General features: G+C 62.7%; 58 protein-coding genes and 1 pseudogene (2 of these 59 cut by a window edge). 45 read left to right on the top strand and 14 right to left on the bottom strand.

From position 1 onward, the window contains the following. From QTH91_RS06070 to QTH91_RS06010, 13 genes and pseudogenes are all read left to right on the top strand, one after another. Positions 1-618, top strand: the 3' portion of a protein-coding gene (locus tag QTH91_RS06070) for a metal-dependent hydrolase family protein (RefSeq protein ID WP_286659105.1). It extends 684 nt beyond the left edge of the window; the window shows 618 of its 1,302 coding nt (coding positions 685-1,302); its start codon lies beyond the left edge, outside the window; its stop codon occupies positions 616-618. A 17-nt stretch (positions 619-635) separates the two neighbouring features. Next, entirely contained in the window at positions 636-1,943 is a 1,308-nt protein-coding gene (locus QTH91_RS06065; RefSeq protein ID WP_286659104.1) for a metal-dependent hydrolase family protein, read from the top strand. Between the two features lie 4 nt (positions 1,944-1,947). Further along, positions 1,948-2,895, top strand: a complete 948-nt coding sequence (locus QTH91_RS06060) for a branched-chain amino acid ABC transporter permease (protein ID WP_286659103.1) — start codon at positions 1,948-1,950, stop codon at positions 2,893-2,895. Next, positions 2,892-4,028: a branched-chain amino acid ABC transporter permease gene (locus QTH91_RS06055; protein WP_286659102.1), complete on the top strand. Its 1,137-nt coding sequence runs from the start codon at positions 2,892-2,894 to the stop codon at positions 4,026-4,028. The genes QTH91_RS06060 and QTH91_RS06055 overlap by 4 nt, the downstream gene beginning before the upstream one ends. Before the next feature lie 2 nt (positions 4,029-4,030). Beyond that, positions 4,031-5,275, top strand: coding sequence for an ABC transporter substrate-binding protein (locus tag QTH91_RS06050; RefSeq protein WP_286659632.1), 1,245 nt, complete (start codon positions 4,031-4,033; stop codon positions 5,273-5,275). Between the two features lie 88 nt (positions 5,276-5,363). Further along, positions 5,364-6,185, top strand: a complete 822-nt coding sequence (locus tag QTH91_RS06045; protein WP_286659101.1) for an ABC transporter ATP-binding protein — start codon at positions 5,364-5,366, stop codon at positions 6,183-6,185. Continuing rightward, positions 6,185-6,703, top strand: a pseudogene (locus QTH91_RS06040) (ABC transporter ATP-binding protein); the annotation flags it as partial. The gene QTH91_RS06045 and the pseudogene QTH91_RS06040, both read left to right, overlap by 1 nt. A 486-nt stretch (positions 6,704-7,189) precedes the next feature. Next, a complete protein-coding gene (locus QTH91_RS06035; RefSeq protein WP_286659631.1) occupies positions 7,190-8,452 on the top strand; it encodes a Tm-1-like ATP-binding domain-containing protein in 1,263 nt (420 codons plus the stop codon). Between the two features lie 3 nt (positions 8,453-8,455). Beyond that, on the top strand, positions 8,456-9,313 hold the full coding sequence (locus QTH91_RS06030) for a phosphoenolpyruvate hydrolase family protein (RefSeq protein ID WP_286659100.1): 858 nt from the start codon (positions 8,456-8,458) through the stop codon (positions 9,311-9,313). Further along, positions 9,310-11,013: a flotillin family protein gene (locus QTH91_RS06025; protein ID WP_286659099.1), complete on the top strand. Its 1,704-nt coding sequence runs from the start codon at positions 9,310-9,312 to the stop codon at positions 11,011-11,013. Before QTH91_RS06030 ends, QTH91_RS06025 begins: the two co-directional genes overlap by 4 nt. A gap of 14 nt (positions 11,014-11,027) precedes the next feature. Further along, entirely contained in the window at positions 11,028-11,471 is a 444-nt protein-coding gene (locus QTH91_RS06020; protein ID WP_286659098.1) for an SRPBCC family protein, read from the top strand. 30 nt (positions 11,472-11,501) lie between these two features. Then, positions 11,502-12,968, top strand: a complete 1,467-nt coding sequence (locus QTH91_RS06015) for an SRPBCC family protein (protein ID WP_286659097.1) — start codon at positions 11,502-11,504, stop codon at positions 12,966-12,968. Between the two features lie 27 nt (positions 12,969-12,995). After that, the gene (locus QTH91_RS06010) at positions 12,996-13,370 is read left to right on the top strand and encodes a VOC family protein (protein ID WP_286659096.1); all 375 of its coding nucleotides are present in this window, start codon (positions 12,996-12,998) and stop codon (positions 13,368-13,370) included. A 19-nt stretch (positions 13,371-13,389) separates the two neighbouring features. Here the strand turns inward: QTH91_RS06010 and yedA are convergent, their stop codons facing one another. Next, positions 13,390-14,349, bottom strand: coding sequence for a drug/metabolite exporter YedA (yedA, locus tag QTH91_RS06005; RefSeq protein ID WP_286659095.1), 960 nt, complete (start codon positions 14,347-14,349; stop codon positions 13,390-13,392). Positions 14,350-14,441: 92 nt separating this feature from the next. Between yedA and QTH91_RS06000 the strand changes: the two genes are divergently transcribed. Both QTH91_RS06000 and QTH91_RS05995 read left to right on the top strand, forming a co-directional pair. Beyond that, a complete protein-coding gene (locus QTH91_RS06000) occupies positions 14,442-14,933 on the top strand; it encodes an Lrp/AsnC family transcriptional regulator (RefSeq protein ID WP_286659094.1) in 492 nt (163 codons plus the stop codon). Positions 14,934-15,014: 81 nt separating this feature from the next. Beyond that, entirely contained in the window at positions 15,015-15,752 is a 738-nt protein-coding gene (locus QTH91_RS05995) for a hypothetical protein (protein ID WP_286659093.1), read from the top strand. 41 nt (positions 15,753-15,793) lie between these two features. Here the strand turns inward: QTH91_RS05995 and QTH91_RS05990 are convergent, their stop codons facing one another. Genes QTH91_RS05990 through scpA form a run of 7 tightly spaced genes read right to left on the bottom strand, consistent with a single transcriptional unit; the run spans position 15,794 to position 24,849 of the window. Then, a complete protein-coding gene (locus QTH91_RS05990; RefSeq protein ID WP_286659092.1) occupies positions 15,794-16,303 on the bottom strand; it encodes a VOC family protein in 510 nt (169 codons plus the stop codon). 1 nt (position 16,304) lies between these two features. Beyond that, positions 16,305-17,351: a biotin synthase BioB gene (gene bioB, locus QTH91_RS05985; RefSeq protein WP_286659091.1), complete on the bottom strand. Its 1,047-nt coding sequence runs from the start codon at positions 17,349-17,351 to the stop codon at positions 16,305-16,307. Next, on the bottom strand, positions 17,348-19,396 hold the full coding sequence (locus tag QTH91_RS05980; RefSeq protein ID WP_286659090.1) for an acetyl-CoA carboxylase biotin carboxylase subunit: 2,049 nt from the start codon (positions 19,394-19,396) through the stop codon (positions 17,348-17,350). Before QTH91_RS05980 ends, bioB begins: the two co-directional genes overlap by 4 nt. A 23-nt stretch (positions 19,397-19,419) precedes the next feature. Continuing rightward, on the bottom strand, positions 19,420-20,040 hold the full coding sequence (locus QTH91_RS05975) for a glutathione S-transferase family protein (protein ID WP_286659089.1): 621 nt from the start codon (positions 20,038-20,040) through the stop codon (positions 19,420-19,422). A gap of 20 nt (positions 20,041-20,060) precedes the next feature. Next, positions 20,061-21,593, bottom strand: coding sequence for an acyl-CoA carboxylase subunit beta (locus tag QTH91_RS05970; protein WP_286659088.1), 1,533 nt, complete (start codon positions 21,591-21,593; stop codon positions 20,061-20,063). A gap of 60 nt (positions 21,594-21,653) precedes the next feature. After that, positions 21,654-22,688: a methylmalonyl Co-A mutase-associated GTPase MeaB gene (gene meaB, locus QTH91_RS05965; RefSeq protein ID WP_286659087.1), complete on the bottom strand. Its 1,035-nt coding sequence runs from the start codon at positions 22,686-22,688 to the stop codon at positions 21,654-21,656. A gap of 1 nt (position 22,689) precedes the next feature. Beyond that, positions 22,690-24,849 (bottom strand): methylmalonyl-CoA mutase, encoded by a 2,160-nt coding sequence (gene scpA, locus QTH91_RS05960; protein ID WP_286659086.1) that lies wholly within the window; start codon positions 24,847-24,849, stop codon positions 22,690-22,692. A gap of 133 nt (positions 24,850-24,982) precedes the next feature. Between scpA and QTH91_RS05955 the strand changes: the two genes are divergently transcribed. Beyond that, on the top strand, positions 24,983-25,630 hold the full coding sequence (locus tag QTH91_RS05955) for a GntR family transcriptional regulator (RefSeq protein WP_286659085.1): 648 nt from the start codon (positions 24,983-24,985) through the stop codon (positions 25,628-25,630). A gap of 50 nt (positions 25,631-25,680) precedes the next feature. On the opposite strand, the gene QTH91_RS05950 is transcribed toward QTH91_RS05955, so the two are convergent. Further along, complete coding sequence (locus tag QTH91_RS05950) at positions 25,681-28,455, bottom strand: galactose oxidase-like domain-containing protein (protein WP_286659084.1); 2,775 nt, start codon at positions 28,453-28,455, stop codon at positions 25,681-25,683. A 307-nt stretch (positions 28,456-28,762) separates the two neighbouring features. Here QTH91_RS05950 and QTH91_RS05945 point away from each other — a divergent pair, with 307 nt between their 5' ends. Continuing rightward, on the top strand, positions 28,763-30,289 hold the full coding sequence (locus QTH91_RS05945) for an amino acid permease (RefSeq protein ID WP_390368282.1): 1,527 nt from the start codon (positions 28,763-28,765) through the stop codon (positions 30,287-30,289). On the opposite strand, the gene dusA is transcribed toward QTH91_RS05945, so the two are convergent. Next, complete coding sequence (gene dusA, locus QTH91_RS05940; RefSeq protein WP_390368286.1) at positions 30,279-31,283, bottom strand: tRNA dihydrouridine(20/20a) synthase DusA; 1,005 nt, start codon at positions 31,281-31,283, stop codon at positions 30,279-30,281. The two genes, QTH91_RS05945 and dusA, sit on opposite strands and share 11 nt — an antisense overlap. 110 nt (positions 31,284-31,393) lie before the next feature. Here dusA and QTH91_RS05935 point away from each other — a divergent pair, with 110 nt between their 5' ends. Both QTH91_RS05935 and QTH91_RS05930 read left to right on the top strand, forming a co-directional pair. Beyond that, the gene (locus tag QTH91_RS05935; protein WP_286659081.1) at positions 31,394-32,458 is read left to right on the top strand and encodes a tyrosine-type recombinase/integrase; all 1,065 of its coding nucleotides are present in this window, start codon (positions 31,394-31,396) and stop codon (positions 32,456-32,458) included. A 61-nt stretch (positions 32,459-32,519) separates the two neighbouring features. After that, positions 32,520-32,702 carry a hypothetical protein gene (locus QTH91_RS05930; RefSeq protein ID WP_286659080.1) on the top strand — a complete coding sequence of 61 codons (183 nt, stop codon included), beginning with the start codon at positions 32,520-32,522 and terminating at the stop codon, positions 32,700-32,702. A 526-nt stretch (positions 32,703-33,228) separates the two neighbouring features. On the opposite strand, the gene QTH91_RS05925 is transcribed toward QTH91_RS05930, so the two are convergent. Then, positions 33,229-33,384 (bottom strand): hypothetical protein, encoded by a 156-nt coding sequence (locus QTH91_RS05925; RefSeq protein ID WP_286659079.1) that lies wholly within the window; start codon positions 33,382-33,384, stop codon positions 33,229-33,231. A 213-nt stretch (positions 33,385-33,597) separates the two neighbouring features. Here QTH91_RS05925 and QTH91_RS05920 point away from each other — a divergent pair, with 213 nt between their 5' ends. The 20 genes from QTH91_RS05920 to QTH91_RS05825 all read left to right on the top strand — a co-directional run bounded on the left by QTH91_RS05920 (position 33,598) and on the right by QTH91_RS05825 (position 48,277). Then, on the top strand, positions 33,598-33,798 hold the full coding sequence (locus tag QTH91_RS05920) for a hypothetical protein (protein WP_286659078.1): 201 nt from the start codon (positions 33,598-33,600) through the stop codon (positions 33,796-33,798). After that, entirely contained in the window at positions 33,795-34,130 is a 336-nt protein-coding gene (locus QTH91_RS05915) for a hypothetical protein (RefSeq protein ID WP_286659077.1), read from the top strand. Before QTH91_RS05920 ends, QTH91_RS05915 begins: the two co-directional genes overlap by 4 nt. Positions 34,131-34,457: 327 nt before the next feature. Further along, positions 34,458-34,703, top strand: coding sequence for a hypothetical protein (locus QTH91_RS05910; protein WP_286659076.1), 246 nt, complete (start codon positions 34,458-34,460; stop codon positions 34,701-34,703). A 277-nt stretch (positions 34,704-34,980) separates the two neighbouring features. Beyond that, the gene (locus QTH91_RS05905) at positions 34,981-35,412 is read left to right on the top strand and encodes a hypothetical protein (protein ID WP_286659075.1); all 432 of its coding nucleotides are present in this window, start codon (positions 34,981-34,983) and stop codon (positions 35,410-35,412) included. Then, a complete protein-coding gene (locus QTH91_RS05900; protein WP_286659074.1) occupies positions 35,405-35,632 on the top strand; it encodes a hypothetical protein in 228 nt (75 codons plus the stop codon). The genes QTH91_RS05905 and QTH91_RS05900 overlap by 8 nt, the downstream gene beginning before the upstream one ends. Positions 35,633-36,003: 371 nt before the next feature. Continuing rightward, on the top strand, positions 36,004-36,225 hold the full coding sequence (locus QTH91_RS05895) for a hypothetical protein (protein ID WP_286659073.1): 222 nt from the start codon (positions 36,004-36,006) through the stop codon (positions 36,223-36,225). Then, positions 36,222-36,524, top strand: a complete 303-nt coding sequence (locus QTH91_RS05890) for a hypothetical protein (RefSeq protein ID WP_286659072.1) — start codon at positions 36,222-36,224, stop codon at positions 36,522-36,524. Before QTH91_RS05895 ends, QTH91_RS05890 begins: the two co-directional genes overlap by 4 nt. Positions 36,525-36,532: 8 nt before the next feature. After that, a complete protein-coding gene (locus tag QTH91_RS05885) occupies positions 36,533-36,748 on the top strand; it encodes a hypothetical protein (RefSeq protein ID WP_286659071.1) in 216 nt (71 codons plus the stop codon). Positions 36,749-36,751: 3 nt separating this feature from the next. Continuing rightward, complete coding sequence (locus tag QTH91_RS05880) at positions 36,752-37,006, top strand: hypothetical protein (protein ID WP_286659070.1); 255 nt, start codon at positions 36,752-36,754, stop codon at positions 37,004-37,006. A 144-nt stretch (positions 37,007-37,150) separates the two neighbouring features. Next, positions 37,151-39,571 (top strand): primase-helicase family protein, encoded by a 2,421-nt coding sequence (locus tag QTH91_RS05875; RefSeq protein ID WP_286659069.1) that lies wholly within the window; start codon positions 37,151-37,153, stop codon positions 39,569-39,571. A gap of 1,367 nt (positions 39,572-40,938) precedes the next feature. After that, positions 40,939-41,601, top strand: a complete 663-nt coding sequence (locus tag QTH91_RS05870; protein WP_286659068.1) for a hypothetical protein — start codon at positions 40,939-40,941, stop codon at positions 41,599-41,601. After that, the gene (locus QTH91_RS05865; protein WP_286659067.1) at positions 41,598-41,951 is read left to right on the top strand and encodes a hypothetical protein; all 354 of its coding nucleotides are present in this window, start codon (positions 41,598-41,600) and stop codon (positions 41,949-41,951) included. The genes QTH91_RS05870 and QTH91_RS05865 overlap by 4 nt, the downstream gene beginning before the upstream one ends. Beyond that, positions 41,948-42,862: a hypothetical protein gene (locus tag QTH91_RS05860; protein WP_286659066.1), complete on the top strand. Its 915-nt coding sequence runs from the start codon at positions 41,948-41,950 to the stop codon at positions 42,860-42,862. The genes QTH91_RS05865 and QTH91_RS05860 overlap by 4 nt, the downstream gene beginning before the upstream one ends. Positions 42,863-42,982: 120 nt before the next feature. Continuing rightward, positions 42,983-43,303 (top strand): hypothetical protein, encoded by a 321-nt coding sequence (locus tag QTH91_RS05855; RefSeq protein WP_286659065.1) that lies wholly within the window; start codon positions 42,983-42,985, stop codon positions 43,301-43,303. 3 nt (positions 43,304-43,306) lie between these two features. Continuing rightward, entirely contained in the window at positions 43,307-43,981 is a 675-nt protein-coding gene (locus QTH91_RS05850) for a hypothetical protein (RefSeq protein WP_286659064.1), read from the top strand. A 5-nt stretch (positions 43,982-43,986) separates the two neighbouring features. After that, the gene (locus tag QTH91_RS05845) at positions 43,987-46,230 is read left to right on the top strand and encodes a phage tail tape measure protein (RefSeq protein ID WP_286659063.1); all 2,244 of its coding nucleotides are present in this window, start codon (positions 43,987-43,989) and stop codon (positions 46,228-46,230) included. A gap of 12 nt (positions 46,231-46,242) precedes the next feature. Beyond that, complete coding sequence (locus QTH91_RS05840) at positions 46,243-46,482, top strand: hypothetical protein (protein WP_286659062.1); 240 nt, start codon at positions 46,243-46,245, stop codon at positions 46,480-46,482. Between the two features lie 64 nt (positions 46,483-46,546). Further along, positions 46,547-47,311: a toll/interleukin-1 receptor domain-containing protein gene (locus tag QTH91_RS05835; protein ID WP_286659061.1), complete on the top strand. Its 765-nt coding sequence runs from the start codon at positions 46,547-46,549 to the stop codon at positions 47,309-47,311. A 109-nt stretch (positions 47,312-47,420) separates the two neighbouring features. Further along, complete coding sequence (locus tag QTH91_RS05830) at positions 47,421-47,732, top strand: hypothetical protein (protein ID WP_286659060.1); 312 nt, start codon at positions 47,421-47,423, stop codon at positions 47,730-47,732. A 53-nt stretch (positions 47,733-47,785) separates the two neighbouring features. After that, complete coding sequence (locus QTH91_RS05825; RefSeq protein WP_286659059.1) at positions 47,786-48,277, top strand: hypothetical protein; 492 nt, start codon at positions 47,786-47,788, stop codon at positions 48,275-48,277. Positions 48,278-48,520: 243 nt separating this feature from the next. Here the strand turns inward: QTH91_RS05825 and QTH91_RS05820 are convergent, their stop codons facing one another. Continuing rightward, entirely contained in the window at positions 48,521-49,093 is a 573-nt protein-coding gene (locus tag QTH91_RS05820) for a hypothetical protein (protein ID WP_286659058.1), read from the bottom strand. A 212-nt stretch (positions 49,094-49,305) separates the two neighbouring features. Between QTH91_RS05820 and QTH91_RS05815 the strand changes: the two genes are divergently transcribed. After that, positions 49,306-49,686 (top strand): hypothetical protein, encoded by a 381-nt coding sequence (locus QTH91_RS05815; protein ID WP_286659057.1) that lies wholly within the window; start codon positions 49,306-49,308, stop codon positions 49,684-49,686. A gap of 27 nt (positions 49,687-49,713) precedes the next feature. Here the strand turns inward: QTH91_RS05815 and QTH91_RS05810 are convergent, their stop codons facing one another. Next, entirely contained in the window at positions 49,714-51,414 is a 1,701-nt protein-coding gene (locus tag QTH91_RS05810) for a cation:proton antiporter domain-containing protein (RefSeq protein ID WP_286659056.1), read from the bottom strand. 103 nt (positions 51,415-51,517) lie between these two features. Then, the gene (phbB, locus tag QTH91_RS05805) at positions 51,518-52,255 is read right to left on the bottom strand and encodes an acetoacetyl-CoA reductase (RefSeq protein ID WP_286659055.1); all 738 of its coding nucleotides are present in this window, start codon (positions 52,253-52,255) and stop codon (positions 51,518-51,520) included. 130 nt (positions 52,256-52,385) lie between these two features. On the opposite strand from phbB, the gene QTH91_RS05800 reads away from it, so the two are divergent. From QTH91_RS05800 to QTH91_RS05780, 5 genes are all read left to right on the top strand, one after another. Further along, positions 52,386-53,402, top strand: coding sequence for an ABC transporter ATP-binding protein (locus tag QTH91_RS05800; RefSeq protein WP_286659054.1), 1,017 nt, complete (start codon positions 52,386-52,388; stop codon positions 53,400-53,402). A 36-nt stretch (positions 53,403-53,438) separates the two neighbouring features. Next, positions 53,439-54,734, top strand: a complete 1,296-nt coding sequence (locus QTH91_RS05795) for an ABC transporter substrate-binding protein (protein WP_390368305.1) — start codon at positions 53,439-53,441, stop codon at positions 54,732-54,734. A 106-nt stretch (positions 54,735-54,840) separates the two neighbouring features. Next, on the top strand, positions 54,841-55,710 hold the full coding sequence (locus tag QTH91_RS05790) for a carbohydrate ABC transporter permease (protein WP_286659053.1): 870 nt from the start codon (positions 54,841-54,843) through the stop codon (positions 55,708-55,710). Further along, positions 55,707-56,552 (top strand): carbohydrate ABC transporter permease, encoded by an 846-nt coding sequence (locus QTH91_RS05785; RefSeq protein WP_286659052.1) that lies wholly within the window; start codon positions 55,707-55,709, stop codon positions 56,550-56,552. The genes QTH91_RS05790 and QTH91_RS05785 overlap by 4 nt, the downstream gene beginning before the upstream one ends. Before the next feature lies 1 nt (position 56,553). Further along, positions 56,554-56,560: the 5' end (the start) of an endonuclease/exonuclease/phosphatase family protein gene (locus QTH91_RS05780; RefSeq protein ID WP_286659051.1), read on the top strand. Its footprint extends 854 nt past the window's final position; 7 of the gene's 861 nt are visible here — the first part of the coding sequence; its start codon is at positions 56,554-56,556; its stop codon lies beyond the right edge, outside the window.

The following is a 56,560-nucleotide window of genomic DNA, read 5'->3' as shown; positions in this document are numbered from 1 at the left end:
GCGCATGCGCGCTCGTGCTGGTCGATCAAGCAATGCGTCAAGCATGGCATCCAGGTGATCTACCACGCGAGCTTCACTGACGAGGAAGCGCTGGACATGCTGGAGGCCCACAAGAAGCAGCACTTCATCGCGCCGGGCCTGGCATGGTTGATCAACACCTGCCACAACGCCAGCGCCTACGGCATCACGCCCGAAGCCGCGCGCAAGATGGGCTACTTCCGCGAGCTCGAGGCCGCCATCGAAAGCATGAAGGCGCTGCGGCGGCGCGATGTCCGCATCCTGCCCGGCGGCGACTACGGCTTCGCATGGACGCCGCATGGCACCAACGCAAAGGACCTGCAGTACTTTGTCGAGTACGTCGGCATGTCGACCATGGAGGCGCTGTTGTCCGCCACCGCCTGGGGCGCGCCGATGATGAAGAGACCGCACGAACTCGGGCAGGTGCGCGACGGCTACCTCGCCGATCTGCTGCTGGTGGACGGCGATCCGCTGGCCGACATCACCGTGCTGCAGGACAAGGCACGCATCCTGGCCGTCATGAAAGACGGCGAGTTCCATCGCGCGCCGCCCGTCCGTGGCGGAATGCGCTCGCCAACGACGACCCGCTGGGCCGCCTGAGCAAGGAGAAAAGCGCCATGCAACAGGTCCTGTTCACCAACGTCCGCATCCTCGACGGCACCGGCAGCGCCCCCGTCGGCGGCAGTGTGCTGGTCGAGGGCAACCGCATTCGTCATGTGGGCCGCTCGGCCGGATCGATGTCGGGTTCGTCCAGCTCCAATGGCACGTTGGTCATCGACGGCGCGGGCGCCACGCTCATGCCCGGCATGTGCGAGGCGCACACGCACTTCTCGTGGAACGATGCCGCCACGCTGGCGGGCATCCAGCGCATGCCTTTGGAAGAGCACGTGCTGTGGTGCGCCAAGGTGGCACGGCGCTACCTGCAGGCCGGCTTCACGTCGTGCGTGGGCGCGGCCTGCGCCAAGCCGCGGCTGGACGTGGTGATCCGCAATGCCATCGACGCCGGGCAGATCCCCGGCCCGCGCTACCTGGCGGCCAGCCAGGAGATCACCGTGCCCGGCGGCCTGGGCGACGAGACGCTGCCGCACCTGCCCTTCCCCGAGTTCAGCTTCGGCGTGAACGTCAACGGCGCCGATGACATGCGCCGCGTGGTGCGCATGTTCCTCAAGTACGGCGTCGACTCGATCAAGCTCAACCTCTCGGGCGACAACTTCACGCCGCAGTCGCCGGCCGGCACCACCTGGATGACCGATGCCGAAGTGGCCACCGCCATGGAGGAAGTGCGCCTGCGCGGCAAGCGCGGCACCGCCCATGCGCGCTCGGCCGATTCGGTCAAGCAGGCGCTGCGCCACGGCATCGAAGTGATCTACCACGCCAGCTACACCGACGAGGAGACGCTGGACATGCTGGAGGCCGCGCGCGACAAGGTGTTCGTCGCGCCCGGCATCGCGATCCTCTACGCGATGCTGCACGAGGCGCATCCCTACGGCATCACCCACGAGATGGCGGTGGGCATGGGCTACCAGCATGAATGGGACGCTGCGCTCGAATCGCTCAAGGCCATGCACAAGCGCGGCGTGCGCATCCTGCCCGGCGGCGACTACGGCTTTGCGATGACCCCGCATTGCCAGAACGCGCGCGATCTGGAGTTCTTCGTGCGCTACCTGGGCTTCACGCCCTCCGAGGCCATCCGAAGCGCCACGCTTCTGGGCGGCCAGATCATGAAGCGCGGCGACGAACTCGGCCTGATCCGCGAAGGCTATCTGGCCGACCTGCTGCTGATCGACGGCGACCCGCTGGCCAACCTGGCGATCCTGCGCGAGCCGGACCGCATCCTGGCCGTGATGAAGGATGGCGTGTTCGCCAAGACACCGCCCATTGCCGAGCAGCGGCGCTGGGAGCGGGCTGCGGAACGGGTCGCCTGACGCGATGAGCCGCGTTCAACGCATCGCCCTTTGGCTGCTGATCGGCGGCCCGATCCTGGCGTTCTCGCTGTGGGCGCTGTTTGACAACGCGCGCTTGTTCGTCGTGACCATGCTCAACGGGCTGACGCTGGCGTCGCTGTACTTCATCGTCGCCAGCGGCTTCACCCTGGTGTTCGGTTTGATGCGCAACGTCAATCTCGCGCACGGATCGCTGTACCTCTTGGGCGGCTACGTGGCGTTCATCGTCTCCGAGCGAACTGGCTGGTGGCTGCTGGCGCTGGCGGCGGGCTTTGCGGCGGCGGCGCTGGCCGGCCTGTTGATCCAGATCTTCATCCTGCGCCGCATGCAGGGCCAGGACCTGCGCCAGACGCTGGTGACCATCGGCCTGTCCATCGTCATCGCCGACGTGCTCCTGTGGATCTTCACCGGGCAGGTCCACCAGATGGAGGCGCCCGAATGGCTGCAAGGCCCCATCCGCGGCCTGCCGCTCATCAATGCCTATGGCGCCTTCCGCCTGAGCCTGCTGGGGTTCGGGATCGTCATCGGCATCGGGCTGTGGTGGCTGCTCAACCGCACACGCGTCGGCGCCATGATCCGCGCCGGCGTGGATGACCGCGGCATGCTGGCGGCGGCCGGCGTCAACGTGAACCTGGTGTTCGCCATCACCTTCGCGCTGGGCGCGGGCCTCGCGGGCCTGGGGGGCGTGATCGGCGCGGTCGAACTGTCGATGGTGCCGGGCGAGGACACGCGGCTGCTGCTGGCCTCGCTCATCGTCGTGATCGTCGGCGGCATGGGCAGCGTGGTCGGCGCGGCGCTGGGCGCCGTCATCCTGGGGCTGGCGGAGACCTACGGGCTGGCCTATGCGCCCACCTACAGCGTGGTCTTCACCTTCGTCATCCTGATCCTGGTGCTGGCGTTCCGGCCGCGCGGCATCATGGGGAAAGCAGCATGAGCGCATCGCAATGGCGCCGCGCCATGAACACGCGGCAATCCGCATTGCCCGGCGTGCGCCCTCGTGGGCCGGGCATGCCGACCGGCACGCCCGGCAAGGCCGCCGCGCAGGCCACCGGCGCGCGGGCCTCGGCATGGCCCACGGTGCGCATCCGGCACGGCGTGGTGCTGGTCGTGGCGCTGCTGTTTCCCTTCGTGGCCACGCCCTTCTTCACCTTTCAGGTGGCGGCCCAGTCGCTCGTGCTGGGCCTGATCGCCCTGTCGCTCACCTTCCTGGGTGGCTACGGCGGCATGGTGTCGCTGGCACAGATGACGGTGGCCGGCATCGCCGGCTATGCGGTGGCCGTGCTGGGCACCAGCAGCAGCGCGGAGATCAGCCTGGGCTGGCCCTGGTGGCTGGCGGTGCCGTTCGCGGTGCTGATCGCGATCGTGGCCGCCACGCTGATCGGCTGGCTGTCGGTGCGCACCGAAGGCATCTACACGATCATGATCACGCTGGCGATCGGCGTGGCCTTCTACTACCTGGTGCTGCAGAACTACAGCGTGTTCAACGGCTTCCAGGGGCTGCGCGAGCTCAAGCCTCCCACCGTGTTCGGCGTGAACTGGCGCGACCCGGTTCCCTTCTATTTCCTGTCTCTCGTCTGCGCGCTGGGCGGCTACGGCCTCGTCAAGTGGGTGGTGCGAGCGCCTTTCGGAATCGCGATGCAGGGCATTCGCGACAACCCGCGCCGCATGGCCGCACTGGGCTATCACGTGGTGGCACATCGGGTGGCCGCCTATGCGCTGGCCGGGCTGCTCGCGGCCGTCGGCGGCGTGCTGCTGGCCTGGTACAACGGCCTGATGTCGCCCGGCTCGGTGGGCACCAGCTGGCTGATCAACATCCTCGTCATTGCCGTGCTGGGTGGCATGCGCCATCCCATCGGGGCGTTCATCGGCGCGATCCTGTTCGTGCTGCTGCAGACCTTTGCCATCGACCTGGTGGACCGCGAGCGCTTCAACCTGGTCATCGGCGGCGTATTCCTATTCATCGTCTTGTGTTCCCCCGATGGCCTGCTGGGCCTGTGGACGTGGGCTCGCTCACGCCTGCGGCCCAGGAAAGCCCTGCCTTCACCAACCACAAGGAGACAAGCGTGAACATGAAGAGGACGTTGAAGCATTCCCTGGTGGCCATTGCCGCCGCCACTGCCGTCGGCGGCGCCTGGGCGCAGGCCGGGCAGCCGGTCAAGATCGGACTGCTGGCCACCCTGGAGGGGCCGTTCGCCGCCGGCGGCGCGGACGGCATGCGCGGCGCGGAGCTTGCCGTCAAGCAGCGCGGCGGCGAAGTTGCCGGCCGCAAGATCGAGATCATCAAGGCCAGCTCCGACGCCAAGCCGGATGTGGCCGTCAACGCCACCCGCAAGCTGGTGGAACAGGACAAGGTCGACATCATGGTCGGCCCGCTGTCCGGGGGCGAAGGCATCGCCGTCAAGGACTACTCCAAGACGCAGCCGAACGTGACCTTCATCAACGGCGCCTCGGGCGCGCAGGCCACGACGCTGAGCAACCCCAGCCCCAACTTCTTCCGCTTCAACACCGAGGGTGCGCAATGGATGGTGGGCCTGGGCCAGGCGGCTTTGGACAAGGGCTACAAGCGCGTGATGGTCATTGCCGAGGACTACGCCTTCCCCTATTCGCAGGTGCAGGGCTTCATGGCCGAGTACTGTGCCAAGGGCGGCAAGGTGCCTGTGAAAGCCTGGGTGCCGCTGGGCGGCAAGGACTACAGCTCGGTCATCGCACGCATCCCGAAAGACGTCGATGCGCTGCTGGTGGTGCTGGGCGGCGCCGACGCGGTGAACTTCCTCACGCAGTATGAGAACGCCGGCGGTGACAAGCCGATGCTGGGCGGCTCCATCACCGTCAGCCAGGACGTTCTCAACTATCGCGGCAAGCGTCGGGACTCGCTGGTCGGCACGCTGTCGGCCGGCCCGGTGGCCGACAGCTACGACGGCGCCGAATGGAAGGCCTTCGTGGCCGACTACCAGAAGAACTACCCGGTCTCTGCCGGCGGCTTTCCCAGCCCCAGCCTGTTCGCCTACGTGTACTACGTGAACATGAAGGCGGCGCTGGACGGGCTCGATGCCGTCAAGGGCGACCTGTCGGGCGGGCAGGCCAAGTACCGCGAGGCGTTGCAGAAGATGGTGCTCAAGACGCCCACCGGCGACGTGAAGCTGGACGCCAACCGTCAAGCCATCGGCAGCACTTTCGTGACCGAGGTGGTCAAGGACAGCAAGGGCGAGTTGACCACCAAGGTGGCCAAGAAGGTCGACAACATCGACCAGATGCTGGGGATGAAGAAGGAAGACTTCCAGATGGGGACGCGCGACGTTCCTGCGTGCCCATGATCCACCCCCAGGCCGCACGTGCTTCGCAGGTCCCGCCCATCCCATCGAGTGCCGGCATGCGGTGGGTGAGCCAACGGAGCGCGTCCTGATGGCGACCGTCACGCCGCTGCGCGGCGCGGGCGCGCGCGCTGGCGCCCGCCCGTCGGGTGGTGCCAGCGCGCTCGCGACGGGCGATGCGCTCACCCTCGAAGGGGTGACGCGCGCGTTCGGCGCCCTGCGCGCGGTGGACGACGTGAGCTTCTCGGTGGCGGCGGGCGAGCACTATGCCGTGCTCGGCTCGAACGGAGCGGGCAAGACCACCCTGTTCAACGCCATCACCGGCGACTTTCCGCCCACCTCGGGGCGCATCCGGTTCTTCGGCGAAGACATCACCGACCTGCCGCCGCACGAGCGCATCCGCAAGGGGCTGCGGCGCACCTACCAGTCGTCGCTGCTGTTTCGCGAACTGACCGTGCGCGACAACCTCTTCCTGGCCGTGCGCGGCGTGGCCAACGGCCGGTTCAGCATGCGGCGGCCGGGGCCGATGCATGCCTCCACCCTGGCCACCGACGAACTGCTGGAACGCGCCCGCCTCTCGCACATCGCCGACGAACCGGTGGCCAACCTGGCGCACGGCCAGCAGCGGCAACTGGAGATCGGCATGGCCCTGGCCGGGGCGCCCAGGCTCATCCTGTTCGACGAACCGGCGGCGGGCCTGTCACCGGCCGAGCGGCGCGAACTGGTGGCGCTGCTGCGCGCCCTGCCCACCCACATGAGCTTCGTCATCATCGAGCACGACCTGGACATCGCGCTGCGCGTGTCCAGCCGCGTCACCGTCATGCACAACGGCCGCGTGCTGCGTACCGGCACGCCCGGCGAGATCGAGAACGACGCCCAGGTGCAGGCGATCTACATGGGAGGACACCACTGATGGCGCGCGACGCTCGCAACGCCGACCGTCGGCCGGAGCCCGACCAGCCGGGTCAACCCCTGCTGCAGGTCGACGGGCTGGACGTGTATTACGGCCGCGCCCACGCATTGCAGGCCGTGGGGCTGTCGCTCGAACGCGGCGTGCTGGGCATCGTCGGGCGCAACGGCATGGGCAAGACCACCTTGTGCAACGCCATCTGCGGCCTGCTGCCCGCCCAGTGCCGGACCAGCGGCAGCGTGCGCCTGTACGGTGAAGAGATGCTGGGCCTGCCGCCCGAGCGCATCACGCGCCACGGCATCGCCTACGTGCCACAGGGTCGGCGCGTGTGGCCTTCGCTCACGGTGGACGAAACGCTGCGGCTGGTTGCCGCCAAGCGGCGCGACGTCGACCGCATCTACACCATGTTCCCGCGCCTGGCCGAACGCAAGGGCAACGGCGGCGCGCAGCTTTCCGGCGGCGAGCAGCAGATGCTGGCGATCGGCCGCGCATTGCTGCTGCAGCCGCGCCTGCTGGTCATGGACGAGCCGACCGAAGGGCTGGCGCCAGTCATCGTCGAGCAGGTGGCGCAGTCGCTGCGGCAACTGGCGGCCGAGGGCCGCATCGGCGTGCTGCTGATCGAACAGAACCTGGGCGTGGCCATCGAGGTGGCGGACCGCATCGGCGTCATGGTCAACGGCCGCATCGCCCAATTGCTGCCGGCTGCCGAACTCGGCGCCGACCGCGCCCTGCAGGAGCGCCTGCTCGGCGTGCGCGCCTTGGGCGAGGACGAACCCGAGCCCGAGCCGACCACCTCGCAAGCAGAAGCACCGTCGACGGTGCTGCGCGTGGCGCGCCGGCATGGTGACAGCGGCCCATCGCTCGATGCGCTGCCGCGCACGGTGGTGGGCCTGAACCGTTGGAATGCCGGCGACACCGGCGCAGCCGTGACGGACATCGCGCGAGCGCCGATGCGTCCGGCGCAGCCCCCCGCACCGGTCGCGGCGCCAGCGCCCGCGCCCGCCCAAGTGCTCGAATTTCCCGTTGCCACCAGCAGCGACCGCGCGGCCTACGTGGCCGGCACCTTCGACACCAAGGGCCGCGAGCTGGCCTACCTCCGCCAGTGCCTGGAAAAGCTGGGCGTTCGCGTGGTGACGGTCGATCTGTCCACCAGCGGCAAGCCCTCGCCCGCGAGCGTGCATCCGCGCGAGGTGGCGCGCCACCATCCCGGCGGCGAAGCGGCGGTCTTCAGCGGCGACCGCGGCAGCGCGGTCACTGCGATGGCGATGGCCTTCGAGCGCTACGTACTCACGCGACGCGACCTGGGCGGGTTGATCTCGGCCGGCGGCTCCGGTGGCACCGCGCTGGCCACGCCCGCCATGCGGGCGCTGCCCATCGGATGCCCCAAGGTGATGGTCAGCACCATGGCCAGCGGCGACGTGCGCGCCTACGTGGGCCCCAGCGACATCTGCATGATGTATTCGGTGACCGACGTGCAGGGCATCAACCGCATCAGCGAGAAGGTGCTGGCCAATGCGGCGCATGCGCTGGCCGGCATGGTCACGCACCCGGTGTCGGGCCAGGAGACGCGCAAGAGCGCCCTGGGCCTGACCATGTTCGGCGTGACCACGCCGTGCGTGCAGGCCGTGACGAAGCAACTGGCCGACGACTACGACTGCCTGGTGTTCCATGCCACGGGCGTCGGTGGCCAGTCGATGGAAAAGCTGGCCGACTCCGGCCTGCTGGCCGGAGCGATCGATGTCTCCACCACCGAGGTGGCCGACGAGATCGTGGGCGGTGTGCTTTCCGCCGGCCCCGATCGGCTCGACGTCTTCGCGCGCCGCCCCCTGCCCTACGTCGGTTCGTGCGGCGCGCTGGACATGGCGAACTTCGGCGCCTGGGACGACGTGCCCGAGCGCTTTCGCGGCCGGCGCCTGTACCGCCACAACCCCAGCGTGACGCTGATGCGCACCACCGCCGAGGAATGCACCGCCATCGGCGCCTTCATCGCGCGCAAGCTCAATGCCATGGCAGGGCCGGTGCGGTTCCTCATTCCCGAAGGCGGGGTGTCGGCCATCGATCGCCCCGGACAACCCTTCCACGACCCGGACGCCGACCGCGCGCTGTTCGCGGCCATCGAATCGGGATTCCGCGCCGGCGGCAACCGCCGGCTGGTGCGGCTTCCCCTGCACATCAACGACGAAGCCTTTGCCGAGGCACTGGTGGCGGCCTGGCGCGAGATCGCGCCGTCGCCCGCCCACCGCGCCGGCGCCGAGGCCGCAAGGAGGTAACGCATGCCTGCATTTCCAAGACAAGAACTGCTGGCGCGCTTTCGCGCCAAGGTGGCATCGGGCCGGCCCCTGATCGGTGGTGGCGCCGGCACCGGCCTGTCGGCCAAATGCGAGGAAGCCGGTGGCATCGACCTGATCGTCATCTACAACTCCGGCCGCTACCGCATGGCCGGGCGCGGCTCGCTCGCGGGCCTGCTGGCCTACGGCAATGCCAACGAGATCGTGTGCGAGATGGCGCGCGAAGTGCTGCCCGTGGTGCGCAAGACGCCGGTGCTGGCCGGCGTGAACGGCACCGACCCCTTCATCGAGCCCGAGCGCTTTCTGCGCCGCCTGATCGACCTCGGCTTCTCCGGCGTCCAGAACTTCCCGACGGTCGGACTGATCGACGGCACCTTCCGCGCCAACCTGGAAGAGACTGGCATGAGCTATGGCCTGGAGGTGCAGATGATCGCTGCCGCCCATAAGCTCGACCTGCTCACCACGCCCTACGTCTTCAGCGAAGCCGACGCCCGGCAGATGGCCCGCGCCGGCGCCGACATCATCGTGTGCCACCTGGGGCTGACCACCGGCGGATCGATCGGTGCCGAGACGGCGCTCAAGCTGGCGGATTGCGTCGCGCCGATCCGTGCCTGGGCCGACGCCGCTCGCAGCATCAACCCGCAGGTGCTGGTGCTGTGCCACGGCGGTCCCATCGCCACGCCCGAAGACGCGCAATGGATTCTGGGCCAGTGCCCGGAATGCCACGGCTTTTACGGCGCCAGCTCCATGGAGCGCCTGCCCACCGAAATGGCGTTGACGGAAACCACGCGGCGCTTCACGCAGATCCAACCCATCCACGCTTCCCAAGGAGAGCCCTCATGACAGGCGCCCAATTCGGCAGCTTCATTCTTGGCCTGGTCGTCGTCGCCATCATCGTGGCGATCGCCGTCTGGCTGCTGCATTGGCTGTATCTGCGCAGCAGCAAGGAACGCGCATTCGTGCGCACCGGCCTAGGCGGGCAGAAGGTGGTGCTCGACGGCGGCGCCTTCGTGCTGCCCATCGTGCATGACGTGATCCCGGTGAACATGAACACGTTGCGGCTCGAAGTGGCACGCGGGCGCGAGAAGGCGCTCATCACCAAGGACCGCATGCGCGTGGACGTGATCGCCGAGTTCTACGTGCGCGTGGCCGCCGCACCCGATGCCGTGGCCGCCGCCGCGCAGACCCTGGGCCAGCGCACGCTGGAGCCGGAACAGCTCAAGGAACTGCTTGAAGGCAAGTTCGTCGATGCGCTGCGTACCGGCGCGGCCGAAATGACGATGGAAGAGCTGCACGAGCAACGCGCCAGCTACGTCAACCGGGTGCGCCAGGCGGTGGCGGGCGACCTGACCAAGAACGGGCTGGAGCTGGAAGCCGCATCGCTCACCCAGCTCGACCAGACCGGCATGGAGTACTTCAACCCCAGCAATGCCTTCGACGCCGAAGGTCTGACGCGCCTGACCGAGCAGATCGAGCGGCGCAAGAAGCAGCGCAACGACGTCGAGCAGGACACGCTGGTGGCCATCCGCAACAAGAATCTGGAGGCCGAGAAGCAGTCGCTCGAGATCGACCGCGACAGCGAGTACGCGCGCCTGTCGCAACAGCGGGAAGTGGAAATCGCCCGCGCCCGCCAGCGTGCCGAACTGACCAGCGAACGCGCCCAGCGCGAGCAGGATGCCGAGAGCGTGCAGATCTCCGCCAAGCTGGCCATCGAAGCGGCGCGCATCCGCTCCGAGCAATCGCTGGAGCAGGAGCGCATCACCAAGGAACGCACCTTGCAGTCGGCAGAGATCGAACGGCGCCAGGCGCTGGAGCTGGCCGAGCAGCAGCGCGCGATTGCCGTGGCGCGCGAGAGCAAGGCACAGAGCGAGGCGCAGGCCGCCGCGGAACAGGCGCGGGCCGCCGTCGTGGCCGCCGAAGAAAAGGTCTTCACCGCCCGCGAAGTCGAAGTGGCCGAGCGCCGCAAGTCCATCGACCTGATCGGTGCGGCTCAGGCCGCCGAACGCGAGTCGCTGCGCCTGACGGCCGCGGCGCAGGCCGAGCGGCAGGCGAGCGAAGACCGCGGCATGGCAGTCCGTGCGCAGGCCGAGGCCGATGCCGACGCCGAACGCATCAAGGCCATGGCCAACCGCGTGCGCGCCGAGATCGAGGCCGAGGCGGTGCGGATGATGAACGAGGCGCAGAACGTGCTGTCCAACGATGCCCGTGCTTCCGCGCTGCGCCTCAAGCTGGTCGAAAAAGCCGAGGCGATCATCCGCGAGTCGGTGCGACCTCTGGAGCGCATCGAAGGCATCAAGATCCTCCAGGTCGATGGTCTTGGCGGCGGCGGTGGTGGCGCGCATGGCGACATGGGCAACGCGGGCTTTGCCGACAACGTGGTGAACTCGGCGCTGCGCTTTCGTGCGCAAGCCCCGATCGTCGACCAGTTGCTGCGCGAGATCGGGCTGGAAGGCGGCGACATTCAGCGCCTGGTGGGTGCCTCCTCCGGCGCGACCAGCGCATTGCCACCCGGGCAGGCCAAGGCCGGCGGCAGCAAGGAATAGAGGGAGCACCCGGCATGGTACGTGTGTACGTTTCCAGCGTGATCGATGCGGGCGCGGATTCCGTGTGGGCCCGGGTCCGCGACTTCAACGGCCTGCCGCAATGGCATCCGGGCATTGCCGACAGCCGCATCGAGAACAGCGAACCGGCCGACAAGATCGGCTGTGTGCGGCATTTCCACACCCGCGACGGCGGCACCATCCGCGAGCGGCTGCTGGCCCTGTCGGACTATGAGTACAGCTGCACCTACGCCATCCTCGACAGCCCCATGGGCGTCGAGAACTACGTGGCCACGCTCAAGCTCACGCCGGTGACGGACGGGGGGCGCACCTTCGCCGAGTGGAGCGCCGAGTTCGATTGCGACGACGAGCGTGCGGCCGCGCTGTCGGAGCAGATTGGCGGCGGCGTGTTCCAGGGCGGCTTCGACGCGCTCAAGCGCCACTTCGGCGGGCGTCGCTGAGGCGGCGCCGAACGAGAAGGCTCCCGGCTCATGCTGCAAAGGGTTGTGCGTTCCACCGTCATCGACGCGCCGATCGAGCGCGTGTGGGCGGTGCTGCGCGATTTCAACAGCCATGACCAATGGCACGACGTGGTGGACCAAAGCCGCATCGAAGGCGGCGAATCGTCCGCGCAAGTGGGGTGCGTGCGCAACTTCACCCTCAAGGACGGCAACCACATCCGCGAGCAGCTCCTCGCGCTGTCCGACAGCGAGTACAAGTCCACCTACTGCATCGTCGAGGCCACGGTCCCGCTGCAACGATACGTCGCGACCGTCACCCTCAAGCCGGTGACCGACGGCAACCGCACCTTCTGGCACTGGGAATCGACCTTCGACACGCCCCCCGGCCGCGAGCGCGAACTGCGCGACATGGTGGCGCAGGGTGTGTACGAAGCCGGCTTTGCCAACCTGCGCCGTCATCTTCTGGGCGGGGCGCGGCACGCCCAGCCGCGCGAAGCCGCGGCCCCAACCGGCGAAGCGCTCACGGCGCGGCAGATCCGCTTGTCGTCGTACGGCGGCGCCGATCGCCTCACGCCGGCCGATGGCGAAGCGCCGCCGCCAGGCCCGGGACAGGTGCGCATCCGGCAACGCGTGGTGGGTGTGAACTTCATTGACGTCTACATGCGCCGAGGCTGGCTGCCCGGCCTGTTCCCCTTGCCCGGAACACTCGGCATGGAGGCGGCGGGCACGGTGCTCGACGTCGGCGAGGGCGTGAGCGGCCTGCTGAGCGGCGACCGCGTGGCGTATCTCTGGGGCCAGCCGGGCGCCTATTGCAACCTGCGCACGGTGCCCGCGGAACAAGTGCTGCGTCTGCCGCCCGAGGTCGAAGACGAGCAGGCCGCCGCGCTGTTGCTCAAGGGCCTGACGGCCGACTACCTGCTGCACGACCTCGGCCGTGTTCGTCCTGGCATGCGCGTTCTGGTGCATGCTGCCGCCGGCGGTGTCGGACTGCTGGTGAGCAGTTGGGCCCGCGCCCTGGGCGCGCAGGTGATGGGCACGGTGTCCAGCGAAGCCAAGGCGCGCATCGCGCGCGAGTTCGGCTGCGAGCAAGTCATCGTTTCGCCGGACTACCGCTTTGCGCAAGCCGCGCGCCAGCATTTCGGCGACGGCGCCGACCTGATCATCGACGGCCTGGGCGAAGCCGCGCGCGAGGAAAACCTCGCCGCCCTGGCCCGGTGCGGCCATTGGGTGAACCTGGGCCAGGCCAGCGGTCCGCTGGCGCCGATCGACCCCGATGCGCTGCTGGCCAAGTCGGCCACCTTCTCGCGGCCGGTGGTCTTCGACTACGTGGCCACGCGCGCTCAGCTCTCGGAGCGCGCCCAGCGACTGTGGCGCGCCCTGGCCGAAGGCCGCATCCGCGTGCCGCCCATCGAACGCTTTGCGCTCGACGCCGCCGCCCGGGCGCACGAGCGACTCGAATCACGCGGCAGCGCGGGGCCCCTGGTCCTGCTTGCCTGAGCTCCACATGCCCCAAGGACGCCAACCATGATCGTCGGACCGAACCACTTCACCGTCATCACCGAGAACCTCGAATCCACGCTCGACTACTACGTGGAACTGATCGGACTGCAGCCCGGCCCGCGGCCGGACCTCGGCTTTGACGGCGCCTGGCTCTACGCCGAGGGGCGCGCCATCCTGCACGTGTATGCGGACCGGCCCATTCCGCCGGGCGTGGCCGGCGTGATCGACCACATGGCCTTTACCGCGCGTGGCTTGAAGGAAACCAAGGCACGCTTCGACGCACGCGGCTGGAAGTACGACCTGCGCCAGCAGAAGGGATCGGGCACCTGGCAGCTGTTCAGCCACGACCCGAGCGGCGCCAAGGTGGAGCTCGACTTCGAGGCGAGCGAGACGCTCTGACGCCTCGACTCGCCTCGGCTCAGCGCTGCGCGTCGGGCGGAGTCGGCGGGCGCGCGTGATTGGCCAGGAGCAGCATCACGCCCGCCAGCACCACGCCAACCGCCAGCCATTCGAAGCGAGTCACCGTCTCGCCGCCCAGCCACATGCCCAGCAGCATCGCAATCACTGGATTGACGAACGAATAGCTTGCGGCCAGGCCGGCAGGCGCACGCGCCAGCAGCACCATGTAGGCATTGAAGGCCACGAGCGAGCCGAACACCACCAGGTAGATCCAGGCCCCGACGGCCTCGATGGCGAATGGCCACTGCAGGCGCTCGCCGCTGGCGGCGGCGAGCAGCATCAGCACCACGCCGCCGCAAAGCATCTCGCTGGCAAAGCCCATGGCGCCGGAGGCCAGCGGCAGGCTGCGCTGGCTGAGCACGCTGCCCAGGGACCACGCCGCACAGGCGATGCAGATGGCCAGCAGCCCCGCCGGCGAAGCCTGGAAGCCGCTGCCCTGCGTGAGCAGCAGCACCCCGATCAAGCCGACGACGATGCCCGCCGTTTCGAGGCGCGAAGGCCGGATGCCCCACAGGCGATTGAGCAGCGCGATCATCATCGGCAGCACGGCGATGAAGGCGACCACCAAACCGGAGCCCACCGTCAGTTCCGCATGGGCCACGCCGCCCATGCCGCCGCCCAGCATCAGCGCGCCGATCACCCAGGCGTGCAGCCACTGGCGGCGGTTCGGCCAAGGCGCGCCGCGCCAGCGCATCCAGGCGGCGAGCAACGCGCCGGCCACCAGGAAGCGCGAACCCATCTGCAAGAACGGCGGAAAGCTCGTCAGTGCCACCTTGATGGCCAGATAGGTCGAACCCCACACCAGCCAGGTGGCGGCGAGGCAAAGCCACAGAAGGGGCGACAGGCCCAGGCGGCCCGATGACCGAGGCGATTGCGGCGCCCGGGCCTTGGAAGCGACGAGAGTAGTTGGCGAAGACATGCCCTCATGGTATGAAGGCACCGTGCGCCGAGCCATGCGCAAATGCAGGCTCGGCAAGCGCCTGACCTTCAATTCAAAGGAGATTCACCGCCGTGGCCTTAGCCCTTGAACTCGACAGCTACGACACCCGCATCCTGTCGGAACTGCAGGCCGATGCGCGGCTCACCATGGCCGAACTGGGCCGGCGCGTGCACCTGAGCCAGCCCGCGGTGACCGAGCGCGTCCGCAAGCTGGATTCGGCCGGCGTCATCACCGGCTACCGCGCCACGGTGGACCTGGGGCAGTTGGGCTATGCGATCCGCGCGATCGTTCGCGTGGGCCGCGCCGAATACGCCCGCGTCGTCAAGCTGGTGCGCGAAACGCCGGAATGCATCAATGCCTACAACGTGACGGGCGACGACAGCTGGATCCTGGAGATCGCCGTGATCGACGTGGCGCACCTGGATGCCGTGGTCACCAAATTCTGCATCCTCACCGAGACGGCGACCTGCATCATCCTGAATCCGGCACGCGAGCATCAGCCCATGCTGCCGGCGCAGCGCAAGGATGTGAAGCCGCCGATCCGCAAGGTGCTCAATGCCTGAGGGCCTTCCGCCTGGGGCTGGCGAAGATGGCCGGCGGCGCGTACCCTGGGGCGCGGCAGGCACAGTGCCTCGCCGCCGAGCATGAACATCGACCTTGCCGCCCTGATCGCCGCGCTGATCCTGTCCGCCGTCTTCGCGCTCGGCGGTCAGCGCCTGCTCGAACAGTTCTGGCATCACAGAAAGTGGATCTCCGCGGCCGCCGGCGTTTCGGTGTCGTATGTGTTCGTCGACGTGCTGCCCGAACTGGCCGCCCAGAACGAGGCCATCGCGTCCTCCATCTCGAACGCGCTCTATGCCGACCAGCGCATCTACTTCCTGGCCCTGCTCTCCTTTGTCTTCTTCTACGGCCTGGAGCATCTGGTGCTCTCGCAGCGCGGCAACGCCCGCGCCGAAGGCAAGCCATCGCATGACGAAGCTGACGGCGTCTACTGGCTGCACCTGGGTGGCTTTGCCGCCTACTGCGCCCTGATCGGCTACCTGCTCGTCGAACGGGCCGAGCGCGGCGACGTGGCGCTGGCGGTGTATGTGGCGGCCATGGCGGTTCACTTCATCGTGGTGAACCACTCGCTCAGCGAGGAGCATGGCGCGGCCTACCTTCGGCATGGGCGCTGGCTGCTCTGCGCCAGCGTGCTGGTGGGACTGGGCCTGGGCATGCTCGTCACGCTGTCGGAAGTTGCGTTCGCACGCATGTTCGCCGTGCTGGCCGGCGGGGTGGTCATCACCAGCCTGCGCGCCGAACTGCCCGACGACCGCGAAGGCCGCTTCTGGCCGTTCTGCATCGGCGCAGTGCTCTTCGCGGTGGTCCTGATCCTGGCCTGAGCCCACGCAGCGCCCGCTGGTGGCGCGGCGCGATGGCAGAGTCAGTTCAGGGCGACAGGGCTGCTGCCCGCCAGCGCTGCGAATGCCTTGACCACTTCCGGCGGCGCCTGCACCAGTTCGACCAGCACGCCCTCGCCGGCGATCGGAAACTCGTCGCTGGCCTTGGGGTGCAGGAAGCAGATGTCGAAGCCAGCCGCACCCTTGCGGATGCCGCCGGGCGCAAAACGCACGCCATGCGCCGTCAGCCACTCGACGGCCACGGGAAGATCGTCGATCCACAGGCCGATGTGATTGAGCGGCGTGGTGTGCACGGCAGGCTTCTTTTCGGGATCGAGCGGCTGCATCAGATCGACCTCGACCTTGAACGGGCCCTCGCCGATGGCGCAGATGTCCTCGTCGACGTTCTCGCGCTCGCTGCGGAAATTGCCGGTCACTGCCAGGCCGAGCATGTCGACCCAGAGCTTGCGAAGGCGCAGCTTGTCGGGGCCGCCGATGGCGATCTGCTGCACGCCCAAGACCTTGAAGGGACGTGGAGTTTCGGTTGCGTTCATCTCAGCAGCATCCTTGATGTGATGGCGTGGCCTCTGAAGTGACCGTGGCCGTCGACGGCAGGCCGAGCTTGGCGAGCAGCTGCGCATCGGCTTCTACGTCGGGGTTGCCGGTCACGAGGAGCTTGTCGCCGTAGAAGATCGAGTTGGCCCCGGCCATGAAGCACAGCGCCTGCACGGCCTCACCCAGTTGCTGGCGACCTGCCGACAGGCGCACGCGCGCCTTGGGCATGGTGATGCGGGCCACGGCAATCACGCGCACGAAGTCGAGCGGGTCGATGGGGTCACTGTCGGCGAGCGGTGTGCCCGGCACGCGCACCAGGCTGTTGATGGGCACCGACTCGGGGTACGGATCGAGGTTGGCCAATTGCGCGATGAGCCCGGCGCGATGCGCGGGCGTCTCGCCCATGCCCACGATGCCGCCGCAACACACGCTGATCCCGGCAGCGCGCACGTGAGCCAGCGTGTCGAGCCGGTCCTGGTAAGTGCGCGTATCGACCACGTCGGTGTAGTACTCGGGCGCGGTGTCCAGGTTGTGGTTGTAGTAGTCCAGGCCTGCGTCCTTGAGCGCCTGGGCCTGGTGCGATTCCAGCATGCCCAGGGTGGCGCAAGTCTGCAGGCCGAGGCCCTTGACGGCTTCGACGAGCTCAGCCACTTTCTCGATGTCGCGATCCTTGGGCGCACGCCAGGCCGCACCCATGCAAAAACGCGATGCGCCCGCATCCTTGGCCGCCTGGGCGGCGCGCACGACTTCGTCGACCTCCATGAGCTTCTGCGCCTTCACGCCGGTGTCGAACTCGGCCGACTGCGGGCAGTAGCCGCAGTTCTCGGGGCATCCGCCGGTTTTCACCGACAGCAGCGTTGCCAGTTCGATGTCGCCTGCGGGCCAATGCTCGCGATGCACCACCTGCGCCTGGAACAACAGATCCATCAGCGGCTTGTCGAGCAGCATCTGAAGCGCTTCCACGGACCACCGCTGCGCGACAGGCGTGGCCACCGGCGCGGGGCGGTGCAGCTTGACAGGGGCCACGTGCGCAACTGCCTCGCTCATTCGAACTCCACGATCACCTGGTCGACCGCGAGGGACTCGCCCTTGCTCGCAACCACCTTGGCCACCACGCCGTCCTGAGCCGCGAAGAGCACGTTCTCCATCTTCATGGCTTCGATGACGGCGAGCTTCTCGCCCGCCATCACCTTCTGGCCGGGCTGAACCGCCACGTCCACCAGCAGGCCCGGCATCGGCGACATGAGGAACTTGGACAGATCCGGCGGCGCCTTGAAGGGCATGAGCTTGAGCAGCCTGGCTCCGAGCGGCGACAACACCGTCGCCTCGATCTGCGCGCCGTCGTGCGAGATGCGCAGCGCCAGCGGGTTCTTGCCAGCGCCACGTTCCACTTGCGCGACGAACGGCTGCCCATCCACGTGGCCCTGCACGCTCACGGCGCCGATCGGCGCGCGCGTGCTCATCTGGTAGGTCTTGCCATCGACCGTGACGGCACTGGAGCCGCTGCCCACCTCGTAGTCGGTGACCGAGACGTCGTGGTGGTGCTGGGTGCCGTCGGCATCCTGCGTGACGACGACGAACTGCTCGCCGATCTTCACGCCATGGCCTTCGAGCTGGCCGCTGATGCGAGAAGCGCGGGCACGGTAGCGCCGGTTCATGAAGGCCGCCAGCGCAATCAGGAAGCCGGGCTCGCGGTGCGGCACATCCTCGGCGTGGAAGCCGCCGGCATAGTGCTCCGCGATAAAGCCGGTGTTGAAGTCGCCTGCGACAAATTTGGGATGCGACAGCAGCGCGGCCTGGAACGGAATGTTGCTCGACACGCCGCGAATCACGAAGCCATTGAGCGCCTCGCGCATGCGGGCGATGGCATGCGCACGGTCGCGGCCGTGCACGATCAGCTTGGCGATCATCGAGTCGTAGTACATCGGGATCTCGCCGCCGTCGAAAACGCCCGTGTCCACGCGCACGCCATAGAGATGCTCGGTGTCGCCGGCGAACATGCTTTCCTTCGGCGGCTGGAAGCGGACCAGCCGTCCGGTGGAAGGCAGGAAGTTGCGGAACGGATCTTCCGCATTGATGCGGCACTCGATCGCCCAGCCGTTGCGCTTGACGTCCGCCTGCGCAAGCGGCAGCTTCTCGCCAGCCGCCACGCGGATCATCAACTCGACCAGATCCAGGCCGGTGATGCACTCGGTGACCGGGTGTTCCACCTGCAGGCGGGTGTTCATCTCCAGGAAGTAGAAGCCCTGGTCCTTGCCGACCACGAACTCCACCGTACCCGCACTTTGGTACTTGACGGCCTTCGCGAGCGCGACGGCCTGCTCACCCATGGCCTTGCGTGTTTCCTCGCTGATGAAGGGCGACGGCGCTTCCTCGATCACCTTCTGGTGCCGGCGCTGGATGGAGCACTCGCGCTCGTTCAGGTAGATGACGTTGCCGTGCGAATCGCCCAGCACCTGGATCTCGATGTGACGCGGCTCTTCGACGAATTTCTCGATGAAGACCCGGTCATCGCCGAAGCTGTTGCGCGCCTCGTTCTGGCAGGACGAGAAGCCCTCGAACGCTTCCTTGTCGTTGAAGGCCACGCGCAGGCCCTTGCCGCCGCCACCGGCGCTGGCCTTGATCATCACCGGATAGCCGATGTCCTTGGCGATCTGCACCGCCTGCTCGGGCGACTCGATGGCGTCGTTCCAGCCCGGAATGGTGTTGACCTTGGCTTCGCCGGCGAGCTTCTTGGAGGCGATCTTGTCGCCCATGGCGGCAATCGAATAGTGCTTGGGGCCGATGAAGGCAATGCCCTCTTCTTCCACCTTGCGTGCGAAGGCTTCGTTCTCGGACAGGAAGCCGTAGCCCGGGTGCACCGCCTCGGCGCCCGTCTTCTTGCAGGCCTCGATGATGCGGTCCATCTGCAGGTAGCTCTCGCGCGACGGCGCGGCGCCGATGTGCACGGCCTCGTCGGCCAACTCGACGTGGCGCGATTCCTTGTCGGCATCGGAATACACGGCCACCGTCTTGATGCCCATCTTGCGAGCCGTCTGGATGACTCGGCAGGCGATTTCGCCGCGGTTGGCGATCAGGATTTTCTTGAACATTGGTTTTCTCCGTACCGGGCCGCTCACTGGAGCCCGAGTTCCTGGCGCATCGCCTGGTTGCGCGCTTCGGCGCGTTGAAGGGCCGGCCGCGCTTCGAGCCGTTCGACGTAGGCCGAGAACGTCGGGGTCGCGTCGATCTGCTTGAAGCCGATCAGAAAGCGCAGCAGCCCGCCCAGCACCACATCGGCCATCGAGAACTCGTCGCCCAGGACGAACTGCCTGCCTGCGATCGCGCTGTCTGCGGCAGCCAGCATGGAGGCGTGATTGCCCCAGCCTGCAGAGATCTCCTTGACCTCCCAGCCGGAGTTCTTGGCCATGACGGCAGGCTCGACAACGCTCGGCGCGAAGAACGCCCAGCGCAGGTAGGTCCCGCGCTCGGGCGCATCGAGCGCCGGGGCCAGCCTCCCGGCCGCATAGCGGTCGGCCAGATACAGCGCGATTGCAGCCCCCTCCGTAATGACGACACCGCCATCGACCAGGGTGGGCAACTTGCCCATGGGATTGAGGGCCACAAGCTCCGGCCCCTTCTGCTCGCCTTTCATGATGTCGACGACCTTCAGCTTGTAGGGCACGCCGACCTCTTCGAGCGCCCAGAGCGTTCCCGCCGCGCGGGAATACGGGTGGTAGTAAAGATCAAGGGACATGACGTCGCTCCTTTGCGTGCTCAAAGCGGAATGTTTCCGTGCTTGCGCCAGGGGTTGTCGAGCTTCTTGTCGCGCAGCATGACCAGCGAGCGGCAGATGCGCTTGCGCGTCTCGTGCGGCAGGATCACGTCGTCGATGTAGCCGCGCGCGCCGGCGACGAAGGGGTTGGCAAAGCGCGCCTTGTATTCGGCCTCGCGCGCGGCCAGCTTGGCTGGGTCGTCCTTGTCCTGGCGGAAGATGATCTCCACCGCGCCCTTGGCGCCCATCACCGCGATCTCGGCCCGCGGCCATGCCAGGTTGACGTCGCCGCGCAAGTGCTTGGAGGCCATCACGTCGTAGGCGCCGCCATAGGCCTTGCGGGTGATGACGGTGATCTTGGGCACCGTGGCTTCGGCATACGCGTAGAGCAGCTTGGCGCCGTGCTTGATGATGCCGCCGTACTCCTGGCTCGTGCCGGGCATGAAGCCGGGCACGTCGACGAACGTGACGACCGGAATGTTGAACGCGTCGCAGAAGCGCACGAAGCGCGCGGCCTTGATGGAGCTCTTGATGTCCAGGCATCCGGCCAACACCAGCGGCTGGTTGGCCACGATGCCGACCGTCTGGCCGTCCATGCGGCCGAAACCGATCACGATGTTCTTCGCGTAGTCGGGCTGCAACTCGAAGAACTCGCCATCGTCCACCACCTTGACGATGAGTTCCTTCATGTCGTAGGGCTTGTTCGGGTTCTCCGGCACCAGCGTGTCGAGCGACATCTCCGGGCGATCGGCCGGATCGCCGCTGGGGCGCACTGGCGGCTTCTCGCGGTTGTTGAGCGGCAGGTAGTTGTACAGGCGCCGCAGCATCATGATGGCTTCGACGTCGTTCTCGAAGGCCATGTCGGCCACGCCGCTCTTGCTGGTGTGGGTGGAGGCACCACCCAGCTCCTCGGCCGTCACTTCCTCGTGCGTGACTGTCTTCACGACCTCGGGGCCGGTGACGAACATGTAGGAGCTGTCCTTGACCATGAAGATGAAGTCGGTCATGGCCGGCGAATACACGGCGCCGCCCGCGCAAGGGCCCATGATCATGCTGATCTGCGGCACGACGCCGGAGGCCATCACGTTGCGCTGGAACACCTCGGCATAGCCACCCAGCGACGCCACGCCTTCCTGGATGCGTGCGCCGCCGGAGTCGTTCAGGCCGATCACGGGTGCGCCGACCTTCATGGCCTGGTCCATCACCTTGCAGATCTTCTCGGCATGCGCCTCGGAGAGCGCGCCGCCGAACACGGTGAAGTCCTGCGAGAACACGAACACCAGGCGGCCGTTGATCATGCCGTAGCCGGTCACCACGCCGTCGCCGGGGATCTTGTTGTCCTCCATGCCGAAATCGGTGCAGCGATGCTCGACGAACATGTCCCACTCTTCGAAGGTGTTGTCGTCCAGCAGCAGCTCGATGCGCTCGCGGGCGGTGAGCTTGCCTTTGCCGTGCTGCGCGTCGATGCGCTTCTGGCCGCCCCCCTGGCGGGCCTGTTCGCGCCGCCGCTCGAGTTCGTCGATCAAGTCTTGCATGGTTGTCTTTCTGCGATGAGAGATGGAGATGAAATGTTGGAGGGCTTGCTGGATAGCCGCTCAGCCCGTGCGCGCCGCCGACAGCAGGCTGCGCGCCGCTGTCGATGCGGGAAGTTTTCCGTGGCTCACCTGCTCGACCATCTGCGGGAGCAGCTCTCGCACCTGCGGGTGATGGCGAAACGCCTGCTTGAGGCCCGCGTCGATGCGTTCCCACATCCATGCCAGCGCCTGCTTCTGGCGACGCAAGGCCAGCCGGCCGTTGGCCGTCTGGAGTTCTCGAAAGCGCGACACGGCCTGCCAGAACGCATCGATGCCGACACCGCCCAGCGCGCTGATCTGCAGCACCTGCGGCACCCACTGCGCCAGCACCTGGCCATGGGCATCGCGCGCCATCGATGCATGGTCCGGATGTCCCTGATGGCCGAACAGGCGCAGGGCCGACGTGATCTGCGCCTGGGCGCGCGTGGCGGCATCTTTGTCGAGGTCGGCCTTGTTGATGACGACCAGGTCGGCCAGCTCCATCACGCCCTTCTTGATGGCCTGCAGGTCGTCGCCGGCATTGGGCAGTTGCAGCAGGACGAACATGTCGGTCATGCCCGAGACGGCGGTTTCGGACTGGCCGACGCCCACGGTCTCGACGATGACGATGTCGTAGCCGGCAGCCTCGCACACGAGCATGGCTTCGCGCGTCTTCTCGGCCACGCCGCCCAGCGTGCCGCTCGATGGGCTGGGGCGGATGTAGGCCCGCTCATGCACCGACAGCCGCTCCATGCGTGTCTTGTCGCCCAGGATGGAGCCACCCGAGACGCTGGACGACGGATCGATCGTCAACACCGCCACGCGATGCCCACGCTCGATCAGGAACAGGCCGAGCGTTTCGATGAAGGTCGACTTGCCCACGCCGGGCACGCCGGAGATGCCCAGCCGGAACGACTGGCCGGTGCGCGGCAGCAAGGCCGTGAGCAGTTCGTCGGCCTGCGCACGATGGTCCTCGCGCGTCGATTCGAGCAGCGTGATCGCCTTGGCAATGGCGCGGCGCTGCGGCAGCCCTTCGGTGCCGACGATCGACTCGAAGGTGACGGGAGCTTTCGCCACCTCAGGCCGCCGTGGCGCTGCGGATCTGCTCCAGCACGTCCTTGGCACTTGCGGGGATCGGGGTACCCGGCCCGTAGATGCCCTTGACGCCGGCCTCGTAGAGGAAGTCGTAGTCCTGCCGTGGAATCACGCCGCCGACGAACACGATGATGTCGTCGGCACCCTGCTTCTTGAGCTCGGCAATGATCGCCGGCACCAGGGTCTTGTGGCCGGCCGCCAGGGTCGAGACACCGACGGCATGAACGTCGTTCTCGATCGCCTGTCGCGCGCATTCCTCCGGCGTCTGGAACAGCGGCCCCATGTCCACGTCGAAGCCCAGGTCGGCGAAGGCCGTGGCCACCACCTTGGCGCCGCGGTCGTGGCCGTCCTGGCCCAGCTTGGAGATCATCACGCGCGGCCGGCGGCCCTGCGCCTCGGCGAACTCGTCGATCTCTTTCTTGAGTTGTTCCCAGCCTTCGGCCGAGTCATAAGCGGCAGCGTACACACCGGTCACCTTTTGCGTGTCGGCCCGATGGCGGCCGAATGTCTTTTCCAATGCGTCGGAGACTTCGCCCACGGTGGCGCGCAAGCGGATGGCGTCGATGGCCAAACCCAGCAGGTTGCCAGTGCCGCTGTCGGCGGCCTCCGTCAGCGCATCGAGCGCACCGCGAACCTTGGCATCGTCGCGCGTCGCCCGGATTTTCCTGAGGCGCTCGACCTGCTGATCGCGCACCTTCATGTTGTCGACTTCCAGGGTGTCGACCGCGTCTTCGCTCTTGAGCTTGTACTTGTTGACCCCGACGATCACGTCCTGCCCGGAATCGATGCGCGCCTGCTTCTCGGCCGCGGCCGCCTCGATCTTGAGCTTGGCCCAGCCCGAATCGACGGCCTTGGTCATGCCGCCCATGGCTTCGACTTCCTGGATGATCTCCCAGGCCTTGTCCGCCATGTCCTGCGTCAGGCGTTCCATCATGTAGCTGCCCGCCCAGGGATCGATCACGTTGGTGATGTGGGTCTCTTCCTGGATGATGAGCTGCGTGTTTCGCGCGATGCGGGCCGAGAACTCGGACGGCAGCGCGATGGCCTCGTCCAGCGCGTTGGTGTGCAGGCTCTGCGTGCCGCCGAACACCGCGGCCATGGCTTCGATGGTGGTGCGCACGACGTTGTTGTACGGGTCCTGCTCGGTGAGCGACCAGCCCGAGGTCTGGCAGTGCGTGCGCAGCATCAGGCTCTTGGCCTTCTTGGGGTTGAACTCCTTCATGATGCGGCACCACAGGAGGCGCGCGGCGCGCATCTTGGCCACTTCGAGATAGAAGTTCATGCCGATCGCCCAGAAGAACGACAGGCGTCCGGCGAAGTCGTCCACGTCCAGGCCCTTGGCCAGGGCCGTCTTCACATACTCCCGGCCATCGGCCAGCGTGAAAGCGAGCTCCAGCGCCTGGTTGGCGCCGGCTTCCTGCATGTGATAGCCGGAGATGGAGATCGAGTTGAACTTCGGCATGTGGCGCGAGGTGTACTCGATGATGTCGCCCACGATCCGCATGCTGGGCTCGGGCGGGTAGATGTAGGTGTTGCGGACCATGAACTCCTTGAGGATGTCGTTCTGGATGGTCCCCGACAGCTGTTCCTGCGAAACGCCCTGCTCCTCGGCCGCGACCACATAGCCGGCCAGCACCGGCAGCACAGCGCCGTTCATGGTCATGGAGACGCTCACCTTGTCCAGCGGAATGCCGTCGAACAGGATCTTCATGTCTTCGACGCTGTCGATCGCCACGCCCGCCTTGCCGACGTCGCCGGTCACGCGCGGGTGGTCGCTGTCGTAGCCGCGGTGGGTGGCCAGGTCGAAGGCCACCGACACGCCCTGACCGCCCGCCGCCAGCGCCTTGCGATAGAAGGCGTTGGATTCCTCGGCGGTGGAGAAGCCGGCGTACTGTCGGATCGTCCACGGGCGCACCGAATACATGGTGGCCTGCGGCCCGCGCAGGTAGGGCTCGAAGCCGGGCAGCGTGTCTGCGTACTTCAAGCCTTCGAGGTCGGCGCAGGTGTAGAGCGGCTTGACCGATATGCCGTCGGGCGTGACCCAGTTGAGCGCCTCCACGTTGCCGCCCGGTGCGGACTTGGCCGCGGCCTTGGTCCAGTCGTCGAGGCTGGCGGATTGAAATTGCGGTTCGGATTTGCTCATGACACGGGCCCGCGCTCAGGCGGCAAAAAGGTGTTTGGGGTTTGCGCGGAGTTTTGACCATTCCGGCGGCAAGCCGTAGTCTATCTCAAACATAATTATAAATTCATAGTTTCGAATGACATACAATTCGTCGATGTCTGCCCTCACCCTTGCCCCACGAGCGCTCTATGAAGAAGTGGCGGAGTTGCTGCGCCAGCGCATCTTCAGCCGCGAGCTGGAGCCCGGAAGCTGGATCGACGAGCTGAAGCTGGCCGAGGAATACGGCATCAGCCGAACGCCTCTGCGAGAAGCTTTGAAGGTGCTGGCGACCGAGGGGCTGGTGACCATGAAGGTGCGGCGCGGCGCCTACGTCACCGAGGTTTCAGACAAAGACCTCGCCGACGTCTATCACCTGCTCAGCCTGCTCGAGAGCGACGCCGCCGCGGTGACGGCCGAACGCGCCACCGACGCGCAGATGGTCGATCTGGAAGCCATCCACGCCGAACTGGAATCGGCCGCTCGGCCCGGCCATGTGGACCGCGACCTGTTCTTCGGCATCAACGAGCGCTTTCACATGAAGCTGCTGGCGCTGGCCGACAACCGCTGGCGCGACCAGATGGTGGCGGACCTGCGCAAGGTCATGAAGCTCAACCGCCAGAATTCGCTGCTCAAAAGCGGGCGGATCGAGGAATCACTGGCTGAGCATCGGGCGCTGATGGCCGCGCTCAAGGCGCGCGACCCGAAGGCCGCGGCGCAGCAGATGCGACTGCATTTCGCCAACGGCCTGGAGGCGGCGGGCTAGGCCCGCACCTCCTGCGCCGCTCGGGCGCGGCAGCGCTTGGCCGACAGGGCCTAGTCGCCTCGGCAGGTCAGGCCGATGGAACTCACCGCGCCATTGGCGCGCCCGATGACGCCGTGAGCGGGCCGACCGGAATCGCAAACGACGCCGGGGTTTTCGCCGCCCCCATTGCCGCCGAACCCAGCCAGAACAGTCGTGGCGCCGCTCACCCGTCCCGCGGATACGAGCGGCTGGCACGTCGGCGCGAGACGGTCGACGAGCCATCCGCTCCGACTGACAAAGCCGCTGACGGCCTGCCCGCTTGGGCAAAGACGCGCCACCATGTTGCCGTTCAGGCTACCCGCGGCGCCGCGTGCCATCGGGTCGGAGGTCCACTTGCCCTCGGCATCGACCTTCACGCACAGCGGACTCAGCCGATCCAGCACCCAGCCAGCGGCGCCACTCACCCCCGCCAGAACTTCGTCGCTTTGGCAGGAAAGGCTGAAGGCGGGTCCGGGTTCACCGCCGGCGGCGCCATGCGTGATCGTGTTCGACGTGGCAAAGAACGGGAACGCGTTCGCGCGGTCCTCGCTGCGGCACAGGAGGCCGACGGCGTCGACCATTCCACCGGATCTGCCGTACAGGCCCCGTCCAACGCCGCCGAGTCCGCAGGACCGCAAGGCGCGCTGGACGCCGCCGCCTCCGCCAACGGATGCCAATGGCGTCGGAATCCCGCTCGTTTGCTGAATGGTCACCAACGGGCTGCAAGACATCTGGAGGTTGTAGACCAGGTTCGACGAGCGGCCGGACATGCCGGTGACACCGTAGTTGCGGGCACATGTTCGCGCAAACGCACCACCGCCAATGCCACCCGCCGCACCGCGGTTGACCGGCTCGCCCATCCAACGCCCGGCAGCGTCGACGCGCACGCATTGCGGCCCCACGCGATCGACGACTGCGCCGCTCGACCCATGAATGCCTACCAACGCCTCATCGGCGCTGCATTCAAGCGTGAAGGGGCTTCCTCCGGTGCCACCGATGGTTCCCGTCCAGTCCGCGCCGATGTTCTGCGGATTGCCTTCGTTCACCTGGATGATCTTGGCCATCGAAGGCACGCGGTTGGCATCGAGCACGAACAGCAGGTAGTAGCCCGGCGGAACGATCGCACCGTTGGTCGGCACGTGCGCCGTGATGGTGCTTCCCGTCTGCTGGTGTGCCAGCACGATGCGACGCTGGTCGAAACTGACCGAGTGCGTCACCGAACCCGCGCGGATCAACACCACCTGCGACATGTTGCCGCCAGCAACGCCCATCGTCAGCATCTGGCCTGGCGCGACGGTCTCGGTTGCGCTGATGATCTGCGGCCGAGGTGCGGCCCGTCCGGTGCTGTCGAACAGGTAGGAAGGCATGTAGCGTTCCGCGTTCGTGTTGGTCAACGGACCGGGCGCACCGCCGCCAGCCACGAGCACGGTGGCATCGGGCAAGAGCAACGCGATGGAGTGATAGAGCCGTGCGTGCGTGCCGACGGCGCCGCGGGTCCATTGGCCCGTCGACGGGTTCCAAAGCTCGGCACTGTTGTTGACGTTGACGAGCTTGTTGTCCTGCGAACTGCCGCCGGTCATCAGCACCCGGCCATCTGGAAGCACGGTTGCGGTTCCCCAGACCCGGTTGGTGGACGTCCTGGGCACCTCGACGAACGTCGGCGTCGGCTTGTTGATGGAGATTTTCATGACCCGGTTGGTTTGCGCCCCCACCTGCAGAACCTCGCCCGGCGTGTACATCGCGGCGCCGGAAGCGCTGGACACGAAATCGGACACCAGATTCGTCTGGCGCTGTACATAGCCACCGTCACGCGGATCGATCGTGTAGGACCGACCGACGACATCGAATCCGAAGATTCGGTTGTCCGACGTGAGGAAGTTGCGCGGGTAGAAATAGTCGAACGGGGTGGTGTCCGCACCGTTCAGAAAGGTAAAGGTGCCGTTCTTCTCCCGCACTTCCGGCCGGTCGGTGCCACCGCTGCCGCCATTGATGAAAATGCGCGAATCGGCCATGGTCGTCACCGTGCCGTACCAGCGTGGGCGGTTCAGGTTGTTTCCCGGGCGCAGTGTCTTGGCGCTGCTCGAAAGAATGACCGAGTTGTTGTTGCCCGAGTTGGTGGTATGGCCGTTGACAAAGTTGTCGCCGCCGGCGAGGAAGAGTTCGCCCGCGCCGGGAATCAAGGTCTGCGCATTGCAGAACAAGTCTGTGCTGGTCGTGTTGGGCAACGTCATGTGGCCGACGTCGAGATCTGCCGCGTCGGAATCCCAGAGGTCATAGATGAACCGGCCGGTCTGCTGACCGTTGGCGTTGGTGCCGTAGGTCGCGACCCGACCGTCGGGCATCAACGACGCGTGGATGGCGATCAATGGCCAGCTTCGGGGAGTGGTCCAAGCGCCCTGAGTGGCGGCTTGCGGGCCATAGCTGGGAACGACGGCCATCCGCAGGGAAGGCCCACGGCTCGACTGCACGGCCGGCTCGATGGGCGCCGCCCAAAGATGCTCGGCGAGCCAATTGGAAACGTTGTCCAGCATGTCGCCCTCGGGCGATCTGCCAACGGGCTCCTTGCGGGTGGTGACATCGTCGCTTTCTGCCGACGGGCTCTCGATGCTGCTGGCGACGCCTTCAGAACCGGCAATGGCGCTTTCGGTTCGCGAAGACCCGCCCTGCTCCTTTTGCAGCGTGGCTTCGCTGCCACCGTTGCCGCTGCTGACGCTGCCGGCACTCGTGCCGCTGCCAGAAGGATTGCTCGAAGCAGCTGGTCCGCGGTTGTCGCTCCCGCCGCCGCACGCGGCCAGCAAGGAGGTCACCAGAATGGCTGACGCTGCGGCACGGGAGTGCCGAGGTACTCGATTGGGTTTCATTTTTATTCCGTCCCTGATTCACTTGAACTCTCGATTCGTTAATCGCGATGCATGAAGCACGCGACCCGCGCAACCGAGCCGACGGAATGGTGACATGCGCAAGCGCAGCGCTCTTGATGTTTGAAGCCAAACGTGGCGCAGATCAGACGCGGGTGTGCGTCCACTTTGTCAATCGCCGAAGGACTCTGTCACCGGTGCTAGCCCTTGCGCTACGCTCGGCTGCGCCATCGCGCACAGGAGACAAGGGGAGCGAATGCCAACTACAAAGATCGCATTGAAAACACAGCCTTCAGCGACCGCCGAGATGCCGCATCTGCGGCGAACGCTACAGGCGCGTCACCTGACGATGATCGCCATCGGCGGCGCCATCGGCACCGGCTTGTTCGTGGGCTCGGGCAGCACGATCGCCCAAGCGGGGCCCGGCGGCGCCGTGCTTGCCTACCTCGTGATCGGGCTCATGGTCTATTTCCTCATGACCAGCCTGGGCGAGTTGGCGGCCTACATGCCCGTCTCCGGTTCGTTCGCCACCTACGCGCGCCTTTACGTCGACGACGGCTTCGGCTTCGCGGTGGGCTGGAACTACTGGTTCACCTGGGCGATCACCATCGCCGTGGAGCTGGCGGCGGCGCAACTGGTCATGGCCTACTGGTTCCCGGACACGCCCGGCTGGCTGTGGAGCGCCCTGTTCCTGGGGATCATGTTCCTGCTCAACGCGATCTCGGTGCGCGGCTTCGGCGAAGCCGAGTACTGGTTCTCTCTGGTCAAGGTCATCACGGTCGTCGTGTTCATCGCCCTCGGCTGCCTGATGATCTTCGGCATCATGCGCGGTGGGCCCGTGGGCGGCATGTCTGCGGCCCTTCATAACTTGACGGTGGGCGACGCGCCCTTTGCCGGAGGTCTGTCCGCCATGATCGGCGTGGCGATGATCGCCGGGTTCTCATTCCAGGGCACCGAGCTCATCGGCGTCGCCGCGGGGGAGTCGGCCGATCCAGGGCGCAACATTCCGCGTGCGGTCAAGCAGGTGTTCTGGCGGATCCTGCTGTTCTACGTGCTGGCCATCGCCATCATCGGACTGCTGGTCCCCTACACCGACCCGAGCCTGCTCAAGAGCGACGTCCAGTCCATCAGCGTCAGTCCGTTCGCACTGGTGTTTCGCAACGCCGGCCTGGCGCTGGCGGCCGGTGTGATGAACGCGGTCATCCTGACGGCCGTGCTTTCGGCCGGTAACTCGGGCATGTATGCGTCCACGCGCATGCTCTACAACCTCGCCGTCGAGGGACGCGCTCCGCGCATCTTCTCTCGCCTGTCCAGCGGGGGCGTGCCGCTGGTCGCGCTTCTGGCCACGACCGCCGTGGGCGCGCTTTGCTTTCTCACATCGATGTTCGAAAGCCAGAGCACGTATCTGTGGCTGCTGAACCTCTCGGGCATGACAGGCTTCATCGCCTGGCTGGGCATCGCCATCAGCCACTACCGGTTTCGCAAGGGCTTCGTCGCTCAAGGGCGCGACCTGGGCGAACTGCCTTACCGCTCCCCCTTCTTCCCCTTTGGGCCGCTGTTCGCCTTTGCGCTGTGCATGATCGTCACCTTGGGGCAGAACTACCAGGCCTTCCTGGGCGACCGGATCGACTGGGCGGGTGTCGCGGCCACCTACATCGGCATTCCGATGTTCCTGGCCATGTGGCTCGGCTACCGGTGGCTCAAAGGCTCGCGGCTGGTGCCTTACGACAAGATGGTGTTCGGCCGCAGGGTGACCGAAGCTGCGCAGGAGCCTACGACGTAGCCTCGGCCAGGCTCGGGCGCGCGGCCGCCATCGCCATCACCTCGTGCGGCGGAAGGTGCTTGAGGCGATGGTCGCTCCACACCTGGCGCCAGCGGCGGGCACCCGGCAAGCCGTTGCGCAGACCCAGCATGTGGCGCGCGATCGAATACCACGAGGTGCCGTGCTCGGCCGCCTCGCGAACCATGTAGTCGCACATGGCGGCTTCCACGTCTTCGCGGGTCAGCTCGCGCTGTTCCTCGCCGAAGAACTCGGCGTCCCACTGAGCCAGCCACCAGGGGTTGTGATAAGCCTCGCGGCCGACCATCACGCCGTCGAGCAGGCGCAGTTGCTGCTGCACGGCATCGTTGTCGACGAAGCCGCCATTGATGGAGATGGTGAGGTGCGGAAACTCGTGCTTGAGGCGGTGCACCAGTTCGTAGCGCAGCGGCGGGATCTCGCGGTTCTCCTTGGGCGACAGCCCCTTCAGCCACGCGTTGCGCGCATGAACGATGAACGTGGTGCAGCCGGCATCGGCCACCCGCTGCACGAACTCGCGCACGAACTCGTAGCGCTCGATCTTGTCGATGCCGATGCGGTGCTTGACGGTGACCGGCAGCCGAGTCGCGCCGCCCATCGCCTTGACGCAGTCGGCCACCAGTTGCGGCTCGGCCATGAGGCAGGCGCCAAAAGCGCCGCGCTGCACCCGCTCGCTGGGACAGCCGCAGTTGAGATTGACCTCGTCATAACCCCATTGCTCGGCCAGTTGGGCGCAATGCGCCAGGTCGGCCGGCTCGCTGCCGCCCAACTGAAGCGCAACGGGATGCTCTTCAGTGTTGAAGCGCAGATGGCGCGGCACGTCGCCATGCAGCAGCGCCCCCGTCGTGACCATCTCGGTATAGAGCAAGGCACGGCGGCTGAGCAGGCGGTGGAAGTAGCGGCAGTGCCGGTCCGTCCAATCCATCATTGGAGCCACCGAAACTCGCCCCACGTAACTCGTTGATTTTACTTGATTCATGTCGATTGAATGGAGGCCAAAACCCACTATTCTTGAGGCCTCATACTCACGAGATACACACACGCAGTACATTTGCGAGGACCATTACATACACCCACACCTGTACTCACGTGGCATCTATCACCACCCTTCCATCTGGCAAGTTCAGGGTCACCGTCCGCCATCACACGACCGGCTTCTACAAGAACGGTTCCTTCGCCACCATGGCAGAAGCCCGTGCAGCAGCTGTCGCCTGGGACGCGGAAGCCCTGGCCGCCAAGACTGGCAACCTCAGGACCGTACCCAAGGGCGCCACTCTCAGCGACCTTATCGATCGCTATATAGAAGACACCCCCAAGACCTACGGCAGGTCTAAGCGCCTCTCGCTGGAACTTCTGAAGCGTGAACTTGGCAGCATCCAATTGTCCAAGCTTTCGGCGGTTGTGCTGAATGACTGGGTGGATAAGCGTCTGAAGGCTGGGGCTGGTGGCGTCACCGTAAGCATGTACCTGAGTGCCCTCTCGTCGGTGCTCAGCTTCGGTAAGCATGCTCGGCGCCTCAACATTGACGTTGACCTCGCCAAGAACGCTAGGAAAGCGATCACCTATCGAGGGATCACTACCAGGCCTGCTGAGCGCACACGCGAGCCCACCGCTGACGAACTTGCGAAGCTGTACGCCCATTGGGCCAGCAAGCCGCTGCTCAAGAACCCCATGGAGACGATCTGCAAGTTCGCCCTTGCATCGAGCATGCGCCTCGGAGAAATCGTCAACCTGAATGTGGAGGACTTCGATCCTGAGGCATCCACCATCTGGATCAGGTCACGCAAGCACCCTGACCCAAACATCAAGGCGACCAACGACCAGTTGGTTCCCCTCCTTCCAGATGCCTTGGCCATCGTCAAAGAGATGGTGGGCAAGCGGAAGAAGGGCAAGGTGTTCGAGGGCGCCACGCGGGTTGCAGTCAGTGCCTCGTTTACCAAGGCAGTGGCGGCATGCGGCATCAAGGACCTCCACTTCCACGACCTGCGCCATGCAGCCACCGCGCAGTTCTTCCGCGATGGCCTGGATATACCAACTGCGAGTCTTCTAACTGGTCATCGCGATTGGGCGATGCTCCGCCGATATACAAAAGTAACTCCAGCCGACGTGCTTGCGAAATACAAGCGCCAAAGCCGGCAGGATGAGTCGGCATAGGGCTCGCGGGACTCGGGCATCGCGACACGATCCAGGTTCACTCTTCAACAAGGACCTGGACATGACCGCCCCCGCCAAGCTCTCCCCTTCCCAAGCATCGATGAAGTCACGCAAGGCACGCCTCGCAGCCATGACGCCTGAAGAACTCGCTGCATGGCGGGCCTACCAATCTGAGGCCTCCATCCGTTCGCAGCGAAAGAAGGCAATCCTTAAACAGCTAGAAGAACTTTGCAATCAAGACTGACCGCAGCTGCAATTAAACAAAGCCCGCCATTGAGCGGGCTTTTTCTTTTCTGACTCACTGACAAAAACCCCTTTGGGGGGTTTTTGCCCTAATTCTGGCTGGAAGTGGGCAAGACAATATTCCAGACTCTTAAAGGAGTCTTTCCACTTAAGCCTCATCCCGAAAAAACATCAGCAACCCAATTCCACGCCTTCTTAAACGCGGAGCTATCAATAATGCTCAGGGTGCTGCGCAGCATCGACATGCACGCTGCGATTTTGACTACCGTGCCCGATGACTCTTTCATGTGTCGCCCGCCGTTTCGTGTTGACCTGAGTGAAACGATACGCGACCCGCAAGTGGCATTCGACCCGGGAATCCGGCTCCCTTCAAGATAGCAATGTGGACATCTCTGTTCACGGTAGTTTCTAAGTTGTTTCGCACTTGTAGAATCTACGAGCCCTAGAAGATGAGCGATAACTAACATAAGCCTTGAAGTGTTGGTGGATAGTGAAGATCATCTAGTGGGAGTTCTCGTGCTGCGCCACTAGTTGCCGTCCTTGTCGCTGTACTTGCGGAACTGGTAAAGCTCCTCGTGTACGGGCAGCGTCATTTTGATGATGATGATCTCGTGGTGTTCTGCATGGCGTTGATGCGGATCGTCGTCGTGCAGGTCGTCGAACATGAGCAGGACACATGCCACCAAAGAAGCCTGACCTGTCGAACCCAATCACCCAGGCTCGCCTGTAGTTTGAACGTGAAAACAAGAATTAACTTAGATCATCACTCTTAACAAAGCCACGTCGATTAACTTCGACGTGGCTTTTTAATTTGCTCAGTTAACACAATCTATTGATTTTCAAGACCGATAGCTTTTTTCTTGACGATCGAAGGGCGGCCTGATAGATTTGGCGCCATGAAAAAGCAACCATACATCTGCCCCACCTGCGGAGTGAACCACACTGACATTCTCCAAATTTCACAAGCTTTTCAAAGGCTTCAATCGGCGATCGAGCAGCATGACGTGAGAACTCATGTTGCAAAGGAAGCATTGAGTGAGATTGTTGCCTTGATCGCAAATAAAAGAACTGCTCACAAGCAGATTCGTGCCAAGTGAAAATCCTCATCCAAGACGGCAAGGCTTGGGTGAATGACGTAGAAGCCGAGCCGCTGTTCCCCGCAGGGGTCTGGCGTGCTGGCAGTGCCGTGGTCACCGTTCAGGTGACGACCTCCAGGCGTTGGGTCAAGGCCATCCTGGCCCAACAGTTCCGCCGCAACACAGGTGGCCGGCCTCCATCCCAATCAGCCGCTGACCTTGCCAAACGGGTCAACGAAGCCATGGCCCGCGGCCTCCAGCACATGGATGCCATCAGACAGGTGGCATCCAACTCAGGCCTGACTCCCACCGCAGTGAGGCTCAAGGTCCGTCGATACAACAGTCGCAGTTGATCGAAATGTTCGCACCCCCCGGGTAAGCGAACACCGCGCCCACGACAGTTTGGCTCGTGGACGACGCAACAGAAATCGCCAATTCGCTGGGATACCTGACAGAGCCGCAGCTGTTGGCTCTCACTGGAATTACTCAGACGACCGCGGCGAGGTGGAGGGCCTTGCGTAAAGGGCCTCCACACATCTTGGCAGGGAACAGCTTTCTTTACTCAAAAGTCACTGTCCAGACTTGGCTGGATGGGTTGTCACTCCACAAAGAAACGCTTGCCCCCAGCAATGAGGGAAAGCGAGTTAGCAAAGCACATCTTTTGTAAGAGGCAGCATGACATGGACATAGCAAGTAAACACGACTCCGTAAGGACAGCTGATGCTTTGGTCGTATCGAGGACGGCCTTTATTGAACATCTTCAAGCAGTCGACAAGGCTCTGAAGGTTTTTGTCGAAGCCGAAATGTTCAACATCAATACGACGAAATACCGCCGCAGGGAGCTCATCAATGTATCAAATCGATTCTCCCAACTGTATTGGGATTTGATGCACGAACTTGTTGAAGCCCGCGACCGCGGCATCTAGGCAACCAACGTCGCCACACACGATTGTGGCGGCCACTTTTTTGGAGCAGAGCCATGGCCAAAGGTAAGCGAGAAATGATTGCCCTAATCCGCTCACTCGGATTGAAATGCGAGCACATTGAATATAACGGCCGAACCCATTTGAGGGCTCAACTTCGTACGCCTGAGGGCAATATTTTCATTGCGACTTTCCCCAATTCGGCCAGCGATTTTCGTTCAAGGTCAAACCAGCGCGCAGATTTAAAGCGAAAGATCAAACAACTTGATGGAGCTTAGCAATGACTGGACTTACTAAACAAGAGGCAATTGAGTTGGGCTACCCCCACTACAACAGTGACGATCCCTGTCCAAAATGTGGAGGCGACAAATTCTATGTCAACGACAAGGGTTGCGTGACCTGCGAGAAAAAGCGCACAGAGCTTTACCGCCAATCGCTCCAGGAGCGCGATCGCAAATACACGCCTATGGAACGTGTTGAGTTGATTGCAGAAGCTGGTGGAATTGATGAACTGGAAATTGAACTCATCACCCAAGGGAACAAGAAGCTTGCTCTTGCTTGGCTGGTATTCAAGGCCACCAAGCTTAGGTACAAGTGCATTGGGGTATTTGATATGAGCCAGGACCCCAGGGCTCTCAAGCCATGGATGAAAGGACTGGAGGAAGCTTGGGGCTTTGCCGACGATGAAGAAACGGAGGACGACGATGCATGAGCTCTTTGAAAACGGCCAGTTGGACGAAGGCCCCCATTTTTGTCCGGACGATTGCCGCCATCCAGTTCTGATCTTGGTCCACGGTGTACCGCTCATGGTGGCCGTCGATCGGGACGGCAGGCCGGAGGTCGGCGTCCTTGCCTCAGACAGGGACAGCTACCTCCAAAGCTTCATGCCGCCTGAGAGCTACGCCCAGCTGCGCCGGCTGACTGTGCGATAGCTCGCCTGCTGCACTGATCCAGCGACACGCAGACCAGCCGGTAGACCTGCTCCATAGGTGGAACGGCGTGACTGCGTGTCGCTGGTCGGTGACTCTATGCGCCCAGGCGTTTCCTACCCCCTTAAAAGGACGACCACGGAGGCGGCCCGGTGGTCCCTGGGGACTCCGAAAGGACTTCAGAGGCATTGGGTACTGGTTGGGGTTTCGTCGCCCCTATCACACCGGTATTAGTACCTAGTGCTTTTTACTAGCTCAGGGAAACTTATCACCGGTCCACTCGTGATTAGTTTTTCTATTATGGATCTGTGTCCTCGCAAATAGAACCCCGACCTAATTGGATTTCCGCAATACCCAATAGGACATTACACGCTATGGATCATCTGACACACGGCCGCCGTTTGAACGCACGTTTTCGCGCGAAGATCCTTGGCCTTGACCCCGACGAGTTGGACTTTGAAGAAGCCGAGAAATTGCCGACCTTCTCAACCAATGGCTCGCAGAAGAGCGTAGAGATTACGGCATTGATCCGACTTCTTGAAAGGAAGTGGCAGGAAAAACAAACCGGTGCAAAGAAGAATGGAGGCAAGAAATGAAATCAGCAAGCGAAACCGTTTCCTATGTCACGGCCACTGCACTTGGAAAAATGTTTGATGCGCCTAAATCGGCTCAGCAAATCAATCAGCTGCTCGAGTTCAAAGGCTTCCACGTCAAAGGCGAAGATGGCAAGACATGGCAGCTCACCGCTAAAGGGGCAGAGGTCGGTGTCTTTGTCAAGATCGGCAACACTGGGATGATTAAGTGGAGCCCATCTGTGGCCGCCATGCTGGGTGCACGGAGCGCAGCCGCTACGAAGAAAGCGCGCCTTGGCCCTTTTGCAAAAAGGAAGGCGTGATGCCATACGTGAGCGAAAAACAAATTGGTCTGCTCATGGAGCCGCCACGCACTGTTAGCGAAGTCAATACCCTGCTGGTCGAGCAGGGTTATATCGAGAGGGAGCCTGGCACAGGTCAATGGGTTTTAACCAGCCTCGGTGCAAAACATGGCAGGCATGACCCATACGGTTTTCGTTGGCAGCGATCAATGAGCAAAAGGTTGCTCGGTGTGGAGGTGGGATAGGCCATGACTGAACCACACCCTTTAGTTGGGTCACATTTCCTGTCTCGCCAAGAAGATGGCCGGTTTCATTGGCAAGGGGACGTGGTCTCTGTTGTGGAAACAGAGAAGGGGCCAATGGCCTTATGCCAGCTTTACTCGTGGGTCGGAGGCTTTCCAACCAACAAAGTTCTTGTGTTTATCAGCGAGATGGGCTTTAACACCTATCTTTGGTTTTCAACAGCTGAAGACCGCAATGACTATTACTACCAACATTCGTAGAGGCAGTGTCGGCGTCCACTTGTAGAGAGATTTCTATAGGAAAAAAGCCGACACCGACCATGTGCGGTGGTCAGTGTCGGCGAGAGTGACTTTATTTCTTTAAGGAACCCTATTATGTCGCGTAGTAATACGTCTGTGGCAGAAATGTTCAAGCTCCCGAAACCTTATCTGTCTTTCACCATCGCAGCAAATACAACGGCGGTGGGTGTGGCGAAACGAGTCAATTCGATGCGTGAGCTTGTGACTCTAATCACAGCCGAGATTGTTTTGCCCAAGCGTTCCGACGGCGTTGTCAGCATTGGCGATATCAACCAAATAAAGAAAGAGCACATGACTCTGTTCATCCCAGCCAGGATGAAAAAGGGCAGTAACGGTAGCCGAACAGCCGCAGACGTCTCCACTTATGTTGCACTGACAAGTGACCACGATAGAGGGTCAGTGTCGTTCGATGATGCGGTGCGAATCCTTGGTGGATTTGTAGGCGTGGTTCACACGTCATCAAACCACACTGAGAAGCACCCTAAGTGGCATGGCATCCACATTTACTCGCGCCCCATGAAGCCTATTGAACAGCGTCGGTACAAGCGCCTGTTGAAACAGTGGGGAGACAAACCTGGAAATCACTTCCTTGGCTTACCGAAAGCTGAGAGTTCCAATGATTTGTTGGGCCTGTTTGTTGGGCAAATCCCAGGGTGGCCAAAGATGAAGATCCACTCGTGCCGTTCCGGCAGCTTCATCGATCAGTATCTCGACGGTCTTGTCAGCGCAGGACTGCTCGATGAAATCAGTGAAGATGAACTCAGTGGAGCAGGCATTGCTGGAGGGAAACTGCCAGAGGACTTTGACTTTGATGATGACGTCCAATTGGATGAGCGAGTCAATTCCACTACTCGCCAATGGATTGAAAACTTCGAGGGTTCAGGTCATCGCAAGCCTGATGGCGCGATTGATCGGTCGTCAGTCATCTCCGGAGTTGTTAAAGACCTGCTCCGTGCCGGTTATTCACAAGTCCAGGTTGCCAGTCTCCTGACTCGCGAAGCGTATGCCATTAGCGTGGCCATTGCCGGGAAGGCCGGACCCAAGGCAGATGATCGTTTAGGTTTGGTCGCCTATTTATACCGAGCACAGATGCGGTCCGCGTCCGAAGAGGTTGATGCCTCCAGACCGCAAAACGTATTCAAGAATCGGGAAGAGTTGAATGACGAACCCGAATCTCCCAAAAAGGCAAAGCCTGAATTGCCTGAAACTGCAAGCCTTCGAAAAGACTTTTATTCGTTGATGGAGACGCCACAATTTTTGTATGTGCCAGCAATGACGTTCTGGACTGCAGAAAAGCTCAATGCCAAGTTTGGGAATATCGAGGGAATGCGACCTGCGCGATGGCTTTCCAAGAATAGGGCCATTGGACAGATGAACTGGTTTCCTGGGCAACCTCAGCTCATGAAGGATGTGGCAATTAACCAGAGTGGCCTTCAGATTCAGAAGGGCCACAATGTGTTCAACCTTTACAAGGCTCCTAATTCTGCTCTAGGTGCCAACAAAAAGGGCCGGACTCACAGTCAGCTGGCAACTGCCGCTGCTCCTTGGATTGAGCATGGACGCAAGCTTTTTCCGGATGACTGGGAACACTTGGAGCAATGGTTTGCCCACCGCATCCAGCGTCCTTACGAGAAGATCAACCACTGTTTGGTTATCGGTGGAGCGCCCCGCATTGGCAAGGATCTTCTGATTTCACCTGTGTGGACTGGTGTTGGTGGTGCTCCCAATTTTCAGGATATCAGTCCCATCGAGCTGTTTGGGTCATTCAATGGGTGGCAACAAGGCATCGTTCTTCGAATCAGTGAGGCACGAGACATGGGCGAAAACAGCAAATACGCGTTTTATGAACGCACCAAGACTTTGATTGCAGCTCCACCAGAGGTGCTTCGTGTCAACGAGAAGAACAAGCCTGAGCGCTATATTCCCAATCTCATTGGCGTTCTTATCACGACGAACAACAAGACCACTGGTCTTTATCTGCCCCCCGATGACGGTCGCCACTATGTTGCCTGGAGTAAAGAGCTCAATACGGAGGCAACCCAAGCCAAGTGCAAAGCCTTATTCAAGTGGTACAAGGAAGAGGATGGCATTGACAAAGTTGTCGCGTACCTGAAATCTGTGGATCTTTCAGGTTTTGATGCCAGTGGTCCACCTAAGCAAACAGAGGCATTTTGGGAAATCGCCATGGCTAATGAGGCCACCACTGATAGCGACATGCGCACTGTGCTCGAACACCTCAATTTCCCTATCGCATTGGTCGTTGACCAGGCCATCCAAGCAGCTCAAGACTTGGGACTCAGGGAATTGGTCACTGATCTTCGCGTCCCTAAGCGCGTCTACCTGCGATTTGGCAAGAGTGGCTACTCCGCCCTTAAGAATGAATTTGCAAGTGATGGAAAATTCAAGTTTGGAAAGGACAAACGAATCATTTACGCCAGCGACAAAGTTTCTCGGAAAGAGGTCTTGGACTTTGCGGCCAAGCTTCAGAAGACGTTCCGGCCTAAGCGTCCCACCACTCTCGACTAAGGCAATTGGGACCATTGGGACCTATTGGCATCAGAAACTAAGACCTTAGGCCACATGAGGACCCAAAGGTCCCAAAGGTCCCAAAGGTCCCAATCTCCTATATACCATGGGAATATTGTGCTTGACCCCCCTCCCTTTTCCTTGATGGTAAACTTAAATAAAAATAAGGGTAGGTAAGGCTATTACGAGTGGGTATAGAAAGCAGCAGTTTCCCCATGGATAAATAGGATATTGGGACCTTTGGTACCTTTGGTACCTTTGTGGTCTAAAGCGCTACACAGACCACTGAACCTACCCAGGTGGCTACTGACCCTCCCCTATAGGCCCTCTACCCTAGGTAGAAGTGCCCCAGGTATCCACCAGAATGGTCCAGGTTGGTCCAGAAATCAAAGGCAGTGCCTGATGCTTACCTTCTCTTCTGACGCGTCTATGGCCCTTTAAACAGACCTATGTACGTCTGTATCACCATGCGACATAAAGGTGGTCATGGCACAGTACATCGTCCTGTCAGCATCGCGTCGCATCGTGGTGTTCGGCGATTTGCAAGACGCATCACCGTCTTTGCGCCTCGATATTCACAGGCTGAGGTTCGCTGGTACTTGGTGTCCGAGACCCGAAGACTTTGGGCACGTGATACCAGAGCCAGTGCAGGTGGCCATAGAGCCTTCTGCCCGATCATTAGCCACGCGACGTGCGAGACAATTACGAATGGCAATAGATCAGGGTCTGCTGCGAAGTCCAGCACTCACAGGTTGAAGGGTGTGACTTGTCATTCACCATTGACATCGCGTGTGGTGACCAATTCGCAAATGACCAATTACCGTCGGACAGTGCCACACCCACTGTAACGAAATGCCACGCGACACCACCCCGACTCGCGAAGTTTTCTTGCGCCAACGATAACGACCCTCGTTTCGCATATCGCTGTGCGGCACTCGTCTTCACCACCTGGGGGGTCTATTGTCGACTGGAGGGGGGTGGGCCCAGGCCGCCGGGTTTTCCGTTCGTCTTCTTTTAGTTCGAGGAAATTCAATTCGGAAGGCCTCAGCGCAGCTGCCGAGCGCCATTTGATCTGAATCTTGACAAAAAGGAATCAGGCACCAATCGCAAGAGATGGAGGCCATATCAAGCGGCATCATTGAATATCGACCAGCCGTTAAATTGAGTCGCTGGCATTTAAGCGATCAATAGCCTGCAGGGGGGATACTTGAATAGCCCCTTTCTTGCTGCGCTCTGTTGCAATAAATAAGGCTCCCAGGCAAATATGGAAATGACATAGTGCTCTTAGTTGACCCAAAGGTCTGGGCCAATTAGGGGCAAGTGCTCAATTCGCATTTCGCTCCAGATCAACCAGGAGCAAATGTAAATTGACCACATTAACAATTGCCCAAGCGCAGAGGGACATTGACCGGGTCAAGCTGTACCTGAACACCCTCGATGAGCGCTATGACGCGATCGACGTCGCCTGCCCCCGTGTCACGGTCGGCAAAGGCCTGAGCGCCTTGCAGGCATCGATCCCAGAGCTGGCCCAGTTCTCTGTCCCCACCGAGCTTGAAGAACTCCCTGCCGAAGGCAAGGAACGCTTGTCCAAGGCCACGGACGCCATCAAGCAGGTCGAGGCACTGGTGGCCACCATTCGCAGCTGCGCCGACCACATCAAGAACGGCACTCCCCTCACAGACAACTCTGGCCTCGCCATGTGTGCCCGGATCGTCAGAACCGGATACCTCAATGGCGAAGCAGTGGAGGCCACTTCAACCCTGAAGTACCTCGAAGAGAACCTCCAGCTGGCTGAACGCAAGCTGGAGGCCATGAAGGACAAGAAGTTCCGCATCGCCAATGCCTGCGAAGTGGCGAACCTGAAGAACAGGCTTCGCTACCTCACGTCCTTGTTGCAGCTGTCCAGGCAGACGCCTTCATCGGTCCTCGACCAAAGAACTGTCGAGACGGCCATTGCGCTGGGCAACAAGGAGCTCGACGAACTCCTCGCCCGCCTCAACTCCTTCTATTCAAGGAACCCGCCCCAATGACTGTCCTCAACGAACTCGATCAGTTGCGCAAGGACATGGTCCTGCTCTCGCAACAGCAACAGGAAGTGGTCGCCAAGGTGAAGGCGATCAAAGCCCCTGCCCCGCCACGTACCGGCTTCACAGAACGTCAGATCGATCTGCTGGGCAAGATGATGAAGGAGGCTTTCGTCCAGCTGGAAAAGCGACTCACCGACTCGCACGTATCGGTACACAGGTCAGCGATCGCTGAAGTGAAGGGCCAAGCCATGGCAGTCACCATGCTTGGCAAGGCCAACTTCACAGAGGCATGCGATGCCCTCAAGCAATCCATCGAACAGGTGCTTGCAGGTACTGGAGCAAAAGCATCATGAGGCCGGATTTTGATGTGCTTGCCATGATGGACTCGATCAATATCTTCGATCGATTTCAAGAAGTCTGTGCAGTGCAGGCAGCTGTCGAAGTCCAGAAGAGTGGAGGCGATACCAACGCTGCCTACAACCACGTCCTGCGCTCCATGAGCTCTTTGGGCAAAGGCTGGATGTCAGAGCCTCGGCTGGCAATGCCCTTGTTGGAACGGGGTGCCTACATGGCATCACTCATTCCCCTAGGCCTGCGCCAGGAGTTCGGACTCAACGACTTCTATCTTGAAGCTCGGGCCACAGAAACATTGGTCAGTGGCCTTGGCCGCTCACTCGTGGCAGTGGAGAACTCAGCGCAGCGCATCTTCATCTTGCGTCAGAGCTGCATCCCAAGCGGTGTGAACTCTTTGATCGGGAAACAGCGCGTCGCGATTGCTGGGCCAGCGACCTGGGCCGCATACCTGTATGCCAGCTGCATCAAGGAGTTCCAAGCCTATCCAGGTGATCTGTTCGCCCAGTGGCTTTACGACAGTGGCGTGACCGGGCGGATCTTTCAATCTCCAGAAACAGAAGGCATGGCAACCCGCATGGACCCCGAAGAGTTAAGAGCTGCGATCCTGCAAGGCTTTGAACTTGGTTGGCGCCTTGCAGCCACCGCGCCACGGCTTGATGAATCTGAGCGCGATCAGGACCTGCTGCTCACGCCCCATGAGCTCCACCAACTCGCATACCAGAACAAGTGCTCCGGCTTCAATCGTATCGATCTCACGAAAGGATTCCCCGATGAATCAGATTCCCATCGACAGATCGCTCTTGGTCAAGTTCATGCAGATCGAGCAAGCGCGGGACCTGCGCCCGGCATTGCATCGCCACGCGCAGACTCTGCTGGACCTGCACTGCAAGTCACTGGGCCGGCTACCTAATGCTCCTTCAGAACAACAAGTGGAGGCCATCGTCACCGAGCTCATCGATCAAGGACACGACGCAGCTGCGTGCTTTGGCTTGATCGAGAAGTCCATCAAGTCGATGGTGGGAGAAGTCGCATGAGACGAAAGCTCAATGGCCTCCACACCGTGGGACTCAAGGAGTACGGGCCTATCCCCTCCAACCCTGTCACGTCACTGGACCAGCTTCGCCCTTACGTTGCCCCCCAAGCACCACAAGTGGCGGCCGCTGATCCTATGAACTCGCCTGAGTACTGGCAGCAACGCGCCGTCCAGGAACAGTTGGTTCTGGCCCGCGGCACGTTTGTTAGGTTCACGTCGATCCTGAACGCCTTGCTCATTCCAGATGGCTGCACTGAATCACGTCTTCGTGATGACCTTCTGTCCCTGCTCGCTGAACACGGATACACGAAGGCGTGAGCAATGGCAGTCATCGACCTCATCACGTCGGCCAAGAACAGGACCATCGTTCTCGATGCTCCAGGATCACTGACGCCTGCGTTCATCAAGGTCAATACCGAAGCCATCCAGGCGATCCTGCGCGTTGAGTCCGTCAAGCAGCTGGACGCGCAGCTGAAGCTAGGAAACGAGGTCAACTTCATCAACGTGGACAACTCCAGGAGCAAGGGCATCTTGTTCGCTGAGAAGTTTGTTCAGGTCAGGTTTGGCAGCACGATCCCGGTCAAGGTTCTGCGGGTCACTGAACAAGCCTTGATGAAAGCTGTGCGGTCGATGACACAGCCAAGGACCGGTGCTCTACGTGACCTGAGCAACTGGAACTGGATGCTCCTGCGCAAGGGCAAACAGGAGCCCCTCATCAACAAGCCTGGGCAAGGCATTGTCTTTGGCCCTGGGGACAGGCTCATCCTCAAGCCGACGCTGAACTACGCATCCATCGCCGCCAATAGCAAGGGCACACCGACCTACTTCTTGGTGGCCGCCAGAGCACTGAAGCGACACCCCTTGTTCTCAAGCCTGAACGTATCGGTGCAGTCCACCAAGGCGCATCAGGTCCCTGGCGAAAAGTCGAACCAAGGCACGAAGTTCCTGCAAATCACACCCAAACAGGGCCGCCTGTCGCGGTCCAGAAGGAGATAGCCACCATGGCTGAGTACGAGAACACACTTCTTACTCAGATTCGCATCGACGCCACGAAGGCGATGAGCGATCTGAACAAGATGTCGGCGTCCTTGAACAAGGTACAGAATGACATTGGGCAGATCAACACAAAGACCACTGCCCTGGTCACCAATGTTGGCAACCTGTTCAAGGGGTTGGGTGCCCTCCAGATTGGTCAGTGGGCCTTGGAAGGGGTCAAGGGTGTCACTGCCCTTGCCCAGGCCACAGCTGACCTTGCTGATAAGGCAGAGTCATTGGGCACCTCTGTTCAGCAGCTGCAGGAGTTCCAGTACGCGGCCATTCAGGGTGGTGCCGATGCAGAGGTAATGGTTCGCGCGTTGGATGCGCTGTCAGTCAAGCTTGGCAAGATCAGCGAGGGCACGTCCGAGGCGTCCAAGGCTTTGCGCTCACTCGGTGTGCGTGAAGGTGACAGCGCTGTATCCGCGCTTAACCAGATCGCAGATCAGTTCTCTGTGATGACTGACAAGTCACTGGTGGCGGCCAAGGCAGCTGCGATCTTTGGTGATGAGGTCGGCAAGAAGATGGTGCCGGTCTTGACCCAAGGCTCGCAGGCCATGGCAGACCTTGGCGATGAAGCCCGCAAACTCGGGTACGTCCTGGACCAGAGCGTAGTGGACGCGTCCAAGGAGTTCGATACCAACCTCAACAGGATCAACGCCATCTTGAAGTCGGTCGGGAACACCCTGCTGACTGAGATGGTTCCTGCCCTCAATGAGTACAGCGCCAGGCTCATTCAAAACGTCAAGGACCTGGGCGTGTGGAAGGGCGCCATCCAGACGATGTTCGAGAACCTTGGTGTCTCGCCTGCACTTCTGTTCGACACGCTGACCAATCTCAATAAGGAACTGGTCAATGCTCGGAACGAGGTGGATCGCCTGACCAACGAAGCGTTCGGCGATCCAGTGGAACTGCGCAGGTGGCAAGCAGAGGTCGAGCGTCTCACCCAAAAGATCAAGGACCTGGGCGGTGCTGTCAATGGTGCTACCCAAGCTTTGCTTCCCCTCCAGCACATTGCCTTGCCCACCAGTCAGGTGGAGACGGTCAATGCCAAGCTCAAGGACACTGCAGACAAGTTGAGCAAGGTGAAAACTGCCTGGGAGTCCTGGCTGGACTCTCTCAAGAGCAGTGGTGAGACAGCGGCCATGCTGCCCAAGCAGGTGGGCTATCTGACAGCACAGCTGGACAAGCTTCGCCTGGAGAGCAAAGAGGGCACGGCGCAGTGGGACATCTACTTCAAGGAACTGAAGAAGCTTTCACCTGAGTTCGCCACGTTTGTTGAATACGTCGATCCTGTCACCGAGGCCTTCAACAAGCTGAGCGACGAGGTCGCGGATTTCTATAGCACGCAGAGCGACAACCAGCAGGTCTTGGCAGCTGTCAACGAGAAGATGGCTGAACTTGCCTTGTCCGCCAACTCGGCCTCCAAGGAATTCGAGGTACTGGCGGCCAAGAGAGCAGAGCTTGAAGGACTCCTTGATCCTGTCGTAAAGGCAGCCAACGACGTCAAGAAGAGTACTGCCGATGCGGCTCAGGCTAGCGAGCTGTTAATCCAGGCCTATGGCCGCGGCCTCATCACGATGACCGAGTTCCAAGAGAAGATGCACGGCAGTACGCAGAAGCTGGCAGAGACGGCGACCTTCACCGCAGAGTCGTTTATCAAGGCCGGCGAATCATTCACGGCTGGGTTCGTCGATAAATTTATCGATGGTCTGGGTCAGGCCGAGTTCTCGTTCGGTGAGTTCTTGGAAGACCTGACCAAGATGATCGCGAAATGGCTCACTAACGCAGTCATCCAGAAATTCTTTACCTCGCTGGTGTCTGCTTATGGGGGTACTGGTGCTGGCTTTGCCAAGGGTGGTGCATTTGTCGATGGCATCCAAGCCTTCGCAAGTGGAGGCATTCTCAACAGCCCCACCTTCTTCAGGACCAATGGCCGCTTGGCAGTGGCCGGTGAAGCTGGGCCAGAGGCCGTGGTTCCCTTGAAGCGAACCTCTAGCGGTGACCTTGGCGTTCAGGCATCTCCCGTGAACATCGTCATCAACAACAACGCAGCCGAGACTGAAGTCACGACCAGCGCGGTCGACAATGCAGATGGGTCGAAGCAGATCACCATCTTCGTTGAGCAGAAGGTCAAGGCCATGTTCTCTTCGGGCCAGATGGATCGAACCATGAGTTCTTCCTATGGCCTTGTGCGTCAACCCCGTTGAATGGAGGCCACCATGCCGCAGTCCACCATCGTAGAAGGCGTTGAAGTCTTCGACATTCCCAAGGCCAGGGCGCTTGCCATCAGCCAAGAATATGGCCCTGCCATGTCCAATCAAAAGGTCGCCGCTCTGCTCGCTGCCTCGACCAATCTCACGGCCACACAGATCGAGGCCCTACCAGCAATGACCTATTCCAAGGTTTGCTTGGAAGTGATGAAGCGCCTGGTCAAGCGGAACGAGGCCGCTCAGCGGTAATATTTCCTCCATCTTTGTTTCAAGCACCGTGAGAATGCTTGCGACAAATAGATGGAGTGAGAAGTTGGCAACTGACAATGCCCCGAAGGTCTTTCTTTCCTATTCGCACGATTCTCAGGAACACAAGAGGTGGGTACTGGAGCTTGCGACCCGCCTTCGCAATACCGGCATAGATTCGATCATCGACCAGTGGTCCTTGGGTCCAGGTGATGACATCCCACATTTCATGGAACGGAGCCTTGCAGCCGCTGACCGTGTGTTGATGGTGTGCACCGACAACTACGTCCAGAAAGCTAACAGCGGAACGGGGGGTGTTGGCTACGAGAAGATGATCGTCACTGCCGATCTCATGAAGCAGATCAACTCGAACAAAATCATCCCTGTAATCAGGCAGGGCGGAACACACAACGTTCCGACTTTTTTGCAGAGCAAGTACTTTGTGGATCTATCTCGTGACGATGAGATGGAGCTGGAGTTCGACAATCTCGCACGTGCCATTCACGGGAAGCCTCTGTTCGAGGCGCCTCCAATATCGAACAATCCCTTCGTGCCTGTGGCAGAGACCCCTGCCGAGAAGACCGGCGATGGTGTGTTGAAGGTGATGACACTGATCGTTACTCAGTATGAGTCGAGCACTTCTAACCATATCGAATACGAACTGCTTGTGAAGCGTATTGGTATGTCTCGAATCATGCTTGACCACTTTCTGACAGAGGCGACGAATCAGGGGCTAATCGCTCCGGAAGAAATCATGGGCAACCTGTACTATGTCCTTCTCCCCCCTGGGAGGGATTACGCGATCCATCACAAGCTAATCAGGATCTTCTAGGGGTCACTTGTCCTGGGCCAGCGTGCAGCGCGACCGCTCCTTGAGTCTGATCCAGGCAGTAGTACGGACGAAGGCGCATCGTCAAACACTGTACACTTATACAGTGTTCATGGAAGTCGTTCTCCTTCGGCAGGCTGGTCGCCGCCTGCGTCGCTCAGAGTGGAGGCAACCGCTCCAGGGCACCCTGCGCATCACGGAGATGGACCGCGCTGCAAACAATGCCAAGAGGAACATGCTGAGGGTGGATCTTTGGGAAGGCTATGGGACGACCAGCCTGCGTGGGCTGGCCTCCATGTTTGATCCAGTCCTTCTCCCCTACCCTGGCGACGGGCTGCTGATCGCTGGCACTGAGTTCCAGGTCGAGGGCAAAGACATCAGCGAGCACCGGCAGGTGTGGCTGTGCAGGCCACGGCAGTGGTAGCCTCAATTGCTGTGAACGAACCTGTCAAAGACTTTCGCCTACCTGATAGCTTGATGAGTAGCGTCAAGCGAATCATGGTCTTCAACATAGAGAACGCCGAAATATCAGACGACGCAGAACTATCTCGGCTTGTCCAGATGATGTACAACTTGCCTGAGGCGGAGTTCTATCTTTTCTTGGAGAAGGGCGCCTCTCTGACGTCGCAGTTGCGTAAGGCTATGGATGGCCACATTCTTCACTGTACGCAAACCGACCTTGAGATATTTCGTCATCCTGATGGGGGTCGTGGCAACTTCATAAAGATCCACCGAGGTAAGGAGTTGTTCGACTGGGAGCGGGTAGTCACCGCCTCTTCCAAGGAGTTCGTCCGCTTCACCATCGTTCTGTCTGAGTTGAAGAGACGAGAGCTTGAGATCCAGCAGCATCTGCAAGCCGCTCAAGCTCAACAGTCCAAGAACCCCTTGATCCTTGAGCCCAACTTCAATGGCATAGGGATCAGCCTTCCAAGGTTGTGGGCCTTGGTTAAGTCTTGGTTCCGGCGCTGACAGTCGGTCCAGTTTCCAACTGGTGAGACCCTAAGAGCGAAACCCGCTCATACGCGCGCCGTACACACAGACCACTGCAAGTGGTTGATGTTCAAGGGAAACCGCTCTCTTCCATCATCGGGGCGACGGATACACGGCTCGGCGACAGCTCCTGGTTCATGTGCGGATCGAGCGCCATCGGGCAATTTCTGTAAACCCCGATTGTGCCAACCCGATGTCGTTCGGGGCCGCCGGCCCCTCGGCTCAAAGCGGCCCGAGCTGGCTGAACGACGTGCGAAGGCCGCGATAGTCCGTGGGGCCGTTGGCCTCGGGGGGGTTGCCGGTGGCGATCAGCCAGGCGGCGATGTTGGGCAGGCGCTTGTCGAAGTAGCTCTGCAGATGGCGCCAGTTGCCCTCGGGCGTGTGCGGCAGGGTGAGCTCCAATGCCTCCACCCCGATGGCGCGCAGGTCGCTCATCATGGCCAGCGTGCGGCCTTCGAGCATGGGCAGCGAGACTTCCCGGCCCTGCGACAGGATCTCATCGAGGATGCGCCGGTTGACCACGAAGTCCGTCCAGCTGCGCTTGATGCAGGCGTCGTTCAGTTCGCGAAAGGCCCAGTGCATGTTCGCGGCGAAAACGACCGCCACCTGCGCAGCCTGGCGCGAGCCCTGGTTGGCATGCAGGTTCTGCAGGCGCACCGACCAACCAATGGCCAAGAGAACGCCCGCTGCCTGTACACAGGCCGCCCAGCTTTCCATGGAAGCCGGATTGACGAACCAGATCGCCACGCCCATGAGGACGGTGCCGCCCACTGGAACCCAGAATTTCAGATCCATGACGACGCCCGGTTATTCAATGTCAATCGAAAGGAAACTTTTGATGAACGAATGCTAAAAGGGCATGTCATCCGGACCTAGCGCAATTTGTCACGAAATGACACAAATGCGCGCTTTAGTATCACTTTCCGGTCCGCGCGGGATTGCAATGAGCCCATCGACGACAACTCGAACTGGGGGCCAGCATGAAGCGATTCGCGATGGACAGCCACATGACGTCCGCCATTGGCGGCATCTTCTATCCCACCGGGCACTCCATGATCATGTTCCCCAGCATCGACGTGGCCAACCAGATCGGGCACAAGCTGATCGACGCCGATGTGGTCAATGGCGACGAGGTCTACCTCATCTCGCCTCAGGAGATCCTCGACACCATCACGCCGACCACCCGCAACGCCGACTTTCCGCTGCCATCGGCAGGCACCGAAGCCGCCGCGGTTCGCAACTACACGCGGCTGGCGCGAGAAGGTCACGCCGCCCTTCTCGTCAAGACGCGTGACGCAGCGGTTGCCGAGCAGGTCATGGTCGTGGTGCGTGGGGCGCCGTACTCGGCCGCCGAGCGTTACCGGCGCCTGGTGATCGAAGATTTGTGAACGCAGGGCAAACCGGCTGACCCGGCTTCAGGAATGCGCGGGAACGGACGTCCTGCGCACCACATCGCGCGCCATGGACTGGGCCAGTTCCTGCTCGCCCAGGAAGACCGTCGCTTCTTCCTGCGTCAGCAGGCGCGCCTGCTCTTCGCTGTTGCCGCGCACGACGATCTCGATGTCGGGATTGAGCGCGCGCGCGGTGGCCATCATCTGCCGCGCGTCGATGGCGTCGGCCGTGGCGATGGCCAGCACCCGCGCTCTCGCGATGTGCGCCTGCACCAGCACCGAAGGCTCGGCGGCGTCGCCCCACACGGCGGCCAGCCCATCGGCGCGCAGCGATTCGACGAGTTCCCGATTGCGGTCGGCCACGACAAAGGGCACGTCGTTCTGCCGAAGCGCCGCCGCAATGCGCCGGCCCACGCGTCCGTAGCCCACCAGCACCACTTGGCGCGACAGATAGCGGGCGTCGGTCGTCATGGGCAGCTCCGCCATTGGATCGACGCTCGACTCGAACTTCCGGGCGAGCGCCGAATTGGCCAGCAGCCAGCGCTGCAAGGGCGCGATCATCGCGAACCACAAAGGATTGGTCGCAATCGAGATCAGCGCGCCAGCCAGCACGAGGTTGCGGCCCTCCACCGGCAGCAAGCCCAGCGACGCGCCCAGGCCAGCCAGGATGAACGAGAACTCACCGATCTGCGCCAGGCTGGCACTGACGGTAAGCGCCACACTCAGCGGGTAGCGGAACAGTAGCACCAGCGTGGCCGCCGCGATCGACTTGCCCACCACGATGACCAGAACCACGGCCAACACCTGCAACGGACGCTCGACGAGCACCCACGGGTCGAACAGCATGCCCACCGACACGAAGAACAGGACCGCGAAAGCGTCTCGCAACGGCAGCGACTCCTGCGCCGCGCGATGGCTGAACTCCGATTCGCGAAGGACCATGCCGGCAAAGAACGCACCCAATGCGAACGACACACCGAACAGCGCCGCCGACGCAAAGGCAATGCTGACGCCCGCGGCCACCACGCACAGGGTGAACAGTTCGCGCGAACCGGTACGAGTGACCTGCCACAGGAGCCAGGGAAACAGGCGACGTCCCACGACCAGCATCAGCGCCACGAATGCACCCACCTGCAGCAGCGTCACGCCCAGCGTGCGCCAGACATCGGCGCCAACGCCACCCGCACCCGGACGGTCCAGCAGGACTTCGGCAAGCGGCGGCAGCAGCACCAGCACCAGCACCATCGCCAGGTCTTCCACCACCAGCCAGCCGACCGCAATCCGGCCCACGTAGGTATCGAGCAGGCCCAGGCTTTCCAGCGCACGCAGCAGCACCACGGTGCTGGCCACCGAAAGCGCCAGCCCGAACACCAAGGCAGCGCCGAGGCTCCATTCCCAGAAGTACGCCAGCGCCCCGCCCATCAACGTGGCCGCAAGGATCTGCACCAGCGCGCCGGGCACCGCGATCTTGCGAACCGCAAGCAAGTCGTCGATGGAGAAATGCAGGCCCACGCCGAACATGAGCAACATGACGCCGATCTCTGCCAGTTGCGCGGCGATGTCGGCGTCGGCCACGAAACCCGGCGTGAAGGGGCCGATGATGACCCCCGCCAACAGGTAGCCCACCAATGCCGGAAGCCGCAGCCGCGCTGCCACGAAGCCGAAGATCAATGCCAGCCCGAGCGCCGCTGCCACGGTGTTGATGAGAGAAGCGCCGTGCGTCATGAACCGCAGTATCCATGCAAGCGGTCCGCCAGCGCCCGCATGGGGAGATGAAAAACAAAACCCGCCGGATGGCGGGTCTTGCTGGATGGGGCGTGTCGCCGCGTCAGCCCATGTGCAGCCCGCCGTTGACGGAGAAATCGGCACCGGTGGAATAGCCACCCTCTTCGCTCGCCAGCCACGAGCAGATCGATGCGATCTCGCCGGGCTCGCCCAGGCGGCGCACCGGGATGGTGGCCACGATCTTGTCGAGCACCTCCTGGCGGATGGCCCGCACCATGTCCGTGCCGATGTAGCCCGGGCTCACGGTGTTCACCGTCACGCCCTTGGTGGCCAGTTCCTGCGCAAGCGCCATCGTGAAGCCGTGCATGCCGGCCTTGGCCGCCGAGTAGTTGGTCTGGCCGGCCTGGCCCTTCTCGCCGTTGACCGAAGAGATGTTGATGATGCGGCCCCAGCCCTTCTCGACCATGTCGCCCACCACCTGCTTGGTGACGTTGAACATGCTGTTGAGGTTGGTCTCGATCACCGCATCCCAGTCTTCCCGCGTCATCTTGAGAAACATGCGATCGCGGGTGATGCCGGCGTTGTTCACCAGCACGTCGATCGTGCCGTGTTCGGCCTTGGCCTTGGTGAAGGCATCGACCGTCGACTGCCATTCGCCCACATTGCCCACGGAGGCATAGAACTCGAAGCCCTGCGCCTTTTGCTCACCCAGCCACTTGGCGAAGTCGCGCGTCGGCCCGCAACCCGCGATGACGGTAAACCCGTCCTTGAAAAGACGTTGGCAGATGGCGGTTCCGATGCCTCCCATGCCTCCGGTAACGTAAGCGACTTTTTTGCTCATGATGGTTCCTTAAATTGCCAATGCCCTTTTGGGCGCTTTCACTGTACCGACATTCATTGACGCGACCGTCTCAGGAAAACACCAAGCAGACCCGCAACGGATTGTCACCAAAGATTTCTATACTGGTTCGATGTCCTCCATCGAGCTGCGCGGTATCCAGAAGTCCTGGGGCGATGTCACTGCATTGCATGCGATCGACCTGCAAATCGACAGCGGCAGCTTCTGCGTTTTGCTCGGGCCGTCGGGCTGCGGCAAGTCCACCACGCTGCGCATCATCGCCGGCCTGGAAAGCGCCACCGGCGGCCATGTGCTGATCGACGACACCGAAGTCACCCATCGTCCGCCGGCCGAGCGCGGCATCTCGATGGTCTTCCAGAACTACGCGTTGTTCCCTCACTTGAGCGTGGCGCAAAACATCGGCTTCGGCCTGTCGGTGCGCAAGGTGCCCAAAGCGCAGGCGCGCGAACGGCTCGAAGAAGCGGCGGCGCTGCTCGGGCTTGAAGGATTGCTCGAGCGCAAGCCCTCGCAACTGTCGGGCGGACAGCAGCAGCGCGTGGCCCTGGGGCGTGCGTTGGTGGCGCGTGCCAAGGTCTGCCTGATGGACGAGCCGCTGTCCAACCTCGATGCCCAGCTGCGCCAGGAGATGCGGCGCGAGTTGCGCGATCTCCAGCGCAAGCTGGGTTTGACGGTGGTCTACGTCACCCACGACCAGACCGAAGCCATGAGCATGGCCGACCAGGTGGTGCTGCTCAGCCGGGGCCACGTCGAGCAGGCCGGCACGCCGCAGGCGCTGTACGCCCGGCCCGCGACCACGTTTGCCGCACGCTTCATCGGCACGCCGCCCATGAATCTCCTTCGTCTTGAGGATGGCCGCATTGCCGGCAGCAGCCAGCCGAGCGGCGTGCGGGCGGCGACGCTGGGCCTGAGGCCCGAAGCCATCACGCTCGATGCGGCCGGCATGCCCGCCCATGTCGAGAGCACCGAATACCTCGGTGCGGACCTGATCCTGCATTGCCGCATCGGCAGCGAGTCGCTGCTGGTGCGCACAGACGGCCGCCAACAGGCCGAGGCCGGCCAGGAGGTCGGCTTGCGCTGGTCGCCGCAAGATGCCCACGGCTTCGACGCCCAGGGCCAGCGGATCGACTGAAGCTTTCTTTTTCATCCAACCGAGAGAAGAGATCACATGCAACGCAAGTCCTTTTTCAAGATCTGTGCCATGCCCCTGCTGGTTGCCGGCCTGTGGGGCACGCTGCCTGCGCATGCGCAGACGCCGGTCGAAATCTCCTTCTACTACCCGGTGGCGGTGGGCGGCCCCATCGCCAAGACGATGGACGGCTTTGCCGAAGGCTTCATGAAGGAGAACCCCGGCATCAAGGTTTCGCCCATCTATGCCGGCACCTACCAGGAGACCATCGTCAAGGCCCTGACGGCGCACAAGTCCGGCACGCCGCCCGTCACCTCGGTGCTGCTGTCGACCGACATGTTCACGCTGATCGACGAAGACGCCGTCGTGCCCTTCGACGACTTCGCCAAGACGCCGGAAGACAAGGCCTGGCTGAACAGCTTCTACCCCGCCTTCATGCAAAACAGCCGCACCGGCGGCAAGACCTGGGGCATTCCCTTCCAGCGCTCCACCGTGGTGATGTACTGGAACAAGGACGCCTTCAAGGAAGCGGGCCTGGACCCCGACAAGGCGCCCGCCAACTGGGCCGAACTGAAGACCGCCGCCACCAAGCTGACCAAAAAAGATGCCGACGGCAAGGTCACGCAGTGGGGCGTGCAGATTCCATCCAGCGGCTTTCCTTACTGGCTGTTCCAGACCCTGACCACGCCCAACGGCGCCATCCTGGCGAACGAGACGGGCACCGCCGTGAAGTTCGATGACCCGAAGGTGATCGAGGCACTTCAGTACTGGGTAGACCTGGGCAAGGCCGGCATCCATCCGCCCGGCGTGGTCGAGTGGGGCACGACGCCCAAGGACTTCTTCGAGAAGAAGGCCGCCATCATCTACACGACGACCGGCAACCTGACCAACATCCGCAAGAACGCCGGATTTCCCTTCGGCGTGGGCATGATCCCGGGCAACGCCCGAAAGGGTTCGCCCACGGGCGGCGGCAACTTCTACATCTTCAAGAAGGCAACACCAGAGCAGCAGCAGGCCGCGTTCAAGTTCGCCAAGTGGATCACCCAGCCCGAACGCGCCGCGCAGTGGAGCATGGACACCGGCTACGTGGCCGTCTCGCCCGCTGCCTACGAGACCCCCACGCTCAAGAAATACGGCGCTGAGTTCCCACCCGCACTGGTGGCGCGCGACCAGTTGCCGGTGTCGGTGGCGGAGTTCTCCACGCATGACAACCAGCGCGTGACCAAGGCGCTGAACGACGGCCTTCAAGCCGCGCTCACCGGCACGAAGACGCCCGAGCAAGCCATGAAAGACGCCCAGCGCGAAGCGGACCGCATCCTGAGAAGCTACAAGTGACCCTCGGGCTCCCCTGCCTGGCAATTTCGCCAAGCCCCTTGCAGGGGGCGCACCCAGCGGCCCGGCCACGCCGGTTCCGCGGGCGCCCTGGCGACGGATCGCCTGCATGAAGCAGCGCGCTGTGCACGCCTGGCTGATGCTGCTGCCGGCGCTCCTGCTGCTGGTGGCCTTCACGCACTGGCCCGCGGTCTCGACCTTCATCGACAGTTTTCATTCCACGCCCAAGGGCTCACGGCCGAGCGTCTGGGTGGGGCTGGAGAACTACCAGGTGATGGTCGAGGACCCGGTGTTCTGGAAGGCGCTGGTCAACAACCTGTGGTTTGCCGCCGCCACCATCCCCGCCTCCATCGGCCTGGCGCTGGTCATGGCGCTGTGGGTGAACGAGCGCATCGCCGGCCGCGCCTTCCTGCGCATGGCCTACTTCACGCCCACGGTGCTGCCCATGATCGCGGTGGCCAACATCTGGCTGTTCTTCTACACGCCCCAGTACGGATTGCTGGAGCGACTGACCGGCGCACTCGGTCTGCCCGCGCACAACTGGCTGGGCAGCCCTTCCACAGCGCTGGGCGCCGTCACGGCGGTGGCGATCTGGAAGGAAGCCGGGTTCTTCATGATCTTCTACCTTGCCGCGCTGCAGTCGCTCAACCCCAGCCTGCGCGAAGCCGCGGCGATCGAGGGCGCATCACGGTGGTACTTCTTCCGGCGCGTGCTCTGGCCGCTGCTCATGCCCACCACGCTGTTCGTGCTGGTCAATGCCTGCATCAACGCCTTCCGCATGGTCGATCACCTGTTCGTCTTGACGCGCGGCGGGCCGGACAACGCCTCCATCCTCTTGCTCTATCACCTGTACGAGGTGGGCTTCAGCTTCTGGGACACGGCCTATGCATCGGCCATCACCGTCGTTCTGGTGGTGGTGCTGGCGTCCATCGCGCTGTTCCAGTTCTTCGTGCTCGACCGGCGGGTGCACTACAAATGAAGAGCACCGCCCCATCGCGCGCGCAGCGCCTCGCCTACAACGAGCCCACCTGGCTGGACGCGCTGGCGGCCTGGCTGCTCGCCCTGCTGTGGATCCTGCCGCTGGCCTATGCGGTGTGGACGGCTTTCCATCCTTCCGAATACTCCACCCGCTTCGAACTCAGTGCGCCGCTCACGCTGGAGAACTTTTCGCGCGCCTGGCAGGCGGCACCGTTCGCCCGCTACTTCCTGAACACCACGGCGCTGGTGCTCATGATCCTCGCCGCGCAACTGGTGCTGTCGACGCTCGCCGCCTACGCCTTCGCCCGCTACGAGTTCCGCGGCCGCAACGTGGCCTTCGCCTTGGTGCTGGTGCAATTGATGGTCATGCCCGACATCCTGGTGGTGGAGAACTACAAGACCATGGCGCGCCTCGGCCTGGTCGACACGCTGCTGGCCATCGGCCTGCCTTATTTCGCCTCCGCCTTTGCGATCTTCCTGTTGCGCCAGACGTTCCTGGGCGTGCCCAAGGAGCTGGATGAGGCCGCCCGCGTGGAAGGCGCCGGCCCGCTGCAGATCCTGTGGCGCGTCTACGTGCCGCTGGCGCGGCCGGTCTACACCGCCTTCGCACTCGTGTCGGTGAGCTTTCACTGGAACAACTTCCTATGGCCCTTGATCGTGACCAACAGCGTCAACGCCCGGCCGCTCACAGTGGGCCTGCAGGTGTTCTCGTCGGTGGATCAGGGCGTGGACTGGTCGATCATCACTGCCGCCACACTGATGACGTCCGCGCCGCTGCTGGTGGCCTTCCTGCTATTCCAGCGGCAGTTCGTCCAAAGCTTCATGCGAGCAGGGATCAAGTGAGATGAAAC

Origin of the sequence: Variovorax dokdonensis (genome assembly GCF_030316895.1) — a bacterium.
GTDB lineage: Bacteria > Pseudomonadota > Gammaproteobacteria > Burkholderiales > Burkholderiaceae_C > Variovorax > Variovorax dokdonensis.
This window is presented reverse-complemented; position numbering and strand designations above follow the sequence as displayed.

Excerpts from the sequence above, each read along its gene's own strand:
- QTH91_RS06065 (WP_286659104.1), top strand. The coding sequence starts at position 636 with ATGCAACAGGTCCTGTTCACCAACGTCCGCATCCTCGACGGCACCGGC.
- QTH91_RS06060 (WP_286659103.1), top strand. The coding sequence starts at position 1,948 with ATGAGCCGCGTTCAACGCATCGCCCTTTGGCTGCTGATCGGCGGCCCG.
- QTH91_RS06055 (WP_286659102.1), top strand. The coding sequence starts at position 2,892 with ATGAGCGCATCGCAATGGCGCCGCGCCATGAACACGCGGCAATCCGCA.
- QTH91_RS06050 (WP_286659632.1), top strand. The coding sequence starts at position 4,031 with ATGAAGAGGACGTTGAAGCATTCCCTGGTGGCCATTGCCGCCGCCACT.
- QTH91_RS06045 (WP_286659101.1), top strand. The coding sequence starts at position 5,364 with ATGGCGACCGTCACGCCGCTGCGCGGCGCGGGCGCGCGCGCTGGCGCC.
- QTH91_RS06030 (WP_286659100.1), top strand. The coding sequence starts at position 8,456 with ATGCCTGCATTTCCAAGACAAGAACTGCTGGCGCGCTTTCGCGCCAAG.
- QTH91_RS06025 (WP_286659099.1), top strand. The coding sequence starts at position 9,310 with ATGACAGGCGCCCAATTCGGCAGCTTCATTCTTGGCCTGGTCGTCGTC.
- QTH91_RS06020 (WP_286659098.1), top strand. The coding sequence starts at position 11,028 with ATGGTACGTGTGTACGTTTCCAGCGTGATCGATGCGGGCGCGGATTCC.
- QTH91_RS06015 (WP_286659097.1), top strand. The coding sequence starts at position 11,502 with ATGCTGCAAAGGGTTGTGCGTTCCACCGTCATCGACGCGCCGATCGAG.
- QTH91_RS06010 (WP_286659096.1), top strand. The coding sequence starts at position 12,996 with ATGATCGTCGGACCGAACCACTTCACCGTCATCACCGAGAACCTCGAA.
- yedA (WP_286659095.1), bottom strand. The coding sequence starts at position 14,349 with ATGTCTTCGCCAACTACTCTCGTCGCTTCCAAGGCCCGGGCGCCGCAA.
- QTH91_RS05995 (WP_286659093.1), top strand. The coding sequence starts at position 15,015 with ATGAACATCGACCTTGCCGCCCTGATCGCCGCGCTGATCCTGTCCGCC.
- QTH91_RS05990 (WP_286659092.1), bottom strand. The coding sequence starts at position 16,303 with ATGAACGCAACCGAAACTCCACGTCCCTTCAAGGTCTTGGGCGTGCAG.
- bioB (WP_286659091.1), bottom strand. The coding sequence starts at position 17,351 with ATGAGCGAGGCAGTTGCGCACGTGGCCCCTGTCAAGCTGCACCGCCCC.
- QTH91_RS05980 (WP_286659090.1), bottom strand. The coding sequence starts at position 19,396 with ATGTTCAAGAAAATCCTGATCGCCAACCGCGGCGAAATCGCCTGCCGA.
- QTH91_RS05975 (WP_286659089.1), bottom strand. The coding sequence starts at position 20,040 with ATGTCCCTTGATCTTTACTACCACCCGTATTCCCGCGCGGCGGGAACG.
- QTH91_RS05970 (WP_286659088.1), bottom strand. The coding sequence starts at position 21,593 with ATGCAAGACTTGATCGACGAACTCGAGCGGCGGCGCGAACAGGCCCGC.
- scpA (WP_286659086.1), bottom strand. The coding sequence starts at position 24,849 with ATGAGCAAATCCGAACCGCAATTTCAATCCGCCAGCCTCGACGACTGG.
- QTH91_RS05955 (WP_286659085.1), top strand. The coding sequence starts at position 24,983 with ATGTCTGCCCTCACCCTTGCCCCACGAGCGCTCTATGAAGAAGTGGCG.
- QTH91_RS05945 (WP_390368282.1), top strand. The coding sequence starts at position 28,763 with ATGCCAACTACAAAGATCGCATTGAAAACACAGCCTTCAGCGACCGCC.
- dusA (WP_390368286.1), bottom strand. The coding sequence starts at position 31,283 with ATGAATCAAGTAAAATCAACGAGTTACGTGGGGCGAGTTTCGGTGGCT.
- QTH91_RS05930 (WP_286659080.1), top strand. The coding sequence starts at position 32,520 with ATGACCGCCCCCGCCAAGCTCTCCCCTTCCCAAGCATCGATGAAGTCA.
- QTH91_RS05920 (WP_286659078.1), top strand. The coding sequence starts at position 33,598 with ATGAAAAAGCAACCATACATCTGCCCCACCTGCGGAGTGAACCACACT.
- QTH91_RS05910 (WP_286659076.1), top strand. The coding sequence starts at position 34,458 with ATGGACATAGCAAGTAAACACGACTCCGTAAGGACAGCTGATGCTTTG.
- QTH91_RS05905 (WP_286659075.1), top strand. The coding sequence starts at position 34,981 with ATGACTGGACTTACTAAACAAGAGGCAATTGAGTTGGGCTACCCCCAC.
- QTH91_RS05900 (WP_286659074.1), top strand. The coding sequence starts at position 35,405 with ATGCATGAGCTCTTTGAAAACGGCCAGTTGGACGAAGGCCCCCATTTT.
- QTH91_RS05895 (WP_286659073.1), top strand. The coding sequence starts at position 36,004 with ATGGATCATCTGACACACGGCCGCCGTTTGAACGCACGTTTTCGCGCG.
- QTH91_RS05890 (WP_286659072.1), top strand. The coding sequence starts at position 36,222 with ATGAAATCAGCAAGCGAAACCGTTTCCTATGTCACGGCCACTGCACTT.
- QTH91_RS05880 (WP_286659070.1), top strand. The coding sequence starts at position 36,752 with ATGACTGAACCACACCCTTTAGTTGGGTCACATTTCCTGTCTCGCCAA.
- QTH91_RS05875 (WP_286659069.1), top strand. The coding sequence starts at position 37,151 with ATGTTCAAGCTCCCGAAACCTTATCTGTCTTTCACCATCGCAGCAAAT.
- QTH91_RS05865 (WP_286659067.1), top strand. The coding sequence starts at position 41,598 with ATGACTGTCCTCAACGAACTCGATCAGTTGCGCAAGGACATGGTCCTG.
- QTH91_RS05860 (WP_286659066.1), top strand. The coding sequence starts at position 41,948 with ATGAGGCCGGATTTTGATGTGCTTGCCATGATGGACTCGATCAATATC.
- QTH91_RS05855 (WP_286659065.1), top strand. The coding sequence starts at position 42,983 with ATGAGACGAAAGCTCAATGGCCTCCACACCGTGGGACTCAAGGAGTAC.
- QTH91_RS05850 (WP_286659064.1), top strand. The coding sequence starts at position 43,307 with ATGGCAGTCATCGACCTCATCACGTCGGCCAAGAACAGGACCATCGTT.
- QTH91_RS05845 (WP_286659063.1), top strand. The coding sequence starts at position 43,987 with ATGGCTGAGTACGAGAACACACTTCTTACTCAGATTCGCATCGACGCC.
- QTH91_RS05840 (WP_286659062.1), top strand. The coding sequence starts at position 46,243 with ATGCCGCAGTCCACCATCGTAGAAGGCGTTGAAGTCTTCGACATTCCC.
- QTH91_RS05830 (WP_286659060.1), top strand. The coding sequence starts at position 47,421 with ATGGAAGTCGTTCTCCTTCGGCAGGCTGGTCGCCGCCTGCGTCGCTCA.
- QTH91_RS05825 (WP_286659059.1), top strand. The coding sequence starts at position 47,786 with ATGAGTAGCGTCAAGCGAATCATGGTCTTCAACATAGAGAACGCCGAA.
- QTH91_RS05820 (WP_286659058.1), bottom strand. The coding sequence starts at position 49,093 with ATGGATCTGAAATTCTGGGTTCCAGTGGGCGGCACCGTCCTCATGGGC.
- QTH91_RS05815 (WP_286659057.1), top strand. The coding sequence starts at position 49,306 with ATGACGTCCGCCATTGGCGGCATCTTCTATCCCACCGGGCACTCCATG.
- QTH91_RS05810 (WP_286659056.1), bottom strand. The coding sequence starts at position 51,414 with ATGACGCACGGCGCTTCTCTCATCAACACCGTGGCAGCGGCGCTCGGG.
- phbB (WP_286659055.1), bottom strand. The coding sequence starts at position 52,255 with ATGAGCAAAAAAGTCGCTTACGTTACCGGAGGCATGGGAGGCATCGGA.
- QTH91_RS05800 (WP_286659054.1), top strand. The coding sequence starts at position 52,386 with ATGTCCTCCATCGAGCTGCGCGGTATCCAGAAGTCCTGGGGCGATGTC.
- QTH91_RS05795 (WP_390368305.1), top strand. The coding sequence starts at position 53,439 with ATGCAACGCAAGTCCTTTTTCAAGATCTGTGCCATGCCCCTGCTGGTT.
- QTH91_RS05790 (WP_286659053.1), top strand. The coding sequence starts at position 54,841 with ATGAAGCAGCGCGCTGTGCACGCCTGGCTGATGCTGCTGCCGGCGCTC.
- QTH91_RS05785 (WP_286659052.1), top strand. The coding sequence starts at position 55,707 with ATGAAGAGCACCGCCCCATCGCGCGCGCAGCGCCTCGCCTACAACGAG.